The 56680-nt window shown below is 66.6% G+C and carries 53 protein-coding genes, 2 tRNA genes and 1 pseudogene (2 of these 56 cut by a window edge); 34 read left to right on the top strand and 22 right to left on the bottom strand.

Annotation, left to right across the window (positions count from 1 at the left end; translation table 11 throughout):
- The 3 genes from GCU42_RS03245 to GCU42_RS03235 all read left to right on the top strand — a co-directional run.
- Positions 1-3036, top strand: partial view of an Ig-like domain-containing protein gene (locus GCU42_RS03245; RefSeq protein WP_168713093.1) — the 3' portion only. The gene continues 345 nt to the left of window position 1, outside the view; the window shows 3036 of its 3381 coding nt (coding positions 346-3381); its start codon lies beyond the left edge, outside the window; its stop codon occupies positions 3034-3036.
- A 213-nt stretch (positions 3037-3249) separates the two neighbouring features.
- Entirely contained in the window at positions 3250-4983 is a 1734-nt protein-coding gene (locus tag GCU42_RS03240; protein WP_114227861.1) for a type I secretion system permease/ATPase, read from the top strand.
- Positions 4983-6398 carry an HlyD family type I secretion periplasmic adaptor subunit gene (locus tag GCU42_RS03235; protein ID WP_114227862.1) on the top strand — a complete coding sequence of 472 codons (1416 nt, stop codon included), beginning with the start codon at positions 4983-4985 and terminating at the stop codon, positions 6396-6398. Before GCU42_RS03240 ends, GCU42_RS03235 begins: the two co-directional genes overlap by 1 nt.
- Positions 6399-6412: 14 nt before the next feature.
- Here GCU42_RS03235 and GCU42_RS03230 read toward each other — a convergent pair whose 3' ends face one another.
- The 3 genes from GCU42_RS03230 to GCU42_RS03220 all read right to left on the bottom strand — a co-directional run bounded on the left by GCU42_RS03230 (position 6413) and on the right by GCU42_RS03220 (position 8464).
- Positions 6413-7030: a glycosyltransferase family 25 protein gene (locus GCU42_RS03230; protein WP_152569429.1), complete on the bottom strand. Its 618-nt coding sequence runs from the start codon at positions 7028-7030 to the stop codon at positions 6413-6415.
- Positions 7031-7222: 192 nt separating this feature from the next.
- Positions 7223-7867: a class I SAM-dependent methyltransferase gene (locus GCU42_RS14955; RefSeq protein ID WP_162789221.1), complete on the bottom strand. Its 645-nt coding sequence runs from the start codon at positions 7865-7867 to the stop codon at positions 7223-7225.
- A 507-nt stretch (positions 7868-8374) separates the two neighbouring features.
- A tRNA-Ser gene (locus GCU42_RS03220) sits at positions 8375-8464 on the bottom strand.
- A 141-nt stretch (positions 8465-8605) separates the two neighbouring features.
- Between GCU42_RS03220 and GCU42_RS03215 the strand changes: the two genes are divergently transcribed.
- The 10 genes from GCU42_RS03215 (at position 8606) to mazG (ending at position 17776) form a co-directional block, all read left to right on the top strand.
- Positions 8606-9721: a lytic murein transglycosylase gene (locus GCU42_RS03215; RefSeq protein WP_114227865.1), complete on the top strand. Its 1116-nt coding sequence runs from the start codon at positions 8606-8608 to the stop codon at positions 9719-9721.
- Between the two features lie 89 nt (positions 9722-9810).
- Complete coding sequence (locus GCU42_RS03210; protein ID WP_114227866.1) at positions 9811-10995, top strand: D-alanyl-D-alanine carboxypeptidase family protein; 1185 nt, start codon at positions 9811-9813, stop codon at positions 10993-10995.
- A complete protein-coding gene (tmk, locus tag GCU42_RS03205; RefSeq protein ID WP_114227867.1) occupies positions 10992-11612 on the top strand; it encodes a dTMP kinase in 621 nt (206 codons plus the stop codon). The genes GCU42_RS03210 and tmk overlap by 4 nt, the downstream gene beginning before the upstream one ends.
- A gap of 23 nt (positions 11613-11635) precedes the next feature.
- A complete protein-coding gene (locus GCU42_RS03200) occupies positions 11636-12586 on the top strand; it encodes a DNA polymerase III subunit delta' (protein ID WP_240309475.1) in 951 nt (316 codons plus the stop codon).
- Between the two features lie 11 nt (positions 12587-12597).
- Complete coding sequence (gene metG, locus GCU42_RS03195) at positions 12598-14097, top strand: methionine--tRNA ligase (RefSeq protein ID WP_114227869.1); 1500 nt, start codon at positions 12598-12600, stop codon at positions 14095-14097.
- The gene (locus GCU42_RS03190; protein WP_114227870.1) at positions 14094-14864 is read left to right on the top strand and encodes a TatD family hydrolase; all 771 of its coding nucleotides are present in this window, start codon (positions 14094-14096) and stop codon (positions 14862-14864) included. The genes metG and GCU42_RS03190 overlap by 4 nt, the downstream gene beginning before the upstream one ends.
- Positions 14861-15625 (top strand): MBL fold metallo-hydrolase, encoded by a 765-nt coding sequence (locus GCU42_RS03185; RefSeq protein WP_114227871.1) that lies wholly within the window; start codon positions 14861-14863, stop codon positions 15623-15625. The genes GCU42_RS03190 and GCU42_RS03185 overlap by 4 nt, the downstream gene beginning before the upstream one ends.
- The gene (locus tag GCU42_RS03180) at positions 15622-16215 is read left to right on the top strand and encodes a retropepsin-like aspartic protease family protein (protein WP_114227872.1); all 594 of its coding nucleotides are present in this window, start codon (positions 15622-15624) and stop codon (positions 16213-16215) included. Before GCU42_RS03185 ends, GCU42_RS03180 begins: the two co-directional genes overlap by 4 nt.
- A gap of 61 nt (positions 16216-16276) precedes the next feature.
- Positions 16277-16825 carry a retropepsin-like aspartic protease family protein gene (locus GCU42_RS03175; RefSeq protein ID WP_162789222.1) on the top strand — a complete coding sequence of 183 codons (549 nt, stop codon included), beginning with the start codon at positions 16277-16279 and terminating at the stop codon, positions 16823-16825.
- Positions 16826-16987: 162 nt separating this feature from the next.
- Positions 16988-17776: a nucleoside triphosphate pyrophosphohydrolase gene (gene mazG, locus GCU42_RS03170; protein ID WP_114227874.1), complete on the top strand. Its 789-nt coding sequence runs from the start codon at positions 16988-16990 to the stop codon at positions 17774-17776.
- Here the strand turns inward: mazG and hflX are convergent.
- The 5 genes from hflX to dusB all read right to left on the bottom strand — a co-directional run bounded on the left by hflX (position 17739) and on the right by dusB (position 24261).
- Positions 17739-19043, bottom strand: coding sequence for a GTPase HflX (gene hflX / locus GCU42_RS03165; protein ID WP_114227875.1), 1305 nt, complete (start codon positions 19041-19043; stop codon positions 17739-17741). The genes mazG and hflX overlap by 38 nt on opposite strands.
- Positions 19040-19531: an RNA chaperone Hfq gene (gene hfq / locus GCU42_RS03160; protein ID WP_114227876.1), complete on the bottom strand. Its 492-nt coding sequence runs from the start codon at positions 19529-19531 to the stop codon at positions 19040-19042. Before hfq ends, hflX begins: the two co-directional genes overlap by 4 nt.
- A 13-nt stretch (positions 19532-19544) precedes the next feature.
- Positions 19545-20930 (bottom strand): nitrogen assimilation response regulator NtrX, encoded by a 1386-nt coding sequence (gene ntrX / locus GCU42_RS03155; RefSeq protein ID WP_114227877.1) that lies wholly within the window; start codon positions 20928-20930, stop codon positions 19545-19547.
- 6 nt (positions 20931-20936) lie between these two features.
- Positions 20937-23198, bottom strand: a complete 2262-nt coding sequence (locus GCU42_RS03150; protein ID WP_114227878.1) for a sensor histidine kinase NtrY-like — start codon at positions 23196-23198, stop codon at positions 20937-20939.
- Positions 23199-23265: 67 nt separating this feature from the next.
- A complete protein-coding gene (dusB, locus tag GCU42_RS03145) occupies positions 23266-24261 on the bottom strand; it encodes a tRNA dihydrouridine synthase DusB (RefSeq protein ID WP_114227879.1) in 996 nt (331 codons plus the stop codon).
- A 52-nt stretch (positions 24262-24313) separates the two neighbouring features.
- On the opposite strand from dusB, the gene GCU42_RS03140 reads away from it, so the two are divergent.
- On the top strand, positions 24314-25459 hold the full coding sequence (locus GCU42_RS03140) for a bifunctional 2-C-methyl-D-erythritol 4-phosphate cytidylyltransferase/2-C-methyl-D-erythritol 2,4-cyclodiphosphate synthase (protein ID WP_240309476.1): 1146 nt from the start codon (positions 24314-24316) through the stop codon (positions 25457-25459).
- Positions 25460-25463: 4 nt separating this feature from the next.
- Entirely contained in the window at positions 25464-25967 is a 504-nt protein-coding gene (locus tag GCU42_RS03135; protein ID WP_114227880.1) for a CinA family protein, read from the top strand.
- On the opposite strand, the gene GCU42_RS03130 is transcribed toward GCU42_RS03135, so the two are convergent.
- The 3 genes from GCU42_RS03130 to GCU42_RS03120 all read right to left on the bottom strand — a co-directional run bounded on the left by GCU42_RS03130 (position 25928) and on the right by GCU42_RS03120 (position 27712).
- Positions 25928-26389, bottom strand: coding sequence for a type II toxin-antitoxin system RatA family toxin (locus GCU42_RS03130; RefSeq protein WP_114227881.1), 462 nt, complete (start codon positions 26387-26389; stop codon positions 25928-25930). The two genes, GCU42_RS03135 and GCU42_RS03130, sit on opposite strands and share 40 nt — an antisense overlap.
- A 7-nt stretch (positions 26390-26396) precedes the next feature.
- Positions 26397-27320 (bottom strand): lipoyl synthase, encoded by a 924-nt coding sequence (lipA, locus tag GCU42_RS03125; protein ID WP_114227882.1) that lies wholly within the window; start codon positions 27318-27320, stop codon positions 26397-26399.
- A gap of 62 nt (positions 27321-27382) precedes the next feature.
- On the bottom strand, positions 27383-27712 hold the full coding sequence (locus GCU42_RS03120) for a hypothetical protein (protein ID WP_114227883.1): 330 nt from the start codon (positions 27710-27712) through the stop codon (positions 27383-27385).
- A gap of 173 nt (positions 27713-27885) precedes the next feature.
- Between GCU42_RS03120 and GCU42_RS03115 the strand changes: the two genes are divergently transcribed.
- The 6 genes and pseudogenes from GCU42_RS03115 to GCU42_RS03090 all read left to right on the top strand — a co-directional run bounded on the left by GCU42_RS03115 (position 27886) and on the right by GCU42_RS03090 (position 31880).
- On the top strand, positions 27886-28521 hold the full coding sequence (locus GCU42_RS03115; RefSeq protein ID WP_114227884.1) for a carbonic anhydrase: 636 nt from the start codon (positions 27886-27888) through the stop codon (positions 28519-28521).
- A complete protein-coding gene (locus tag GCU42_RS03110) occupies positions 28518-29210 on the top strand; it encodes an NYN domain-containing protein (protein WP_114227885.1) in 693 nt (230 codons plus the stop codon). The genes GCU42_RS03115 and GCU42_RS03110 overlap by 4 nt, the downstream gene beginning before the upstream one ends.
- Before the next feature lie 61 nt (positions 29211-29271).
- Entirely contained in the window at positions 29272-29793 is a 522-nt protein-coding gene (locus GCU42_RS03105) for a pyridoxamine 5'-phosphate oxidase family protein (protein ID WP_162789223.1), read from the top strand.
- Positions 29794-29937: 144 nt separating this feature from the next.
- Positions 29938-30123 carry a hypothetical protein gene (locus GCU42_RS03100; protein WP_114227887.1) on the top strand — a complete coding sequence of 62 codons (186 nt, stop codon included), beginning with the start codon at positions 29938-29940 and terminating at the stop codon, positions 30121-30123.
- A 42-nt stretch (positions 30124-30165) separates the two neighbouring features.
- Positions 30166-30891 (top strand): annotated as a pseudogene (mtgA, locus tag GCU42_RS03095) (monofunctional biosynthetic peptidoglycan transglycosylase); the annotation flags it as partial.
- A 335-nt stretch (positions 30892-31226) separates the two neighbouring features.
- A complete protein-coding gene (locus tag GCU42_RS03090) occupies positions 31227-31880 on the top strand; it encodes a hemerythrin domain-containing protein (RefSeq protein ID WP_114227889.1) in 654 nt (217 codons plus the stop codon).
- Positions 31881-31939: 59 nt separating this feature from the next.
- Here the strand turns inward: GCU42_RS03090 and dnaE are convergent, their stop codons facing one another.
- The gene (gene dnaE / locus GCU42_RS03085) at positions 31940-35398 is read right to left on the bottom strand and encodes a DNA polymerase III subunit alpha (protein ID WP_114227890.1); all 3459 of its coding nucleotides are present in this window, start codon (positions 35396-35398) and stop codon (positions 31940-31942) included.
- A 138-nt stretch (positions 35399-35536) separates the two neighbouring features.
- On the opposite strand from dnaE, the gene GCU42_RS03080 reads away from it, so the two are divergent.
- The 5 genes from GCU42_RS03080 to GCU42_RS03060 all read left to right on the top strand — a co-directional run bounded on the left by GCU42_RS03080 (position 35537) and on the right by GCU42_RS03060 (position 39778).
- Entirely contained in the window at positions 35537-36859 is a 1323-nt protein-coding gene (locus tag GCU42_RS03080) for a UDP-glucose dehydrogenase family protein (protein WP_114227891.1), read from the top strand.
- An 82-nt stretch (positions 36860-36941) separates the two neighbouring features.
- The gene (locus GCU42_RS03075; protein WP_114227892.1) at positions 36942-37334 is read left to right on the top strand and encodes a sugar 3,4-ketoisomerase; all 393 of its coding nucleotides are present in this window, start codon (positions 36942-36944) and stop codon (positions 37332-37334) included.
- A complete protein-coding gene (locus GCU42_RS03070; protein ID WP_114227893.1) occupies positions 37331-38428 on the top strand; it encodes a DegT/DnrJ/EryC1/StrS family aminotransferase in 1098 nt (365 codons plus the stop codon). Before GCU42_RS03075 ends, GCU42_RS03070 begins: the two co-directional genes overlap by 4 nt.
- 4 nt (positions 38429-38432) lie before the next feature.
- Positions 38433-38894: an acyltransferase gene (locus GCU42_RS15485; protein ID WP_114227894.1), complete on the top strand. Its 462-nt coding sequence runs from the start codon at positions 38433-38435 to the stop codon at positions 38892-38894.
- Positions 38891-39778: a glycosyltransferase family 2 protein gene (locus tag GCU42_RS03060; RefSeq protein ID WP_162789224.1), complete on the top strand. Its 888-nt coding sequence runs from the start codon at positions 38891-38893 to the stop codon at positions 39776-39778. The genes GCU42_RS15485 and GCU42_RS03060 overlap by 4 nt, the downstream gene beginning before the upstream one ends.
- On the opposite strand, the gene GCU42_RS03055 is transcribed toward GCU42_RS03060, so the two are convergent.
- Positions 39775-41508: an ABC transporter ATP-binding protein gene (locus GCU42_RS03055; RefSeq protein ID WP_162789225.1), complete on the bottom strand. Its 1734-nt coding sequence runs from the start codon at positions 41506-41508 to the stop codon at positions 39775-39777. The genes GCU42_RS03060 and GCU42_RS03055 overlap by 4 nt on opposite strands.
- A 148-nt stretch (positions 41509-41656) precedes the next feature.
- Here GCU42_RS03055 and GCU42_RS03050 point away from each other — a divergent pair, with 148 nt between their 5' ends.
- On the top strand, positions 41657-42865 hold the full coding sequence (locus GCU42_RS03050) for a glycosyltransferase family 4 protein (RefSeq protein ID WP_152569428.1): 1209 nt from the start codon (positions 41657-41659) through the stop codon (positions 42863-42865).
- Here the strand turns inward: GCU42_RS03050 and GCU42_RS03045 are convergent.
- Positions 42808-43962 carry a glycosyltransferase gene (locus GCU42_RS03045; RefSeq protein ID WP_240309478.1) on the bottom strand — a complete coding sequence of 385 codons (1155 nt, stop codon included), beginning with the start codon at positions 43960-43962 and terminating at the stop codon, positions 42808-42810. The two genes, GCU42_RS03050 and GCU42_RS03045, sit on opposite strands and share 58 nt — an antisense overlap.
- Before the next feature lie 187 nt (positions 43963-44149).
- On the opposite strand from GCU42_RS03045, the gene GCU42_RS03040 reads away from it, so the two are divergent.
- Complete coding sequence (locus GCU42_RS03040; RefSeq protein WP_168713091.1) at positions 44150-45313, top strand: glycosyltransferase family 4 protein; 1164 nt, start codon at positions 44150-44152, stop codon at positions 45311-45313.
- Here the strand turns inward: GCU42_RS03040 and GCU42_RS03035 are convergent.
- Genes GCU42_RS03035 through GCU42_RS03005 form a run of 7 tightly spaced genes read right to left on the bottom strand, consistent with a single transcriptional unit; the run spans position 45253 to position 51303 of the window.
- Positions 45253-46314 (bottom strand): glycosyltransferase family 4 protein, encoded by a 1062-nt coding sequence (locus GCU42_RS03035; protein ID WP_114227900.1) that lies wholly within the window; start codon positions 46312-46314, stop codon positions 45253-45255. The genes GCU42_RS03040 and GCU42_RS03035 overlap by 61 nt on opposite strands.
- Positions 46311-47198, bottom strand: a complete 888-nt coding sequence (gene rfbD / locus GCU42_RS03030) for a dTDP-4-dehydrorhamnose reductase (RefSeq protein ID WP_114227901.1) — start codon at positions 47196-47198, stop codon at positions 46311-46313. The genes GCU42_RS03035 and rfbD overlap by 4 nt, the downstream gene beginning before the upstream one ends.
- Positions 47195-48250, bottom strand: a complete 1056-nt coding sequence (gene rfbB, locus GCU42_RS03025; protein WP_114227902.1) for a dTDP-glucose 4,6-dehydratase — start codon at positions 48248-48250, stop codon at positions 47195-47197. Before rfbB ends, rfbD begins: the two co-directional genes overlap by 4 nt.
- Positions 48247-48801 (bottom strand): dTDP-4-dehydrorhamnose 3,5-epimerase, encoded by a 555-nt coding sequence (gene rfbC, locus GCU42_RS03020; RefSeq protein ID WP_114227903.1) that lies wholly within the window; start codon positions 48799-48801, stop codon positions 48247-48249. The genes rfbB and rfbC overlap by 4 nt, the downstream gene beginning before the upstream one ends.
- Positions 48794-49672, bottom strand: a complete 879-nt coding sequence (gene rfbA, locus GCU42_RS03015) for a glucose-1-phosphate thymidylyltransferase RfbA (protein ID WP_114227904.1) — start codon at positions 49670-49672, stop codon at positions 48794-48796. The genes rfbC and rfbA overlap by 8 nt, the downstream gene beginning before the upstream one ends.
- A 35-nt stretch (positions 49673-49707) precedes the next feature.
- Complete coding sequence (locus GCU42_RS03010) at positions 49708-50826, bottom strand: EpsG family protein (RefSeq protein ID WP_114227905.1); 1119 nt, start codon at positions 50824-50826, stop codon at positions 49708-49710.
- 12 nt (positions 50827-50838) lie between these two features.
- On the bottom strand, positions 50839-51303 hold the full coding sequence (locus tag GCU42_RS03005; protein WP_114227906.1) for a lasso peptide biosynthesis B2 protein: 465 nt from the start codon (positions 51301-51303) through the stop codon (positions 50839-50841).
- A gap of 23 nt (positions 51304-51326) precedes the next feature.
- Between GCU42_RS03005 and GCU42_RS03000 the strand changes: the two genes are divergently transcribed.
- Positions 51327-51398, top strand: a tRNA-Ile gene (locus GCU42_RS03000).
- Positions 51399-51403: 5 nt separating this feature from the next.
- On the opposite strand, the gene argR is transcribed toward GCU42_RS03000, so the two are convergent.
- A complete protein-coding gene (gene argR / locus GCU42_RS02995) occupies positions 51404-51856 on the bottom strand; it encodes an arginine repressor (protein ID WP_162789228.1) in 453 nt (150 codons plus the stop codon).
- Positions 51857-51914: 58 nt separating this feature from the next.
- On the opposite strand from argR, the gene argC reads away from it, so the two are divergent.
- The 5 genes in view from argC to GCU42_RS02970 are tightly spaced (at most 3 nt apart) and all read left to right on the top strand, a layout consistent with a single transcriptional unit that may run on beyond the window.
- Positions 51915-52931 carry an N-acetyl-gamma-glutamyl-phosphate reductase gene (argC, locus tag GCU42_RS02990; protein WP_205214986.1) on the top strand — a complete coding sequence of 339 codons (1017 nt, stop codon included), beginning with the start codon at positions 51915-51917 and terminating at the stop codon, positions 52929-52931.
- Positions 52928-54091, top strand: coding sequence for a bifunctional glutamate N-acetyltransferase/amino-acid acetyltransferase ArgJ (gene argJ, locus GCU42_RS02985; protein ID WP_114227908.1), 1164 nt, complete (start codon positions 52928-52930; stop codon positions 54089-54091). The genes argC and argJ overlap by 4 nt, the downstream gene beginning before the upstream one ends.
- On the top strand, positions 54088-54966 hold the full coding sequence (gene argB, locus GCU42_RS02980; RefSeq protein WP_114227909.1) for an acetylglutamate kinase: 879 nt from the start codon (positions 54088-54090) through the stop codon (positions 54964-54966). The genes argJ and argB overlap by 4 nt, the downstream gene beginning before the upstream one ends.
- Positions 54963-55841, top strand: a complete 879-nt coding sequence (gene argF, locus GCU42_RS02975) for an ornithine carbamoyltransferase (RefSeq protein ID WP_205214987.1) — start codon at positions 54963-54965, stop codon at positions 55839-55841. The genes argB and argF overlap by 4 nt, the downstream gene beginning before the upstream one ends.
- 3 nt (positions 55842-55844) lie before the next feature.
- Positions 55845-56680: the 5' portion of an argininosuccinate synthase gene (locus GCU42_RS02970; RefSeq protein ID WP_114227911.1), read on the top strand. The gene runs 391 nt beyond the window's last position; only the first 836 of its 1227 coding nucleotides appear in the window; it begins with the start codon at positions 55845-55847; its stop codon lies beyond the right edge, outside the window.

Raw genomic sequence — 56680 nt, 5'->3', positions numbered from 1 at the left:
AACCGGATGAATGGCCAGAAGATGGCCATCGATCCGACCAATCCCAATATCGTCTATGCGGGTACCCAGCATGACGGCCTGTGGGTTACGCGCGACGGCGGTTCGACCTGGCAGAAGATTTCGGCGGTTCCACAGGGCACGAACACCGGCGATACCGGGCTGACCGGGATCACCATCCAAGGCTCGACTGTTTATGTCGGCACTGCTGGGAGCGGGGTTTACGCAAGCACCGACAACGGCACCACCTGGAAGGCGATCGGTGGCCCGACTGACATCGCCACGGCGGCGATCACCGCCAGCGGCGACTATTATGCGACCGGCAATTCCGATCAGTCGCTCTGGAAATTCTCCCATGGCACTTGGACCAAGCTGATCAGCGGCAGTGTCCACGCCGTGGCCATCGACCCGTTCGATCAGAATCACATTGTGGTCACCACGCCGGGCGGCAGCATCCAGGACAGCAGGGACGGGGGCGCGACCTGGAGCGGATGGATCTGGAATTCTTCGCTCGACGCCACCAACGACGTCAAATGGCTCGATCAGAGCGGCAACTACATGTCGTCCGGCGCAATCGTTTTCGACCCGAAAGTGCCGGGCCAGCTCTGGCAATCGGCTGGCGTCGGCGTCTGGTCCACCACACTGCCCGATCACTCCATGACGTGGAGCGACAGCGTAGCCTGGCATTCCCATAGCATGGGGATTGAGCAACTGGTCGCTAACGAGATCATCGCCGGTGCCGGTGGCGATCCGGTATTCGCCTCGTGGGATCGCGCGTTCTTCGATGTGACGAACCCTGACGCGTATCCGACGACCTATAGCGGCGGCGACTTTTCGGCCGGTTGGTCGATCGATTACGCCTCGAGCACACCCTCCTTCATGGTCGGCATCTCGGACTGGTTTGGGGTGGAGAATTCCGGCTTCTCGGCGGATGGCGGAAAAACTTGGCAGAAGTTCGAAGGTCTTCCGACTTGGGCAAAAGACACGGTGGGTGGCAGCATCGCTGCGGCCTCGACCACCAACTTCATCTGGGTAGCGGCGGGCAATCAGCCGCCGGCTTACACCCTTGATGGCGGCAAGACCTGGACCAACATCAGCGTTCCGGGGATTTCCGACTGGAGCAAGGTCTTTCCGTCTTACTACCTGAGCCGCACGGTGATCACGGCCGATCGCGTCTTGCCGAACACCTTCTATTTCTACGACACCAACAGCGGTGTCTATAAGTCGTCGGACGGTGGCGCGAGCTGGACCAAGGTGTTCAGCGGGCAGGTTGAGGACTGGTCCTACTGGAATGCCAAGATGGAAGCAGTCCCGGGATCGGCCGGTGAACTGTTCTTCACGTCAGGGCCGCAGGGAAGCGACGGCACTGTTCAGCCGGGCATGTTGCCCCTGATGCATTCGAAGGACGGTGGTGCGACTTGGCAGCAAGTCGCCAACGTCTCGGCGACGACGTTCGGCTATGGCGCGGCGGCGACGCCGGGAGGGCCAGCCACTGTCTTTGTTGTCGGCACCGTTAGCGGCAAATACGGCATCTGGTATTCGAGCGACGACGGCAACAGCTGGACTCAGATCGGCGACCACCCGATGGGCAGCCTTGACGGCGTCAAGCTAGTGTCGGGCGACATGGACCAGTTCGGTCGGGTCTACATCGGCTTCGGTGGGTCGGGTTACGCCTACCTCGATATCAACGGCTCGTCGGGCACCCAGCCAGCGGTGACCGCTCCGAGCAACACGACGCCCACCACGCAGGCGTCGATCGTCAATGCCACCGACGACGCGCACAACGTTACCTTGGCGACCGGGGCGCTGACCAACGACAAGACTCCGGTGCTCCACGGCATTTTGTCGGCGGCCCTGTCCAGCGACCAGTCGCTGGCGGTTTATCGTGACGGGGTGAAGATTGGCGTGGCCGCCATCAGCGGATCCGGCTGGTCGATCACCGATCCGGGGGCGAGCGACGGAAGCCATAATTACACCGTGCGGGTGGAATCGACGAGCGGTCTCAACGGAGTGTTCTCACCGGCGTTCAACCTGCGCGTCGACGCCACCGCGCCGACCCAGAATGTCTCGGTCTCGTCGGCCGTAGACGATTTTGGCTCAGTCACCGGCACCCTCGCCAGCGGCGCCACGACTGACGACCATTCGCCGCTGATCCGGGGAACCGTTTCTGCGGCGCTGGGCTCGGACGAGCAGCTGATCGTTTACCGCGACGGCGTCCGCCTCGGCGCTGCAACGGTATCGGGCAGCGGCTGGTCCTACGCCGACAGCAACGTCGCCGACGGCCAGCACAGCTATGTTGCGCGGGTCGAGGATGCCGCCGGCAACCAGGGTGCGGCGGCCACCGCCTTCGCGCTGCAGGTCAAGAGCGTGGCGCCGACCGAGGTGTCTCTGATCAAGTTGGCAGTCGACGACTTCGGCTCGATGAAGGGCAATCTGCTGACCGGCGCAACAACCGACGATACCTCGCCGTTGCTCAAGGGCACGCTTTCCTCGTCGCTCAGCACCGGTGAGCAGCTGGTCATCTATCGTGACGGGGTGCGCATCGGCGCGGCCAGCGTGACGGGGACCGACTGGAGCTTCGCCGATAAGGGGGTCGGCAAGGGCGCCCATGTCTACACCAGCCAGGTCGAGGATTCGGCAGGACAGCACAGCGTGACTTCCGCCGGCTTCTATCTGACGATCTCGACCCAGAAGGGGGTCAAGGCCGCGGTGATGAGCAGCTATACGGTGACCACGGCGGCCGACAGCACGATCGCCGGCGGGGACACCGGCCATGTCAGCAAGCTGGCCCTGGCTGCCAGCCAGCTGTTCGACACCAGCTCGCTGATTGGGACCACGCTGGTCTCGGCCGACCATCTCGTTTCGACGACCACGATCAGCGAGCCGGTGGTGTCGCTCAAGTACAGTGATCCGCTGACGGTTACCGCGGTGACCGATGTCGATGCGGGCTCGATGCTCCACCAGAGTGTCACGACCGCGGGAATCGACCTTATCGGCAGTGGGCACAGTCCGATCGGCCATCACTGGTTGGCTTATTGATCTGTCTTTTCGGAGGAGTGTCCGGTGACCGCTGCGACACTCCTCCGAATAGCTGCCCGCGAAGCCATTCATCGGTTGCGAGCGACGGCTCGCCGACAGCCGGCATCAAACTGAAAACTTTTCTTTTTTTGCCGGGCGAAAGTCTCTAGCAGGGCGCGGATTCGGCCCGTTGAGCGGTGGCCGATGCCGTGAGTGGGCGGGGAGTGGAACTCGATGAAGATCGAGATGAATGAGGCGATCGGCCGCGCGCTCAAGGCGTGCAAGCGTCACTTCGGCTATGCGCTGTTCTTCAGCGCGCTCGCCAACCTGCTCTACCTCGTGCCCATGATCTACATGCTGCAGGTCTACGAGCGGGTGGTGCCGACCCGCGGCGGGGCCACCCTGCTGCTGCTGACCCTGATGCTGCTGTTTGCTTTGCTGACGCTGTCGTCGCTGGACGTGATCCGCTCGCGGCTGCTGGTGCGCGCGGGGGTGCGGCTCGACCGGCTGCTGTCGGGGGCGATCTTCGACGCGACGCTGGCACGCTCCGATCCAGGCGGGCAGCGTCTATCGCGCCAAGCGGTGCGGGAATTCGACACGTTGCGCCAGGCGCTGACCGGCCCGGCGATCATCGCCGTGCTCGATGCCCCATGGATGCCGGTCTATGTGTTCGTGGCCTTCCTGCTCAGCCCGTGGCTGGGCGTGCTGGCGCTGGTCGGAGCAGCGATCGTGATCGCGCTCGCCTGGCTCAACGAGCAGGTAACCCGCGACCGCCTGCAGCGCGCCAATGAGGCCGCCGGCCGGGCCTATGCCGATTTCGAGACGATTGTCGGCTCGGCCGACGTCGTCCGCGCGCTCGGGATGCGCGAGGCGATGGTGGCCAGCCACCTGTCGCAGCGCTCGACCATGATGCGGCTGCAGACCGACGCCAGCATGGCCGCGAGCGGGGTGACCACTGCTTCCAAGACCTTCCGCCAGTTGCTCCAGTCGCTCGCGCTCGGGATCGGCGCACTGCTCGCGATCGACGGCAAGATCAGCCCGGGCGCGATCTTCGCCGGCTCGCTGATTGTCGGCCGTGCGCTATCGCCGATCGACCAGCTGGTCGGCAACTGGCGCACCATCCTGTCGGCGCGCGGCGCCTGGCGAACGCTCAACCGCCTGCTCGACGAGACCCCGCCCGAGTTCGCGCACACCCAGCTGCCGCGTCCGGCCGGCCGGCTCGAGGTCGAGCAGCTCCACGTCTTCTCACCGACCCGCGAACCCATTCTCAACAACATCAGCTTCGAGATACCCGCTGGCGAAGTCGTCGCGATCGTCGGACCGAGTGGGGCGGGCAAGTCGACGCTGGTGCGGGCGCTCGCCGGCGCGGTCTCGACCGAGCATGGCGTGATCCGCTTCGACGGCGCCGATCAGCGCAATTGGGATCCCGAGCGCCTGGCCGAGCATGTCGGCTTCATGCCGCAGGAAGCCGCGCTATTCAGCGGGACGATCAAGGAGAATATCGCCCGCTTCCGCAATCGGCTCGGCGAGGATCGCGGGCTGATCGACACCGACGTCATCGCCGCCGCCACCGCGGCCGGCGCGCATGACCTCATCCAGCGACTGCCCGGCGGCTATGACACGATGCTCGGGCTGGGCGGGCAGGGGCTGTCGGCCGGGCAAAGTCAGCGGGTCGCCTTGGCGCGCGCGCTGTTCCGCGGGCCGGCGGTGCTGATCCTCGACGAACCAAATTCCAACCTCGACGCCGAAGGTGACCATGAACTCGCCCGCTGCCTTGAGCTGGCCAAGAACAACGGCACCACGGTGATCCTGGTGGCGCACCGGATGAGTATGTTGCCGATCGTCGACCGGCTGATGGTGATCCAGGCGGGCCGGCTTGCGGCCTACGGTCCGCGCGACGAGGTGCTGGCCAAGATCGCGCCCCCGCGGCAGCCGATCGCGGCCCAACAGAAGGGAGCGGCTTCCTGATGCTGACGACCGAAGCCAACGCCGACGACGGCGACCGCAACCTGCCCGCGGCCCCCGGGCCGTTCGCTTCGATCTTGGCGCGGGTCAACCAGCCCGCCGAGCTGACCGAGGACGAGCCGTCGCACGACATCCGCCTCGGCGCGATCGTCGCGATCATCTTCTTCGTCCTGTTTCTTGGCTGGGCCGCGCTGGCGCCGCTCGATGCCGCTGTCATGGCCGGCGGCAAGCTGGTCGTCTCTGGCCAGCGCCAGACGGTTCAGCATCGCGACGGCGGCGTGGTCGGCCAGCTACTGGTCCACGAAGGCCAGCGAGTGAGCAAAGGTCAGGTGCTGATCAAGCTCGCCGCCGCCGACGTTGAGGCGCAGGAACGCGCCTTGAGCGGCCAGGCAATCACTCTGCTGGCGCAGCGGGCGCGGCTGCGTGCCGAGCAGCTCGGCAGCGGCTCGATCGAAACGCCGGTCGAATTCGCCTCGTTGCCGACGCCTGAAGAGCGCGCTGCCGCGGCGCAGGCGCTACGCATTCAGCAAGTCCAGCTCAATTCGCGCATGCAGGTGCTGCGGGCGCAGCGCGGGGCGCTGAGTACGCGCACCTCGGGCTCAACCAGTATGGGCCAAGGCTATTCGAGCCAGGTCGCAGCGCTCGACCAACAGATCAAGTCGGTAACCGACGAGCTCAATTCGCTCGCCGACGTCGCCGCCAAGGGCTTCGTCTCGCAGAGCCGGATCCGCCAGCTCGAGCGGAGTCGCGCCGAACTGCAGGGCCAGCGGGCGCAATATTTGGCGACCGCGGCACAGACCCGCGACCAGGCGAGCGAAAGCCGTTTGCAATCGATGGAGGCCTCGAGCACCTACAATGAGCGCAGTGCGAGCGAATTGCGCGACGTCGAGGCGAGCCTGAGCGAAGTGCTGCCCAAGCTGACCGCCGCGCGCGACCAGCTTGCCCGCACCGAGATTCGCAGCCCGGTCGACGGCAGCGTCGTCGGGCTCCAGGTGTTCACCCCCGGCGGCGTGATCGCGGCCGGACAGCGCGTGATGGACGTGGTGCCTGATCGACAGCCGATGACGATCGAGGCGCGGATCGCGCCAAGCGACGGCGAGGACCTCCAGCCGGGCCAGACCGCTTACGTCCGGTTCGATTTCCTTCACGAGCGGGCGCTGCAGCCGCTCGAGGGCAAGGTCACGCGGGTTTCGGCCGACAGCTTCACCGACGAGAAGACCGGCGAGACCTACTTCACCGCGACGGTGATCGTGCCCCAGTCGCAGCTCGACATCCTCAAGGAAGTCCGCGGCCGCGACTTCCAGCTCCGCGCGGGCATGCCGGTAACGGTCGAGATTCCCGTCCGCAAGCGCACCGCGCTGGCCTATCTGCTTGACCCCCTGACCGCCTCGTTCCGCCGGTTCGGGCGGGAGCATTAGGGGTAGGTTCCGGCTCAGGCGTCGCGCAGCCGTTCGACAAGGGCTTCGAAGGCGGCCTGTCCCTGGCCCTGGATGTTGAGTCGGCGTTTGAGGAAACGCTTGCCAGCCCGGGCCACGCGGATCGCCGGAAGCAACGCGGGATTCCCACCGCTGGCGAAAGCGCCGGCGATGTCGGAATCGGAAGGGCGCTGCACAGCCAGCATCGGCGAGCAGGCGTGGACCGATAAGTCGGGATTGTCGCGCAGGAACAGGATGTAGGCACCATCGACAGGCGGTGGCGAAGGGTGGTCGAGCCAGTCCGTGAGATAGGGCACTAACCGTTGCGCGGCGCGGGCCGAAAAACCGACGCAATGTGCGCCTTCGATGTGCTTTTCGCGGAGGGTGTAACCGCCCCACAACACGTCGACGTCCGGCTGCTGGCTCGTCGCGGCGCGAGTGAAATCGCAATCGTCCTCGAGCAACAGCACGCTCTCTTCGGCTTCCGCAGCTTCGCTAAGCACCCGGAGGTGACTGAGGTAGCAGCCATGCTCCCCAATGCTTCGCCACGGCGCAGCCCCGGCAGTACGGGTGGCGTCGCTAAAACTGACGTTCGGTCGACCCCACAGACCGATGCGGCTCAACTCGCCGATCATCTCGTTTCGCCGATCGCTGCGGTCGGCGAGGTTGATGATGCGAACGCGGTCGTAACCTGACAGAAGCAAGACGAGCTCCAGACTGCGCTGGTTGTGACGCCCATCTCGATAGGCAAGCCTAAGCGCGCTTCACCAACTCTCTAGTTGTGGCCGCGGCCAGGCTCAACCGTCGCCGTCGCCAAAGAGGAACTATTAGCGCGGTGGACGTCGGCAGGTAATCGTGAGGAATTCGGGAGATAGGTCCGCTTCGCTTTGCTGCGTTGGCGCGGATGTGCGGCTGCTGCCGTCGCGGCGTTGCATGGCCTCGCTCGCCGCTATCAAGAACTCAGTCGCTCCAGGCGCGCGATGGCGCTTTACTCGCTCGAAGCCGGCAGCCTCGATCAGCCCCAGCAATGCCTGTTCGGAAAGGATGATGAAGTGACGGGGTGCCTCGAGACCGCGCCACAGCCGCCCGAACCGCGCGTGGGTTGGGGCGTCGATATTGGGCGTGTCGATATAGAGCGTGCCACCGGGCTGCAACAAATCGAACGCGGCGCGGACTAATTGGCCAGGGTCTGGGACATGTTCAATCACGTGGCTCATGGTAACGGCGTCGAACACTTCGTCCGCGTCAGCCCATGCTTCGATCGAACCAAGCCGCACGTCCAGACCGGCCGCTCGGGCGCGGACTACAGCGAACTGATCGAAATCGACACCACTGACATGCCAGCCTGACGAACGCGCTTGTTCCAACCACTGACCATTGCCGCAACCCACATCAAGCAAGCGCGCCTTGGGACCGGGTCGGGGCAAATAGCGGAAGGTGTAGTCGATATGTTCGCGCAGTCGCGGAAACAAACTGCCAATCAGGCTCCCTAAAGGGGTGGCCGGCTGACGTCTTCCACCGAAACGCCAGTTTCGATAGCCATTGGCAAGCGCTCGCTTGACCGCTGCGCCTAGCCCTACTGGTGTGGGCGCCTCCGACGATTGCGAGTGCGTATAATAGCCCGCGTAAGCCCGCCCTAGCGAGGTCGATGAAGGCCGCGGGTCGAGGTATGCCGAACGGCAACCCCTGCATTGCCATAGTGACCATTGCCCGGGAGCTGCCAAGTAGCTTGCATCCCACAAATCTTCATAGAGCGGCGCGCGAGACCGGCTGGCGCAGGCCGGGCAGGCGTCTACCGCTTCGAGCTCGTCAAATGGCCAAGGTGTCCCTCGGAGTGTCTCACCATCCGCTAGCATCTGTTCTGCTGAGAGCACGCGGGCAGCCATGTGACGGTTGAACTCAGGCCTAAGCCATTGACAGCTTAGCTGCGAGCTGACGCGGTGCAACCGATACCTGATGAAAACCAAGTCTACTGCCACTGGCGGATGGGGTGGGATTCGAACCCACGGTGAGCTTGCACCCACGGCGGTTTTCAAGACCGCTGCCTTAAACCACTCGGCCACCCATCCCCGCGCCAGGCTCGGTTCAGCGTGGGCGGCCTAGTCTCCTTTTGTGTCATCGTGCAAGGCGGTGGTGAACAGGGCAGGGGGCATTGGCGTTGGTCCCCTATGAACTGGGAGGGTGCATCGCGCGTGGGGCCTAAGGTGACGATGGGGGCGATATGTCTGGGCGTGCTGGCGCTGGCGCCGGCCAACGCGCAGCGCGATCCGCTGTCGCCGCTGCCCGACGTCCCGCGCTCGGCGCCAGTCACCGCGCCGACGCCCGTCACGATCCATTACGGCGCTTCGACGCCTGCCGCGCCCACCTCCCAGCCGCTGACCGGCTTCGCAGCCTATCGCGAGCGGCTCGCCGCCAAGGCACGCGCCGCTGGCATCCGCGAGGCCACGATCCAGAATGTGGTGCCCTATTTGACGCTCAACGCGCGGGTGTTCGAGCTCGACCGCGCCCAGCCGGGGCAGGTCAACAATCCCAATGCGGTGCCGCCCTTCGCGCCCTATCGCGCCAAGCATATCACCGCCGACCTCATCGCCCGCGGTCAGGCGCGCTATTCGGCCAATTATTTATATCTGCGCGCGATCGAGCAGCGCTTCGGGGTGGAGCCGCAGATTGCGCTAGCGATCTATGGGCATGAGACGAGCTATGGCCGGGTGACCGGCGGGTTCGATTTGCCGCAGGTACTCGCCTCGCTCGCCTACGAAGGACGGCGGCGCAGCTTCTTCGAGGACGAGTTCGTCGCCGCGCTGCGCTTGCTTGACCAGGGAGTGCCGCGCAGCCGCCTCAAGGGCAGCTGGGCGGGAGCGACGGGCTATCCGCAATTCATGCCGTCGGTCGTGCTCCGCTTGCGCACCGATGGCGATGGCAACGGCACCGCCGACATCTGGAACAGCGAACTCGACGCGCTGGCGTCGATCGCCGCTTACCTGCGCGATGCGGGCTGGAAGCCGAACGTGCATTGGGGCGTACCGGTGCGGGTCCCAGCCGGGTTCAACCGGGCCGCAGTCCGCTCAACCCTGGTCGCGCCGCGCTGTCCTCAGGTCTACGCGCGGCACAGTCGCTGGCTCAGCATGCGTGAGTGGCGCGCGCTCGGCGTCGTGCCGACCGGTCGCAGTCTACCGGAGAGCGAGCAGGCGACGCTGATCGAGCCCGACGGGCCCGGCGCGACCGCCTATCTCGCGACGGTCAACTATCGCGCGATCCTCGATTACAACTGCTCGAATTTCTACGCGCTGTCGGTCGGACTGCTCGGCGACGCGATCGCGCGGTAGATTTTTCACGCCCGGCGCCCTGGCGGCACTCGCCCGATACGCTCGCTCGCGCTAATCCCGTCTCTCCTTTGGAGCTTGTGTTGATTCCGATGATGCGATCCCTGCTGCTTGCCGCTTCCGCCCTCGGCCTTTCGCTGAGTTCGACCGCCAGCGTCGCGGCGGCGCCGCCGTTCGATACGCCGGCGCGGGTCGCCTATCTAATCGACCTGTCGTCGGGCGCGGAACTCCTCAACAAGAACGCCGATCAGCGGATGCCGCCGGCATCGATGGCGAAGATGATGACCACCGAGGTCGCCTTCGAGCTGATCGACCAGGGCAAGCTGCCGCTCAGCAAGATCTGCACCGTGCGGCCGGAGACCTGGGCGAAATGGCATGGCCCTCAGGCCGGCTCGACCATGTTCCTCAGCCCGAACGAGCAGGTCAGCGTCGAGAATCTTCTCCACGGCATCGTCACCCTGTCTGGCAACGATGCGTCGGTAGTATTGTCCGAGTGCATCGCCGGCACCGAGCAGGCCTTCACGATGCAGATGAATACGCTGGCGGCGAAGCTGGGCCTCAGGAACAGCCACTTCGGCACCGCCAACGGCTGGCCCGACAATGGGGTAACTTATGTCACCGCGCGCGACCTGGCGACGCTCGCCCGGGCCTCGATCGAGCGACACCCCAAGCTCTACAAGCAATTCTATGGGCAGCCGAGCTTCACTTGGGGCAAGACGCTCGGCTCGGGCGCGGACATTAAGCAGGACAATCGCAACCCGATCCTCGGCGCGGTGCCCGGCGCAGACGGGCTCAAGACCGGGCATACCGAGGAAGCCGGCTACGGCTTCACCGGCTCGGCCGAGCAGAACGGCCGCCGCCTGATCGAAGTGCTCGCCGGGCTCGAGACCTATAATTCGCGGATCGTCGAATCGCGGCGGCTGATGGAGTGGGGCTTCGGCGCGTGGCAGACCAAGCCGCTGTTCGCCAACGCGGCCAAGGTCGGCGACGCGCAGGTCCAGCTCGGCAGCGCGGGCACGGTGTCGTTGGTCGCGCCCAAGCCGATCGCGATCACTTATCCGGCCGGACTGACGGTCGGCGACCCCAAGCTCAAAATCCGTTACGACGGCCCGCTCCAGGCGCCGATCGCCAAGGGCCAGCAGATTGCGCAGCTGGTCGTCACCATGCCCGACGGCACGGTCCAGCAGACCCCGCTGGTCGCCGGCGAGGACGTCGGGGAAGCCGGTTTCTTCGGCCGCTTCTGGGCCGGTCTCAAGCAACTGCTGGGGATGGCTTGAGCCAAGCGCGTTTCATTTCCCTCGAAGGTGGCGAAGGCGTCGGCAAGTCGACCCAATTGAAGGCGCTGGCTGACGCCTTGGCCGCCGCTGGCAAGGACGTGCTCACCACCCGCGAGCCGGGTGGCAGCGCCGGAGCCGAGGCGATCCGCTTGCTGCTCCTCGGCGGGAGCGCCGATCGCTGGACGATGCGGGCCGAGGCGCTGCTGTTTGCCGCCGCACGCGCCGACCATATCGCGCAGACCATCCGTCCCGCGCTGGCCGCGGGCCGCTGGGTCTTGTCCGACCGCTTCCTCGATTCGAGCCTAGCTTATCAGGGAGGGGCAGGGGGCCTCGGGATCGAGCAGGTCCGCGAGCTTCATCGCTTCGGCAGCGAGGACTTCCTGCCCGACCGGACACTCGTCCTGGTGCTGCCTGAGGGGCAGGAGCGAGCGCGGGCGCGCGACGGTGAGGCCAGCGATCGCATCGGCGGACGCGACGCGGCCTATCATCAGGCGGTCGCCGACGCCTTCGAGCAGATCGCGTCGGCCGAACCCGAGCGGGTGCGCCTGGTCGATGCCAGCGGTTCGCCCGAAGCGGTGACGGCGCGGCTGCTCGCCGAGCTCGCCGACCTCCTGTGACGCTCTACGGCCAGGACCGCGCGGTGACCGCTTTCCGGGCCGCGCTCGACAGCGGCGCGATGCACCACGCTTGGCTGCTTGCCGGGCCGCGCGGGGTTGGCAAGAACCGCTTTGCGACGCTGGCGGCCGAGCGCGTGCTGGCCGACGCCGCCGGGCCGCGGGTGACCCTCCCGGGGATCTGCACCTCAGCTGACCACCCGATCGCCCACCTGCTCGAAGCGGAGAGTCACCCCGACTTTCGTCGGCTCGAGCGGACCCTCAACGACAAGGGCGACCTTCGCCGCAGCATCACCATCGACCAGGTACGCAAGCTGGGAGACTTGTTCGCGCTGCAGCCGGCGCTGTCCGACTGGCGGGCCGTGGTGATCGACAGCGTCGACGAGCTCGAAGGCGGCGGCGCCAACGCGTTGCTCAAGATGCTCGAGGAGCCGCCCGGGCGAAGCATCTTCTTCCTCGTCAGCCACGCGCCCGGACGGTTGCTGCCGACGATCCGCTCGCGCTGCCGGCTGCTGACCTTCGCACCATTGGACGATGACGCCATGACGGCAGCGCTGGCCGAGGCGCTTCCCGACCTCAGTCCCGCCGAACAGGCGAAGCTGATCCCGCTCGCCGGCGGTAGTGTCGGGCGAGCGGTCAGCATCGCCGAGCTCGACCTCGCCAGCCTGCGCCAGGAGACCGAGGCGATCCTGCGCGAAGGCGATCCCGCCAACGAACGCCGGTCCAAGCTCGCCCGCTCGCTCAGCGGCAAAGCCGCCGCGCCGCGCTACGCGGCCTATCTGGAGTTGCTGCCCGGTCTGGTCGCCGACCACGCCCGCGCCGCGGAAGGCGCGCGCCGTCAGCGGACGCTCGATGCCTATGCGCAGGTGCGCGATCTCGCCAGCTTCGCGCCTCGCCACTCGCTCGACCCGCAAGCGACCGTGTTCCAGCTCGGGACCATCCTCGCCTCCGTTGCCGCCGGGGGACAGGGCGGGTAGGGCGGCAGGCAATGTCCGAGCCTTATTACATCACCACCGCGATCAATTATCCCAACGGTCGGCCCCACATCGGCCACGCCTACGAAGCGATCGCGGCCGACGTCATCGCCCGCTTCCAGCGCGCCCAGGGGCGCGACGTGTTCTTCCAGACCGGGACCGATGAGCACGGCCTCAAGATGGCGCAGGCGGCCCGCGCCGAAGGCATCGAACCGATCGAAATGGCCGACCGAATGGTCTCCGTTTTCAAGGAGATGGACGATCTTCTTGATATTTCTTACGATCGCTACATTCGCACCACCGAGCCGGCGCACTATGCCGCGAGCCAGGCGATTTGGCGGGCGATGGCGGCCAAAGGCGATCTCTACCTCGGCCGCTACGAAGGCTGGTACTCGGTCCGCGACGAAGCCTTTTATGAAGAGGCCGAGCTGCAGGCCGGAGAGGGGGGCGAGAAGCTGTCCCCCCAGGGCACGCCGGTCGAGTGGACCGTCGAGGAGAGCTGGTTCTTCCGCCTCTCGGCCTATCAGGAGCGCCTGCTCAAACTGTTCGCCGAGCAGCCAGACTTCATCCTGCCCGAGAGCCGCCGCAACGAAGTGTTGCGCTTCGTAGAAGGTGGGCTGCAGGATCTCTCGGTCAGCCGGACCAGCTTCGACTGGGGCGTACCCGTGCCCGACAGCCCGGGACACGTCATGTACGTCTGGCTCGACGCGCTGACCAACTACATCACCGGGGTCGGCTATCCTGACGGCGGTGCCAGGTGGGACAGTCACTGGCCCGCCGACCTCCACCTGATCGGCAAGGACGTGGTCCGCTTCCACGCGGTCTATTGGCCGGCCTTCCTGATGAGCGCCGAACTGCCGCTGCCCAGGCACGTGTTCGGTCACGGCCACGTCCTCCTGCGCGGCGAGAAGATGTCCAAGAGCGCGGGCAATGTCGTCGACCCGCTCGCGCTCGCGCGGCGCTTCGGGACCGATGCACTGCGCTATTTCCTGATGCGTGAGATCAGCTTCGGGCAGGATGGCAGCTATTCCGAGGAAGCGATCGTCACCCGATGCAATGCCGAGCTCGCCAACAGCTTCGGCAACCTGGCGCAGCGGACCTTCTCGATGATCGTCAAGAATCTGGACGGGCTCGTGCCGCCGGCTGGCGACGCTCAAAATGACGTCACTTTGCTCGATCAGGTTCGGGTTGCCGGAGAGACGCTCACCGCCGACTTCGGGCGACTGAGCTTTTCGACCGGGCTCGACGCGTGGATGGGCGCGGTCTTCGCCTGCAACGCTTATGTCGATGCGCAGGCGCCGTGGGCACTCAGGAAGACCGACCCCGAGCGGATGGCCGCGGTGCTTGGCACCCTGGCGGCGGCGGTCGAGCAGCTGACTAGGGCGGTGGCGCCGGTGATCCCGTCATCCGCGGCGCGATTGCAGGCCTATATCGAGGAGGGGCGGGCCGCGGGACGGATCGCCGCGCCGCAGCCGCTGTTCCCCCGCTTGGAGCTCGACGAGGCCGCGGCGTGAGCCTGATCGACAGCCACTGCCACCTCAACTACCCCGGCCTGGTCGAAGAGGAAGCGGCGGTGCTCGACCGCGCTCGGGCGCGCGGCGTGCGCGGTTTCCTAAACATCTCGACCCGCCAGCGTGAATGGACTGACGTCATCGCCGCGACCGGGCGCCACGCCGATGTCTGGGCCTCGATCGGGGTCCACCCGCACGAGGCCGACCAGCATCCCGACCTCGGCGCCGACGCGCTCGTCGCGGCCGCCGACCATCCGAAGGTGATCGCGATCGGCGAGTGCGGGCTCGACTATCACTACGACAAGTCCGACCGCGGCGCGCAGAAGGAGCGGTTCGCCGCCCACCTCGAAGCCTCGCGCCGCACCGGTCTGCCGGTCATCGTCCACACCCGCGACGCCGAGGAGGATACGGTCGACCTGCTCAAGAGCGCGCCTGACGTCACCGGCGTGCTCCACTGCTTCACGGGATCGCGGTGGCTGGCCGAGCAGGGGCTTGCGCTCGGCTGGTCGATCAGCCTGTCGGGCATCGTCACCTTCAAGAACGCGCGCGACCTGCAGGAGACCGCCAAAGTCGTTCCAGACGACATGCTGCTGGTCGAGACAGACTCGCCCTTTCTGGCGCCGGTGCCGCATCGCGGGAAGACCTGCGAGCCGGCCTATGTCGCCGACACCGCGGCGTTCGTCGCCGGCCTGCGTGACGTCAGTCCGAAGGTTCTGGCCGAGCAGACCAGCGCCAATTTCTTCCGCCTCTTCGCGAAGGCGGCGCGATGAAGTTGCGGATCCTCGGCTGCGGGACGTCGTCGGGCGTGCCGCGGCTCGGGAATGACTGGGGCAGTTGCGATCCGCTCGACGCGCGCAACCGCCGGATGCGCGCGGCCGCGCTTGTCGAGGCCGGCGGCGAGCGCATCCTCATCGACTGCGGCCCCGACCTGCGCGAGCAGCTCAACGCCGCGGGGGTGGGGGAGGTCGACCGCGTCATCGTGACCCACGATCATGCCGACCACCTCCACGGCATCGACGATATCCGCCAGATCGCCCACAATCGCGGCGACCAGGTCGCGGTCTATGGCCGGCCCGAGTTAATCGCCCGGATCGACGAAAGGTTCGGTTACCTGTTCCATGGCAGCGCGCTTTACCCGGCGGTGGCGCGGCTTGAACCGATCACCGCGGCATGGCAGCTCGGCGAAGTACGGGTCCTATTCTGCGACCAGCCTCACGGCAACATCACTTCGCTTGGGATGCGCTTCGACGAAGGCGGACGCAGCATCGTCTATGCGATCGACTTCCACGCCATGACCGAGGAAATGACGTCGCTCTACGCCGGAGTCGACATCTGGGTGGCCGACGTCCTGCGCCGCCGCCCGCACCCTACCCACGCCCATCTCGACGCGGTGCTCGGCTGGGCGCGTGAGCTCGGGGTCGGACAGTTGGTGCTGAGCCACATGGACAACAGCATGGATGTGCAGCAGCTTGCCTGTGAGCTGCCCGACTGGGCGGTGCCCGCGGTCGACGGAATGGAATTGGGCTGGTGAACGACGACAAGATTCCGCAGGCACTTTATCTGGTCTTGTTCCTGGTCGTGGTGGGCAGTTCGCTTGCGGCGCGACGCTTGCCGCTCAAGGACACCGCCAAGATGGCGCTTGCCTGGGTCGGTATCTTCGCGCTCGGCATCGCCATCGTCGCCTTCAAGGACGAGTGGAAGGTTCTTGGCACCCGCATGACGGCGGCAATCACCGGCGGCGCCAGCCAGGGGGAGGTCGCGGGCGGCGAGCTACGCATCCCCGTGCGCGACGACGGCCATTTCTGGATCCGGGGCATGGTCAACGGCGTGCCCGTCGATTTCCTGATCGACAGCGGCGCGACGACCACCACTGTCGAACAGTCGATTGCGGACGAAGCCAAGCTCGAGACCGGCCTCCGGGTCGAGCAGGTCGATACCGCCAACGGCTCGGTGGTGATGAAGCACAGCGAAGCCAATTCCCTGCAGGTCGGACCGATCGTCCGCAGCGACTTTCCGGTGTTGATCGCTCCGCAGGAAGGGCTCAACGTCCTCGGGATGAATTTCCTGGGATCGCTTCGCGGCTGGCGTTCGGACGGGCGCACGCTCGTCTTGATCCCCTGACCCAGCGCCCCACTTCAGACGCCTTATGAACGACCTTCATCTCGGCAGCCTCTATATCCTCATGGCCATCATGCTGCTCGCGGGCAGTCTGATCAGCCGCCGGAGCCGGGTCGGCAGCACACTCACCATGATGGTGGCATGGGCGACGATCTTCACCGCCGGGTTTGTGGTATTCAGCTTTCGCGACGATCTCGGCTATGTTGCGCAAAGGCTGCGGTCCGAAGCAACCGGCGAGCCGGTTCAGATCGGCCAGACTCTGCGCATTCCGATGGCGCTCGACGGACATTTCTGGGTCGAGGCCGAGGTCAATGGCGTGCCGGTCAAATTCCTCATCGACAGCGGCGCGACAATGACCACTGTTGGCGCGGCTACCGCCGCCGAGACGAGACTGCGGGCGCTCGAGGGGCGCGGGCAACTGGTCCGCACCGGCAACGGCGTGATCCGCGTCGGCCGCGCGCGCGCTGACACGATCGCCCTCGAAGGCGTCGAACGGCGCGACATGACTGTGTTCGTCGCCGGTAACGACGACATCAACGTGCTTGGGATGAACTGGCTGTCGTCGTTGCAGCGGTGGGGGGTCGAGGGGCGCTGGTTGATTCTGGAGGCGTGAAAACGTCAGTTCAGCCATCTTTAACTTACATAATGCATATTATCATACTTATGCTGAAGCGTCGCGAAGGCAGATGCGGCCCACTCGCCCCGGTGCTTCTCGACTGCAGACGCCGGACCCAAGGCTTGCGCCAGCCACGCCCGTCAACTTAGTCCCCAAGACATGACGAACGAACCTGTACAACCTGACGCGTCGGCCGCGCTGCAGCGACTTGTCGATATCATGGCGCGGCTGCGCGATCCGGTGCACGGGTGCGAATGGGACAGCGTCCAGACCTTCGCCACCATTGCGCCCTACACGATCGAGGAAGCCTATGAGGTCGCTGATGCGATCGAGCGCGGCGACATCGACGACCTCAAGGGCGAACTCGGCGACCTTGCGCTGCAGGTGATCTTTCACGCGCAGATGGCAGTCGAGGCCGGGCATTTCACCTTGGCGGAAGTACTGGACGGGATCTCCGACAAGCTCGAGCGGCGCCATCCGCACATCTTCGGCGACGCCACGCACGGCGGTCATCACCTGTGGGAGCAGATCAAGGCCGAAGAACGCGCCGGTTCGACCGACCAGAGCGCCCTGGGCGGCGTGGCATTGGCGCTGCCGGCGCTCGAACGCGCGGCTAAATTGCAGAAGCGTGCCGCGCGGACCGGGTTCGACTGGCCCGATAGCGAAGGCCCGCGCGTCAAGGTGATCGAGGAACTCGACGAACTCGCCGAGGCGGCCGAAGATCAGCGCGAAGAAGAGCTTGGTGATCTCCTCTTTGCGGTCGTTAACCTGGCACGAAAACTCAATATCGAACCCGAACTGGCTCTTCGCAAAGCGAATTCCAAGTTTGAAAGACGCTTTCGTGCGATCGAGACGGCGCCGGACTTCGCCAACCTTGATCTCGACGCCAAGGAAAGCTTGTGGCGCGCGGTCAAAGCGACTGAAAGCGAGTCCAGTTTTCCGGACTGAGCCGCACCGCTAGACGGATCGTCTCGCCGTCCAGCCGCTGGTCGAGCACCTCGCCATGGCTGTGCAGCCAGGCCAGCCGCCCGCCCTCGCCCGCGGGCAATTTGAGCTGGTGGAGGACGTTACCTTTCCCAAGCAGCTTCCCGACTTGCTCGCGAAGAGTTTCGACACCGTCGCCGGTGACCGCCGAGATCGGCACGACATCATCGCGCCGTGCCGCCTCCGCTTTCACCGCCTCGCGGTCAGCCGGTTCTAGCAAGTCGACCTTATTCCACACCTCGAGCCGCGGTGGCCCCTGCCCTTCCTCAAGTCCGAGCGAGACGAGCACGGCCTCGACGTCCGCCTTTTGCGCGTCGCTGTCGGGGTGGACGATGTCGCGCACGTGGAGGATGACGTCGGCCGAGTTCACTTCCTCGAGCGTCGCGCGAAAGGCGGCAATGAGCTCGGTCGGCAGGTTCGAGACGAAGCCGACCGTATCCGACAGGATCGCCTTATCGAAACCTGGCAGCCGGATCTCGCGCATGGTCGGGTCAAGGGTCGCGAACAGCAAATCCTCGGCAAACACCTCGGCGCGAGTCAGGCGGTTGAACAGCGTCGATTTGCCGGCATTGGTGTAGCCGACCAGCGCGACCACCGGCCAAGGTGCGCGCTGGCGGCGGTCGCGATGAAGACCGCGCGTGCGGCGGACCTGCTCGAGCTCCCGGCGGATCTTGGCCATCCGGTCGCGGATCAGCCGGCGGTCGGCCTCGATCTGGGTTTCGCCCGGGCCGCCGAGGAAGCCGAAGCCGCCGCGCTGGCGCTCGAGGTGGGTCCAGCTGCGGACCAGCCGGCCCGCCTGATAATCGAGGTGGGCGAGCTCGACCTGCAGCCGACCCTCGGCGGTCGCGGCACGCTCGCCGAAGATTTCGAGAATGAGGCCGGTGCGGTCGATGACCTTGGCCTTGGTCTGGTCTTCGAGTTGCTTCTGCTGGACCGGTGACAGCGCGGCGTCGACCACCAGCAGCTTCGCAGCATGCTCCTCGACCAGCGCGCCGATTTTCTCGACCTGACCCTTGCCGAACAAGGTGGCGGGGCGCGGCTGGCGGATGCGGAACGCGCGTCGCCCGACCACGTCGATGCCGATGGCTGCGGCAAGGCCCTGCGCCTCGTCGAGCTTGGCGTCGACCGACCTAGCGCTGGCCGACACACCCTCGTGGCGGTCGGGCAGAACCACCAGCGCGCGTTCGCCGCGACCGATGCCTTCTTCGCGCGCGAGACTGAACTCGCTCACTTGGCGGCTCCATCCTCGTCGGCATCGCCGAGCGACAGCGACTTATGCGGCTGGATGGTCGAGACCGCATGCTTGTAGACGAGTTGCACCTGCCCGCCGCGACCGAGCAGCATCGAGAAGCGGTTGAAGGCCAGGACCTCGCCCTGCAGCATCACGCCGTTGATCAAAAACACCGTCATCGTCTCGCCGGCACGGATGGCGGCGGCGAGGAAGCGATCCTGCAGCGTTGCCTTGCCGGCGTTCTGCGCGCCCTGGAACAGGTCGAGGTCGATGTCGTCCGGGGTCTCCGCCGGCAGGATGGTCGACATCGCATGCTTGTAGATGAGCTGGCTCACCCCGTCGCGGCGAAGCAGCAGCGAAAACGCATCGAACCAGGTGATAACGCCCTGCAGCTTCACCCCTTTGACCAAAAAAATGGTCACCGGGGTCTTGGAGCGGCGCAGGCTGTTGAGGAAATGGTCCTGTAAACTGAGCGGCTTATCGGCCAAACTTGTGATCTTTCTATTCCTCGCTAGGCTGGTTCTTGTCGCCCAGCCCAAGAGCCTTGAGCTTCCGGTGAAGCGCCGAACGCTCCATTCCGATGAACGAAGCGGTCCGCGAGATGTTGCCCGAGAAGCGGCGGATCTGAACCCGGAGATATTCGCGCTCGAAGCTCTCTCGGGCCTCGCGGAGCGGTGAGCCCATGATCGACAGGGTGGTGTTGTTGAGCCCGCCAGCGCCGCCGGTGTCGAGCACTTCGGCTGGCAGCATGTCGACGTCGATTCGCCCTAGCCGCTCGGTCGGCGCAAGGATCACGGTCCGCTCGATGATATTGCGCAACTGGCGGACGTTACCTGGCCAGTCATGCGCCTGCAGCGCTGCCAGCGCCTCTTCGGACAGGCTCGGCACCGCGACCCGCCGCTCGCTGGCGAAACGAGCGAGGAAGTGGTTGGCAATCTCGGCGATATCCTCGCGCCGCTCGCGCAGCGGCGGAATGCGTACCGGCACGACGTTGAGGCGGTAGAAGAGATCCTCGCGGAAGCGGCTATTGGCAATCTCTTCCTGAAGATTGCGCGCAGTTGACGAGAGCACCCGGACGTCGACCTTGACCGGGCGCGAGCCGCCGATGCGGGTGAAGCTCTGGTCGGTTAGCACCCGGAGGACCTTGCCCTGGGTGGTGATCGGCATGTCGGCGATTTCGTCGAGGAACAAAGTGCCGCCGTGCGCCTGCTCGAGCAGGCCCGGGCGGGCGATCCCGTCATGCTCGCTGCCGAACAATTCCTCTTCCATCCGCTCGGGCTCCATCATCGCTGCCGAAACGACGATGAAGGGAGCTCCGGCGCGGGTGCTCCAGATGTGGATGGTCCGCGCGGCGATTTCTTTACCGACCCCGGCGGGGCCGGTGATCATCACCCGGCTTCCGGTCGGGGCAACGCGCTTCAGGGTCGCGCGGACGGTGTTAATCGCGACCGACGCGCCGTTGAGTTGCTCATCATGGCCGGCACGCTCGCGCAGGGTGGCCACTTCCTTCCGCAACCGGTCGGTCTCGGTCGCGCGGCCGACGAGGTGGAGCAGGCGATTGGCCTCGAACGGCTTCTCGATGAAGTCGATCGCGCCCTCGCGGATCGCGGCCACCGCCGTGTCGAGATTACCGTGGCCCGAGATCATCAGCACCGGCAGGCTGGGATCGCGGCGCTTGATCTCTTCGAGCAACTGCAGCCCGTCGAGCCGCGAACCCTGCAGCCAGACGTCGAGCAGCGCCAAGCTGGGCCGCCGCTCCTCGATGAGGTCGAGCGCTTCGGTGCTGTTGGCGGCCGAACGCACGGCATAGCCTTCGTCCTCCAGCACGCCGGCCACCAGTTCGCGGATGTCTGCCTCGTCGTCGACGACCAATACTTCGAGCGCCATAAGCGATCAGCTCTCCTCGTTGGCGATGGTGCCGGGTTCGGCGGCCTCGGCGGCTTCCGCGGCTTCGGCGAGCAGCTTCAGCTTTTGCTTATCGAAGGCGATGCGGACGTGGGTACCGCCGCCGGCACGGTCGAGGAAGGCGATCTCGCCGCCATGCTCCTCGACGATTTTCTTGACGATGGCGAGCCCGAGGCCGGTGCCGCGGACGCGCGTCGTCATATAGGGTTCGGTCAAACGCTCGCGGTCCTCGGGCAGGCCGATGCCGGTGTCGGTCACGTCAATGACGAGCTGAGCCTCGCTGTCGCAGATCGTCAGCTTGACGCGGTCGCCGGCAAGGCTGTGTTCACCGCGGATGCGGCGCGCCTCGATCGCTTCGACCGCATTCTTGACCACGTTGGTCAGCGCCTGGCTGAGCTGCCGGCGGTCGCAAATCATGCGGATGTCGCCCGCCGGCGGCTCGAGCGCGAAGCTGACGCCAGGGTGGGCGACTTCGTGCAGGAACAGCGCGGTGCGCGCGACGTCGTGGACGTTCTCTTCGCGGAATACCGGCTTGGGCATCCGCGCGAAGTTGCTGAATTCGTCGACCATCCGGCGAAGGTCGCCGACCTGGCGAATGATCGTCTCGGTCAGCCGCCCGAAAGTCTCGGGCTCGGTCTGAACTTCCTTGCCGTAGCGCCGCTGGAGCCGCTCGGCGGCAAGCTGAATTGGCGTCAGCGGATTCTTGATCTCATGCGCAATGCGACGGGCGATGTCCGACCAGGCTGCGCGGCGTTGGTCGGCCAGCTGGTCGGTGATATCGTCGAAGGTCAGGACGGTGCCGTCCGAGTAACGTACCCGCTTTACCGCCAGCGTCCGCTGGCCGTGGTCGGAGCGGACCAGAACGTCGGCTTCGCGCTGCTCGCCATTGAGGAACTCGTCGAGCTCGCTCGACAGGTGTGACAATCCCTTCCCCTCGGCGGCCTCTCCGCCATGCTCGAGCAAGGTGCCGGCGGAGCGGTTGAGCAGCAGCACGTTGCGCTGCTGGTCGAGCGCGATCACACCGGCGGTGACGCTGCCCAGCACCGCCTCGATGAAGGCACGGCGGGTGTCGAGCTGGGTGTTGGCTGTCTTGAGCGTCTCGGTTTGCTCCTCGAGCCGCCCGGTCATCCGGTTGAAGGCCGCGGCAAGCACGCCGATCTCATCATCACTCTTTTGGATCGGCACCCGGGTCGAAAAATCGCCCTCTTCCACTCGCCCGGCGGCATCGACCAGCGCGCCCACCGGCCGAACCAATCGGTCGGCCAGCTTGAGCGCGCCGAGGATCGACAGGCCGACAATCACCAGCGATCCCAGCAGAAGCGCGGCATTGAATCGCAACTGCAGGCTGCGCGCCCGTTCAAGCGTCGCCTTGTAGCCGCTCGCCGCCGAGCGCGCTTCGCCCAAGGCTTGGACCGCCGCTGCGTTGATCTCGCGCGCGCCGTAAAGATAGACTGGAAGATCGGGATCGAGCCGGATCATCCCCTCGACCCGGTCGGGCGTCGCGATCTTGATCGCGACCTGCCCGGCCTTGAGGTTCTTCACCTCGGCCGGCGAGAAACGCTGCTGGATGGGGCGGTCGTCGTAATTGATGACCGCCTGGGTGTTCCACTGGTTGCCGACGGCGGTAAGGATCGCCGATTCCCGCAACTGGCGGGCCGCGATCTGATAGATGAAGACCGTCTTGTAGTTCTCGCTGCTGGCGCCGAACTGGTTGATCGCGCGGACCATGTCGAGGCCCATCGCCGCCAGGTCGTCGCGGAGACGATTGCGGTGCTCGTTGTCATAGATCGACGCGGTGCGCTCGGCCTGCTGGAGCACTGTCCGCGCTCGGTCGGAGAACCAGAATTCCATCCCCGACTGGAACAGCACTGAGGCGAAGATCGCGACCAGCACGGTCGGGGTCGCGGCGATGACCGAGAAAAGTGCCACCAGGCGCGTGTGGAGCAGCCCCGTCCCCAGTCCGCCCGCTTCCGCCCGCCGCAGCGCCACGCGGCGGCTGAACAGGACCATCAGGACGATCGCCGGAATGAGGTTGGCGACGAGCAGCAGCGCCGCGACTTCAGGCGAGAGGGTATTTTCCTGATTACCCCCGCGCAGCAGGGTGAAGCTGAGCGCCAGCATGCTCACCAGCACCAGCGCTGCCACCAGCTCGGCGACGCGATAGAAGCGGCCGTTGGCGCGCTCCTTGGCCAGCCACCGGCGCAGGCTCGGCGGCTGATTCCTGTTATTCGCGCTGGTCCGAGCGTCCATTGCCGGCGGGCCTAGCACGGCCCCGTTGCATAAAGAACACAGTTGTTGCGGGTGGCGTTAACTTTTTTCAGGCCGCCGCGCGGCTGAGCCAGGGTGCGTAAAATTCGCGCAGCATGGCGACGACTACCGCCGGATCGTCCTGTGTGTTGACGCGATTGCGGAACTCGGCCGAGCCGGTCAGCCCCTTGGTGTACCAGCCGATGTGCTTGCGGGCGAGATTGACCCCCGTCTGCCCGCCATAGAGCGACTGCATGGCGTCATATTGCTCGAGAATGAGCGCGAGTTGCTCGTCCATCGAGGGATCGGGCCGGGTGCCGCCGGCGAGATCCGCCATCACCTGGCCGAGCAGCCAGGGGCGGCCGTAGGCGCCGCGCCCGACCATCACCCCGTCGGCGCCCGACTGAGCGAGCGCCTCGCGCGCATCGGCAACCGAGCAAATGTCGCCATTGACGATCACCGGCAGGCTGACCGCTTGCTTGACCGAGCGGACGAAGCGCCAGTCGGCCGAGCCCTTGTACATCTGGTTGCGGGTGCGGCCGTGGACCGTGATCAGCTTGGCGCCGAGATCCTCGGCGATGCGCGCCAGCTCGGGCGCGTTTAAGCTGTCGTGGCACCAGCCCATGCGCATCTTGACCGTCACCGGTACCGACACCGCCTTCACAGTCGCTTCGATGATGCTGGCGGCAAGCGGCAAGTCGCGCATCAGCGCCGAGCCGGCATCGCCGTTGACGACTTTCTTGACCGGGCAACCCATGTTGATGTCGATGATCGCTGCGCCGCGCTGCTCGTTGAGCTTTGCGGCCTCGGCCATCTCCCGCGGGCTGCAGCCGGCCAGTTGGAGGCTGACCGGTTCTTCCGACGGATCCCACAGCGCCTTCTGTAGACTCTGCCGGGTCTCGCGGATCGCCGCCTGGCTGGCGATCATCTCGCTGACCGTCAGCCCCGCGCCGTAGCGCTTGACCGCCTTGCGGAACGGCAGGTCAGTGACCCCGGTCATCGGCGCGAGGATGACGGGCGCGTCGATCCGGACCGGGCCGATCGAGATAGGCTTGAAGCTGTCCATGGGAGGGGGCGCCTTTACAGGAAGGGTCCGGAACGGGCAAGGCGCGGCTCCTGTGAGCAAGGTCACCGCCCTCATCGTCGCCGCCGGCAGGGGCAGCCGCTTGGGCGGCGACACCCCGAAGCAGTTTCGCGCGCTCGGCGGCAAGCCAACGGTACGCCGCGCGGTCGAGCCCTTCCTCGCCCATCCCAGGGTCGGTGCGGTGCGGGTGGTGGTCGGCCCCGACCAGCAGGTCCAAGCCGCCGCCGCGCTCACCGGTCTCGGCGTGGGAGACCTCATCCTTGGCGGCAGCGAACGCGCCGACAGCGTCCGCGCCGGCCTCGCCGCGATTGGAAGCGGGGTCGTTCTCATCCACGACGCCGCCCGCCCCTTCTGCCCTCCCGAAGTGATCGACCGACTGCTCGCGGCGCTGGCGGGTGCCGATGGCGCGGTGCCGGTGCTGCCCGTCGCCGACACGCTAGCCAAGGGCGACCGCGAGTTGCGCGGCACGGTCAACCGGACGAACCTGCTTCGCGTCCAGACGCCGCAGGCCTTCCACGTCGAGGATTTGATTTACGCGATGGACGAGGCCGGCAGAAGCGCGGCGACCGACGAAAGCACCGTTCTGCAGAATGCCGGTCTACGCGTCGCGACCGTTGCCGGCGATGAGATGCTGCATAAGCTGACGGATACAAGGGATTGGGAACGTGCGGAAATGATGCTGGCCTCGCAACTTTCAGTCCGCACCGGCATGGGCTTTGATGTCCATGCGTTCGAGGGGCCAGGTCCGCTGGTCATGGGCGGGGTCGAGATCGCCCATGCGCACGGGCTGGCCGGGCATAGCGATGCCGACGTCGTGCTCCATGCCCTGACCGACGCGCTGCTCGGCGCAGCCGCGCTGGGCGACATCGGCCAGCATTTCCCCCCGTCCGACCCGCAGTGGAAAGGCGCGTCGTCGGACCGCTTCCTCCGACATGCCGTCGACCTGATCGAGGGGCGCGGCGGACGGATCGACCATCTCGACTGCACGATCATTTGCGAAGCCCCCAAGGTTGGCCCGCATCGCTCAGCCATCCAGGCCCGGGTGGCCGAAATCGCTGGCGTTCGCCCCGAGCGGGTGAGCATAAAGGCGACCACCACCGAGCGGCTGGGTTTTACCGGACGCGGTGAAGGCATCGCCGCGCAGGCGGTCGCCACTATCCGCCTGCCCGAGGAGGCCTGAAGCCATGGACAGCCTGCTTCCCGAACGCCTCGTCGCCAAGGCTCGCGACGTGGTCGAACGCAACCGCGCCGCCGGGCGCACGATCGCCTTGGCGGAAAGCTGCACTGGCGGACTGGTGAGCGCGGCGCTGACCGAGATCGCCGGCTCGTCAGACGTCTTCCTGGCGAGCTACGTGGTCTATTCGAACGAGGCCAAGATGGCCGCGCTCAAGGTTAGCGAAGACGTGGTCGGGACGTTTGGCGCCGTCAGCGTCGCGACCGCTTGGGCGATGGCGCGCGGCGCCCTACTCTCGTCCGGAGCGGATGTGGCGGTGGCGATCACTGGCATCGCCGGGCCCGGGGGCGGAACGCCGACCAAGCCGGTCGGAACCGTCGTCTTCGCCCGCGCCGAACGCGACGAGGATCCTTCAAAGATCGTCGCCGACAGCCGGCTGTTCGACGCCGCCGAGGGCCGCGCCGGGATTAGGCTTCAGGCGGCGCTTTGCGCGCTCGAGCTGCTAGAGCCATAGAGGCTAGCGGCGCGCTGCTCGAAGGCGCCGGTCATTTTCCTCAGCGCGCGGTCGAACACCTGTCCGGCGACCGCCTCGAAAATTCGCGAGCGAAAGGCGAAATCGACCGAGAAATGCACGTCGGTGCCGCCATCGGCCGCGGGCACGAAGCGCCACTCATTATGAAGATATTTGAGCGGGCCCTCGACATAGTCGACCACGATCCGGTCGGGTCGATGCTTGGCGACCTTGCTGGTAAAGCGTTCCTTGAAGGCCCCGAAGCCGACGATGAGGTCGGCGACCAACTCGGTCTCGCTCGACGAGCGCACTCGGACCGCAGTTACCCACGGGAGGAACTCGGCGTAGCGCTTTACGTCCGCGACCAGCTCGAACAGCTGCTCGGGCGTGTAGGGCAGATGCTTGACCTCGCTGTGACGCGGCATGGCGACGTCAGCGCAGCTTGGCGCTCTGCTCGGCGCGGGCGGCCTGCATCTTCTTGAAATCGTCCCCGGCGTGATAGCTCGAGCGGGTCAGCGGCGATGCCGCGACCAACAGGAAGCCCTTGGCGCGCGCGATCGAGGCATAGGCCTTGAACGCGTCTGGAGTGACGAACTCCTCGACCGTCGCATGGCGCGGGGTCGGCTGGAGATACTGGCCCATGGTCAGGAAATCGATCCCCGCCGAGCGCATGTCATCCATCACCTGGTGCACTTCGAGGCGCTGCTCACCCAGGCCGACCATCACCCCCGACTTGGTAAAGATGGTCGGGCTCAGGCGCTTGACCTGCTCGAGCAGCCGCAGCGACGCATAATAGCGCGCGCCTGGCCGGATGGTCGGATAGAGCCGCGGCACTGTCTCGAGGTTGTGGTTGTAGACATCGGGACCGGCATCGACGATTCGCGACACCGCCTCTTCCGACTTGTTGCGAAAATCGGGGGTAAGGATCTCGATCGTGGTGTTGGGCGTCTCGCGGCGCAGTGCCTCGATCACCTTGACGAACTGCGAGGCGCCGCCGTCGGGCAGGTCGTCGCGGTCGACACTGGTGATGACGATGTGCTCGAGCCCGAGCTGTGCAGCCGCAATTGCGGTGTTCTGCGGCTCGAGCAGGTCGACCGCGCGGGGCATGCCGGTCCTGACGTTGCAGAAGGCGCAGGCCCGGGTGCAGGTATCGCCAAGGATCATCACCGTGGCGTGCTTCTTGGTCCAGCACTCACCGATGTTGGGGCAGGCGGCCTCTTCGCAAACGGTCGCGAGGTTCAGATCGCGCATCAGCTTGCGCGTCTGGGCATAGCCTTCGCTGACGGGCGCCTTGACGCGTATCCAGTCGGGCTTGCGCTGCTTCGGAGGCGTGGGGAGGCCAGCGGGTGCGTTCATGGCGGCCAGATAGCGAGTGGGGGCGGCAATCGCCACCCCCACCCCATCGCAAGTTTATGCGATTAGCACTGATTGTCGGGCAGGTAGACGACCTGGCCGTACTGGTCGGTGTAGAAGCAGCGACCCGTGGTCGTGCGATAGGTCTGGCGACCGTTGACGACCGCGCCGATCACCGCACCGGCGATCCCGCCCGCGACCGCGCCTGCACCGACGCTGACGCCCGGAACCACCGCGCCGACAACAGCGCCGGTCGCCGCGCCAACGGCCGCGCCGGTCAGCGCGCCGTTGGCGCTCGACGGACGGTTGTAGCCGTAGCCGTAGGGATCATTGGTCGCGCAGCCCGCCAGGCCGATGCTCGCCGCCAGCGTGGCGGTCATGATAAGCTTGTTCATTTCCCTGAACTCCTTCGTTTTGCTCCGGCTCTCGGGCGCAACAAGAGTTGAAATGGCTCCCAAGTTCCCTAGCGCCCGTTTGCCAAGCGCGGCGGGCGAGCTTAGCGGGCGGCAAGCGAAACCGTTGGCGCTCGTTCGCGTTGGGCGGACGGCAAAGGGGAGTTACTCAGCAGGTGTCCGAATATCAGGCGCTGATGCGCGGCTATCATCGCTTCCGGCACGATCGTTACGATGCCGAACGGCGCCGCTGGGCCAGTCTCGCGGAGGGACAGTCGCCGCCGGTGATGATCATCGGCTGCTGCGACAGCCGGGTCGATCCCGCCACCATCTTCGATATCGAGCCCGGCCAGGCCTTCATCCTGCGTAACATCGCCAACCTTGTGCCGCCGTTCGAGCTGGGTGGCGGCCTTCACGGCGTCAGCGCCGCGCTCGAGTTTGGCGTCACCCACCTCAAGGTGCGGCACATTATGGTGATGGGTCACGGCCAGTGCGGCGGCGTGAGCGCGGCGCTCGGCGGCCATGGCGACCCCAACCGCATTTTCATCGATCGCTGGATCGAACTGCTCGAACCCGCCGCGGAGCGGGTCAAGGCCCGGCATGTCGACGACCCGCAGCGGGCGCTCGAATATGAAGGCGTGCGGACTAGCCTCGACAATTTGCGCTCCTTCCCCTTCGTCGCCGAGCGTGAGGCGAGCGGCGAGCTTCAGCTCCACGGCTGCCATTTCGCAATCGCCGAGGGCAAGCTGCGCGAGCTGGACGAGGCCACGGGTCGTTTCGAGGAGGTCGCCGAGACCGCGGCAGCCGAATGAGCCAGGAAGCCAACATCGCGTTGCTGATCGATGCCGACAATGCGTCGCCCGATCATCTCGACGAGGTGCTGCTGGTGTTGGGGGAGCTCGGCACGATCAATATCCGCCGCGCCTACGGCAATTGGCAGAAACCCTCGCTCAAAGGCTGGGGTCAGCTCAGCACCGCCCATTCGATCATCCCGGTGCAACAATTCGATGTGGTCAAGGGCAAGTCGGCGACCGACATGCGGATGACCATCGACGCGATGGACCTGCTCTTCCGCGGTCATGTCGACGGCTTCGGCATCGTCAGCAGCGACAGCGATTTCCTCCCGCTGGCCCAGCGGATCCGCGAGGACGGCCTCCCCGTCTACGGCTTTGGCACCGCCAAGACGCCGATCAGCTTCCAGAACAGCTGCACCCGCTTCTTCGACGTCGCCGCGCTTGCCGACGCCGCCGGCGACAGTGAAGAATCGACCGGGGTCGACGACGAACTGCTCAAGGTGCTTGGCGCCGCCTGGAAGGCCAGCAAGCGCGACGAGGAAGGCTATGCGCCGCTGGCCGAGGTCGGGCAGCGGGCCAAGGCCGTTTCCTCCTTCGCAGCGCGCAATTACGGCTTCTCGCGACTGGGCGATCTCATCCGCTCGCTGCCCAACTTCGATGTGCGGACCTCGCCCGACGGGGTGCAACTGGTCCGCCGGCTGCGCTAGGAACCTCCCCGCTCCTTCTCCGTTCGGAATCCCAACCGGACAATCGAGAAGGAACATCATCATGGCCGACGCCGACCGCTCGCAGGAGCTCAAAGAACAGTTCTGGAAAGAGCTGGCGGGCTCACCGTTCGTGATGATCGGGCTCGAGGGCGTCGAGGACAGCCGCACCCGCCCGTGGACGGCGCAGATCGACGCACCCGACGGTGCCGACAAGAAGGACGGCGGGACGATCTACTTCTTCGGCGCCAAGTCCGAGGCGATCGTTCAGGGCCTCGGCCGCAACAACCGCGTGGTCTGCACCTACGTCGCCAAGGGCCACGACCTGTTCGCCCACATCCATGGAACCCTGGTCGCGCTCGAGGACCGGGCCATTGTCGAGAAGTTGTGGAATCCGTTCGTCGCCAGCTGGTACAAGGATGGCAAGGACGATCCCGATCTGCAGCTGCTCCGCTTCGACACCGAAAAGGCCGAAATCTGGAAGGCCGAGGCGGGCGCGACGCTGGTCGCCGCGGCATTGCGCGCGCTGGGCCGCGATCCAGGCAAGGACCATCACCACGAAAATCAGGCTGAAGTCGCGCTCTGACCCTGTTGCCTGCGGGCAACGACTTCTGCGCAAAGCTGATTTCGCGTTGATGTCGGGAACCCGACAGCCATTGGCCTGTTAACGGGCGGAGGTCGGCTTCGATCGAGGCCGACCGCTTCCTCATTGCCGAGAGTTTCAGAGACCTTGCCCAAGGATAGTCTCGTCTCCACTGAGCCCGCGTCGCCGCCGGTCGCGGCTAGCGAGAGCCTCACCGACAAGGCGGAGCGTTGCCGTCGCCTTGCCGCCAACATTTCGGACCGGCAGGCTGCCGATGTACTGCGGAACATGGCGCTGCAATATGAGGCGGACGTAGCGCACGCCGATCGCTGAAGCCCGCTCGACACTCGCCGACGGGTTCGTTAGCCCGGCGTGATGGCGCGCTCCCCTGCCATTCCCCGTTACAAGCGCAAGCGGCCTGCGCGGTCGTGGCCCCACCGCGTTCTGCTCGGCCTCGTCAAGCTGATCCTGTTCGTCCTGCTCCTCTCCGTCCTTTGGGTCGGACTGTATCGCTTCATCAATCCGCCAATCACCGTCACCATGCTTGGCGACGTGCTCGCCGGGCGCGGGGCTAAGCGCGAATGGTTGGGCATCGACCGCATCGACCGCGACATGGTGCGCGCCGCGATCGCCGCCGAAGACAGCAAGTTCTGCCGCCATCACGGCTTCGACTATGACGCGATCGAGGCGGCGCTCCAGCGTAATGCTTCGGGAGGCCGCATCCGCGGCGGCTCGACGATCAGCCAGCAGACCGCCAAGAACGCCTTCCTCTGGCAGGGCGGCGGCTATGCTCGCAAAGGCGTCGAGGCGTGGTTCACTTTCCTCATCGAGCATCTGTGGGGCAAGCGGCGGATCATGGAGGTCTACCTCAACCTCGCCGAGACGGGCATCGGCACCTATGGCGTGAACGCCGGATCCGAGCGCTATTACGGCCATGACGCCAGTGCGATGAGTGCTGTCGAGGCGGCCCGGATCGCCGCCATCCTTCCCTTGCCCAAGGAGCGTGGCGCGATCTCGCCCAAGGGCTTCACCCGCCGCTACGGCAACAGCATCGCGGCGCGGATCGGCGTGGTCGCCCGCGACGGGCTCGATGGGTGCGTCTATGCCGGCAGCCCGCCGCCGGTGAATCGCGCCCCGCCGCCGAGCCGCAAACCGCCGGTCGATCCGGGGGCGCAATATGAAAGCGCGAAGCCGTTGCCGCCGATCGAGGCGCCGATCAGCGAGCTTCCCTCAGCTCCCGCCCCCGCGCCTGTCACTGACCAACCAGCGCCGACTGGCGCCACTCGTCCCGAGGAAGCTACTCCGTCGCAGCCATCGGGAGAGGCAGACCTGCCGCCGCCGCAAGCGAACAGCAACTGATTGAAAACGCCTCGCAAGAGGAACGACGCCACTCTCCGAGCGGTTGAGCCAGCGAGTTCCCCATCAGGAGAGTAGACATGGCGACGCGTAGCGAGACCCGTGACCGCAAGACTTTTAACCAGGGCCGCAATGCTCGCGGCAACCCCAAGGACCGCAGCGCCTTCAGCTTCGGCGATTTAGACGCGTCGGACGTGGCACCGATCCTCGGTGCACTGGCCGCCGGCGCGGCGATCGGCATCGGTGCCAACTGGGCGCGCAAGTTCCTGATGCAGACCAGCGAGTCGATGGCCGCGGGCAATCAGTGGGACGAGATCCTCAAGCTCGAGCACAAGGCGACGCTGGCCAAGTTCGACCTGTTGCTGGCAACCGACGACAGCGAAACGGGCAAGCGCACGGCACTCGTCAAGGCGCTTCACTACGGACTCAACAAGCATGCCCACCAGGAAGAGCAGGTCGTCTATCCGGCGCTAAGGCAGGCCAATGACGCGGTCGACGCGGACCATCTCGAGCATGAGCATGGCTATGTGAAGACCTTCCTCTACGAGCTTGAGAATATGGCGAAAGATGCGCCCGACTTTCTCGATCGGGTGCAGAAGTTCCGCGACCTCGTCGCCGCGCACGCGAAGATGGAGGAGGAGCAGGTCTTCCCCCAATTCAAGGCCGAGCTTGATGATGAGCAGAATGCGAAGATCACCAGCCTGATGAACAAGGAAGGGATCAAGATGCTCTGAGGCTGCGCGCCTCGAAGCGGACAAGGGCGGAAGCGGCGTGGCCGTTTCCGCCCTCTGTCTTATCCGACCAGCCGCAAGGCTTCCTGAACGCCCAGCGTGACCGCCTCGTTACCGGCGATCCGCTCGAGCCGCGCCGCCAGCTCGGCGTCGAGGACGTAATTGCGGCCGAGCAGCAAGGTCGCCTCGTTGCCGTCGGCGAGCGTCGTGATCAGGCGCACCAGCCCTGTCCCGCCTTCGACCTTGGCGAGCTCGGCGCCGAGTTCGGCCATTCGCGCGGCATCGCTGCAGCGGATGGTGAGCTCGAGCCGACTGCGACGAGCAAGGTCTTCGAGTGGCTGGAAACGCTTGATCGTCACCCGCGGCTGTTCCTCCCCCGGACGCCGGTCGAGCTCGACCGTCAGCAGGCCGCATTGCCCGCCCTTGGCCGCCGCCTCGACCGCGGCCGACGCATCGTCATCGAACACGGTGGCATCGAACTGGCCGCCGCTGTCGCTCATCCGCGCCATCAGGAAGCGGCGACCCTTTTGCGAGGTTCGCCAACGCGCTTCCTCGACCAGGCCGGCCATGGTCGCCCCGGCCCGGCCGCCGTCGGCGGGAAGCGGCACCGCTCCAAGCTCACTGCTCAGCCGCACGCGGTGCGCCTTGAGCAGATGCCGGTGATGGTCGACTGGATGCGCCGAGAAGTAGAAACCGAATGCCTCGCGCTCGGCCGCCATCCGCTCGGCCAGCGACCAGCGGCTCTCGCGCGGCAGGCGGATCGGCGCGACCTGGCTGTCGCCGGGGCCGCCGAACAGGCCGCCCTGCCCGCTCGTCCGCTGCTCGTGCGCGCTGGCAGCATGGGCGAGAATGAGCTCGGCGCCGGCAAACACCGCCGCCCGATCGGGGTTCAATCGGTCGAACGCCCCGGCGGCGGCCAGACTCTCGAGCTGGCGGCGATTAAGCAGCCGCGGGTCGACCCGCTCGGCGAACATGTCGAGGCTGGCGAAGGCGCTCGCCTGCTTCCGCTCGCGAACCAAATCGGCCATCGCCGCCTCGCCGACACCCTTGAGCGCACCGAGCGCATAGCGGACCTTGCCGTCCTCGACCGAGAAATCGGCTTCGCTCGCGTTGACGTCAGGCGGAAGCAATTCGTGCCCAAGCCGCCGAAGATCGTCGGCGAACAGGCACATTTTGTCCGTCTGGTGCATGTCGAAGCTCATCGACGCGGCGAAGAACTCGGCCGGGTGATGCGCTTTCAGCCAGGCGGTGTGATAGGCGACCAAGGCATAGGCGGCCGCGTGGCTCTTGTTGAAGCCGTAGCCGGCGAACTTGTCGATCAAATCGAACAGCTCGTTGGCCTTGGCGGGCGAGATGTCCTTGTCGGCGCAGCCCTCGACGAAGCGGGCCCGCTGGGCGTCCATCTCGGCCTTGATCTTCTTGCCCATCGCGCGGCGCAACAGATCGGCTTCGCCGAGGCTGTAGCCGGCCAGCACCTGCGCGGCCTGCATCACCTGCTCCTGGTAGACGAAGATGCCGTAGGTCTCCTTCAGCACCTCCTCGAGCAGCGGATGGGGATATTCGATTCTGGCGCGGCCGTTCTTTCGGTCGCCGAACAGCGGGATGTTGTCCATCGGCCCCGGCCGATAGAGCGAGACCAGCGCGATGATGTCGCCGAAATTGGTCGGCCGGACCGCCGCCAGCGTCCGCCGCATGCCCTCGGATTCGAGCTGGAAGACACCGACGGTGTCACCGCGCTGGAGCAACTCGTAGACCGCCGGATCGTCCCAGCCGAGTGCGGCGAAATCGACCTCGACCCCGCTTTGCCTGAGCAGGCGCTGTCCTTCCTTGAGCACTGACAGCGTCTTCAGTCCGAGGAAGTCGAACTTCACCAGGCCCGCCGCCTCGACATATTTCATGTCGAACTGGGTGACCGGCATGTCCGAGCGCGGATCGCGGTGGAGGGGAACCAGCTCCTCGAGCGGACGGTCGCCGATCACGACGCCGGCAGCATGGGTCGAGGCATGGCGGGGCAGCCCCTCGAGCTTCATCGCCAGGTCGAGCAGCCGCTTCACCTGGGCGTCGGTTTCGAGCTCGTGGATGAGTTCGGGAACGCGGTCGTTGGGCTTCTTCGGGTCGCGGCCGAGCGCGCGGCTCAAGGTCCACGGGTCGGTCGGGTGGCTAGGCACCAGCTTGGCCAGGCGGTCGACATGGCCATAGCTCATCTGCAGCACGCGGCCGGTGTCCTTGAGCACCGCGCGGGCTTTCAGGCGACCGAAGGTGATGATTTGGGCGACACGGTCCCGCCCATATTTCTGCTGGACGTAGCTGATCACCTTGTCGCGGTGGGTTTCGCAGAAGTCGATGTCGAAGTCGGGCATCGACACGCGCTCGGGATTGAGGAACCGCTCGAACAGCAGGTTGAGTTCGAGCGGGTCCAGGTCGGTGATGGTCAGCGCCCAGGCGACCACCGAGCCGGCGCCCGACCCACGCCCCGGCCCCACCGGAATGTCGTTCGCCTTGGCCCATTTGATAAAGTCGGCGACGATCAGAAAGTAGCCCGAAAAGCCCATCCGGGCGATGACGTCGATCTCGAAGTCGAGCCGTTCGCGATAGCGGGCGAGGTCCTCGTCGCTCCGTCCCGCCAGTCGCGCATCGAGCCCGGCGTGGGCGTCGCGGCGGAGCTGCTCGTCCTCGTCGTCGCTCAGGCGCGGCAGGATCGGCTTGCGCTTGGGCGCCGCGACCGCGCAGCGATGGGCGACCACCGCGGTGTTGGCGAGCGCCTCGGGCACATCGGAGAAGAGTTCCTCCATCGCCGCGGCTGGCTTGAGCCAGGCGTCCTCGCTGCTGCTCTCGCGATTGGCGCTGTCGACTTGGGACGAGCTGGCGATGCACAGCAGCGCATCGTGGGCAGCATGGAAATGCGGTTCGGCGTAGAGCGCGGGGTTGGTCGCGACCAGCGGCAGGTCGAGCTCATAGGCTAGGTCGATCAGCGCCGCTTCGGCCTGCTCCTCCGCCGGATCGCCGCGACGCGAAATCTCGACGTAGAGGCGATCGCCGAAGGTCCCGCGCAGCCGTTCGAGCCAGCGGCGTGCCGCCCCGCCCTGCCCTTCGGCGAGCAGGCGCACGGCGGTGCCCTCCCCGCCCGCGGTCAGCGCGATCAGCCCGTCGCTCAGCGCTGCCAGCGTCGCGAAATCGACATGCGGATCGGACGTATCGGGCCGCGCCATGTGCGCGGTCGAGACCAGCTTGCAAAGGTTGGCATAGCCCTCCTCGTCTTTGGCGAGCAGCACGAGCCAGTCGAGACCGCCGCCGGGCAGGTCGCCCGGTCGAGCGAGCCCGATGGTCGCGCCGATCACCGGCTGCACCCCCTCCCCCTTGCAGTAATCGGAGAAGGCCATCGCGGCGTAAAGGCCGTTGCGATCGGTCAGCGCGGCGGCGGGAAAGCCGAGCTTGCGCGCCTGCTTGGCAATGTCGGACGGCTCCATTGCTCCTTCGAGCATGGTAAAGGAAGAGAAGACCCGCAGCGGAACGAAGACCATCAAGCAGATATAACCCGCACCGCCGGCAGGGAAAGCGCGCCCGTCCAACTTATCCACCGCTTTCGCCCGCCCTAGCCAGCACCGCGCGGGCTGGGTAAAGCGCACCCCACTTCTCCCAGCAGGACGCGTTCTTCCCTCATGCATATCGTGATGATCGGTACCGGTTATGTCGGCCTCGTCTCCGGCGCCTGTTTCGCCGACTTCGGGCATCAGGTCACTTGCGTCGACAAGGACAAGAGCAAGATTGACGGGCTGCATGAGGGTCGCATGCCGATCTGGGAGCCGGGGCTCGAGGCGATCGTTAGCCATAACGTTCAAAAGGGCCGGCTGCATTTCACCACCGAACTGAAACCGGCGATCGATACGGCCGACGCGGTGTTCATCGCGGTCGGCACTCCGACGCGGCCGAGCGACGGCCATGCCGACCTCAAATATGTCTACGCCGCTGCCAAGGAGATTGCCGGCGCGCTGGTCAAGCCGGCGGTGATCGTCACCAAGTCGACCGTCCCGGTCGGCACCGGTGACGAGATCGCCAAGATCCTTTCCGACAACAATGCCCCCGAGGGCACGAGCGTCGCCTCCAACCCCGAATTCCTCCGCGAGGGCGCGGCGATCCGCGACTTCAAGATCCCCGACCGGATCGTGGTCGGCGCCGAGGACGATCACGCCCGCGAGGTGCTCCGCGAAATCTATCGACCGCTTTTTCTCAACAAGGCGCCGATCCTGTTCACCGGCCGCCGAACGGCCGAACTGATCAAATATGCGGCCAACGCTTTTCTCGCGACCAAGATCAGCTTCATCAACGAGATCGCCGACCTGTGTGAAGTCGTCGGCGGCGACGTCCAGGAGGTCGCGCGCGGGATCGGGCTCGACAACCGGATCGGCCCCAAGTTCCTCCATGCCGGCCCTGGCTATGGCGGCAGCTGCTTCCCCAAGGACACGCTGGCGCTGCTCCAGACCGGCGACAGCCACGGGGTCCCGATGCGGATCGTCGGCAGCGTTGTCGCGGTTAACGAGGAGCGCAAGAATAAGATGGCCGACCGGGTCCGCGATGCGCTCGGCGGCAGCCTCGAGGGCAAGAAAATCGGCGTGCTCGGCCTCACGTTCAAGCCGAACACCGACGACATGCGTGACGCGCCCAGCTTGTCGCTGATCGCCAAGCTTCAGGAGGGCGGCGCGACCGTCGCCGCGTTCGATCCGGTCGGCATCGAGGCCGCCCGGCCGTTGCTCAACAACGTCGAATTCGCCGCCGATGCATACGCCGCGGCGAACGAGGCGGACGCGCTCGTGCTCGTGACCGAGTGGGATGAGTTCCGCGCGCTCGACTTGCGCAAGCTGGCCAGCGTAATGCGCGGCAAGGCGCTGATCGACCTGCGCAACGTCTACGAAGCCGCCGAGGCGACGCGCGTTGGCCTGAGCTATCGCGGCATCGGCGTTCCCGCGGCGACCGTCGCCGCCTGAGCCGACCATGGCAACACCCGACGTGATCGTTCCGGCAACCTCCCCAACGGAGGAGCCTGACGCGTTGCCGGGTGGCTGCCGGATGCTCACTCTCGCGACCCGCGGTGACGAGCGTGGTTCGCTGGTCCCCGTCGAGGGCGGACGTGACGTCCCGTTCGCCATCGCGCGGGTCTATACCGTATTCGGAACTTTGCCCGGCGTCCGGCGGGGGTTTCACGCCCATCGCCGGCTCCACCAGGCAGCGGTAGCGGTGGCCGGCGCCTGCACCATGTTGCTCGACGACGGGCGGGTTCAGCAACGCGTCCGGCTCGACCGGCCCGACCGGCTGCTGACCCTACCGCCGATGGTCTGGCACGAGATGGAGGATTTCTCGCCCGATTGCGTCCTGATGGTGGTCGCAGACGCGCCCTATGACGAGGCCGACTATATCCGCGACCACGTCGACTTCCGGCGCCTGGTGAGCGACGTCAGATGACCGTGCCGTTCCTCGATCTGCGCGCGGGTTACGAGGAGCTTCGTCCCGACATCGACGCCGCGGTGGCAAGGGTGATGGCGTCCGGCTGGTACATAGGCGGCCCCGAGCTCGGCAACTTCGAGGTGGCCTTCGCGCAATCGGTGGGCGCAACGCATGCGGTCGGGGTCGCTAACGGCCTCGACGCGCTTCACCTTGCGTTGCGCGCGATGGAGGTTGGCGCGGGCGACGAAGTCATCGTCGCCAGCAACAGCTATATCGCGACCGTCTTGGCAGTCACGATGACGGGAGCGACACCGGTGTTGGTCGAGCCCGACCCCGCCACCCGCAACCTCGATCCCGCGCTGGTCAAAGCTGCGATCACGACGCGCACGCGGGTGATCCTTCCCACCCACCTTTATGGCCAACCGGCCGACCTCGACCCACTGCTGGCGATCGCCGATCGCCACGGGCTCCGCCTGCTCGAGGACGCCGCGCAGGCGCATGGAGCATCATATCGCGGGCAGCCGGTGGGGGGGCACGGGTATGCGGTGGCGTGGAGCTTCTACCCCAGCAAGAACCTTGGCGCGCTCGGCGACGCCGGGGCGGTTACTACCAGCGACCCCGCTCTCGCTGACCGCATCCGCACGCTCGGCAATTACGGCTCGCACGTCCGCTACGTGAACGAAGGCCAGGGCGTGAACTCGCGCCTCGATCCGCTCCAGGCCGCGGTGCTCGGCGTGAAGTTGAAACACATTGCCGAGTGGAATGCCCGGCGCGCACGCATCGCTACGCGCTATTTGCACGAGTTGAAGGACTGCGCGCTCGAGCTTCCCTCCGTACCCGACTGGGCGGCTCCCGCCTGGCACCTGTTCGTTATCCAGAGCGACCACCGCGATGCGCTTCAGGCGCGGCTGGCCGACGCCGGGGTTCAGACGCTCATCCACTATCCGATCCCGCCGCACCTCCAGCGCGCCTATGCGGAGTGGCAGCTCGGCCCAGGCAGCTTCCCGATCGCCGAGCGCCTTGCCAACCGCGTGCTCAGCCTGCCGATCGGTCCTCAGATGAGCGACGCCGAGGTCGATCAGGTCATCCACGCCGTCCGGGCCGCGGCCTGAGCCGATGCCCCCCTGCATCCACCTCAGCGCGCACGTCGATCCCTCAGCCGAGATCGGCGAGGGCACGACCATCTGGCAGAACGTGGTCGTACTGGCCGGCGCGAAAATCGGCCGCGACTGCAACCTCAATGCCCACACGCTGGTCGAAGGCGGTGCCGAGATCGGCGACCGGGTTACGCTCAAATGTGGCGTCTACGTGTGGGAAGGGATCATCCTTGAGGATGACGTCTTCGTCGGCCCCAACGCTACCTTCACCAACGACCCCCAGCCCCGCTCCCGCCAGCGGCCGACGGCCTTTGCCGTGACCCGCATCGGCCGAGGCGCGTCGATCGGCGCGGGAGCAGTGATCCTGCCCGGTCGCACGATCGGCGAAGGCGCGATGATCGGCGCGGGCGCAGTGGTCACCCGCGACGTCCCGGCGGGCGAGACCTGGGCCGGCAATCCCGCTCGCCCGTTAAGACGGTGAGCCCAGCAGCGCCGACGGTTTCGGTCCTCCTGCTCTGCTGGAATCACACGCCCTATCTTGAGCAGTGCATCGCCGCGCTGGCAGCGCAAGACCGCGACGGTCTCGAAATCCTCTTCCTCGATAACGGATCGACCGACGGCTCAGCCGATCTCGCGCGGCAACTGTTCGAGCGTCACGGCCTGACCGCGACCATTCTCGCCCCCGCCCCGCCGCAAGGCATCTCCGCCAACTTCAATCGCCTGCTCGCCGCCGCGAGCGGAGACCTCGTCGCGGTCCTCTCGACCGACGACTGGTATGAGCCCGGCTACATCGCGGCCATGCGCCGCGCCGCGCTCGCCGACGCGGCGGCCGGCTGGTTCACCTGCGGCGGCTATTATTTCTTTGACGACAGCGGCGAGCGAGCAAAAGTGCCCGACGACGGCTTTCGCAGCGGCGACGTGCTGCCGCTATTGCTCGCTGGCAGCGATCCCTTCTTCTTCGTCGGCTGCTGCTATCGGCGCTCCGCCCTGCTCGCGGTCGGCGGATGGGACGAGAGCCTGCCGATCGAGGACCGCGACCTGTTCCTGCGGCTGGCCCAGCGCTACCCGGTCCGCACCCTCTCCGAGCGACTGGTCAATTACCGCCGCGCGAGCAGCACCGCGTCGGCCAAGCCCGACTTCATGCGGCGCGGCTTCGACGCCTTTTTCGGCAAGCATCGAGCGGCGTTCGGCCGCCACTGGCGCCGCCGCTATGCCACCGCGCTGCGCGGCCCGGCGGTGATCGCGATCGACCAGGGCAAGCTCGACCTCGCTGGCAAAATCCTGACTAGGGCCCTGCGGCTGTCGCCACTCGATCCGCTATTGTGGCGCACCGCCGCTTACTGGCTGCGCCAGCGCACGCGCTAAGCGAGCTCGGCGACCGAGCCGACGATCCGCGCGATCCGCCCATGCTCAAGCACGACGATCCGGTCGCAGCCCGCCAGCGTGCCGAGCCGATGGGCGATCATGATGATGGTGATGTCGCCGGGCAGCTCGTCGATCGCCTGCATGACCGCCGCCTCGGTCTCGCTATCGAGGGCGCTGGTCGCCTCGTCGAACACCAGCACCGAGGCGCGCTTGTAGAGAGCGCGGGCAATGCCAAGCCGTTGGCGCTGCCCACCCGACAGCCGCGCGCCGCGCTCCCCGACCATCGTCTCGACGCCCTGCGGCAGGTCGGCGACAAAGGCCGCCAGCCCCGCCGCGGCGAGAGCCCGCCCGACCAGCGAGTCGTCGATCACCGTCTCGTCGACCCCGAACGCGACATTCTGGCGGATGCTGCCGTCGACCAGGAAAATCGATTGCGGAACGTGCGCCACCTGCGCTTGCCACCACAAGCGCCGCTTGCCGCGCGCGGGCTCGCCATCGATCACCAACTCGCCGCGATCAGGCTCGAGCAGCCCCAGCAGCAAGTCCATCAGCGTGCTCTTGCCCGAGCCGGTCGGCCCGACGATGCCGACCCGCTCGCCCTTGCGAATGACAAGGTCGATGCTGCTCAGCGTCGGCTGTTCGTCGTAGGCGAAGTCGACCCCGACCAGCGCCAGTTCGCGCGCGAAGCGGCGGCCGTCCTCGACCGTTTCGACCGGCGGCAGCGGCAAGCGAAGGAGGTCGGTCACTTCCTCAAGCGTCTTCTGGTTCCCGCGGAAGGCCGACCAGCCCTGAAACGCCGTCTGCACCTGCGGCAGTAGGCGAAGGGCGCCGAGCGCCATTACCCCAAGCGCCGGCAGCGACCCGGTGATCCCGCCCGGTTGATTGCTCAGGTAGAAGCCGAATGCAGCGACAAACAGCATGAGCACCGTCTCGACCACGACGCGGGGCGCGTACCCGATATAGCTGTTGAGGCTCATCGCCCGGCGGGTCTGGTCGGCGGCGTCCTCCATCCGCTCCTCGAACGCATGCTGGCTCTGGTCGAGAAGGATGTCGCGGATGCCGCCGAGCGCCTCCTGGATCACCTGGATACGCTTGCCCCAGACCGTCGCCAGCGCTGCTGCGTTGCGGCGCAGCGGGCGGCGAACGATGAAGCTGACGATGAGGTAGGCAAGGATCAGCGTGCCACCGCCAACCAGCGCCATGCGCGTATTCACCGCCAGCAACAGCGCCAGCAGGGCGATGCACAACACCACCGCCGCAATGCCCTGAAGGCCGCTGAGGACGACATTGTAGGCCAGGTTGTGCGTTTTCTCGAACCGGCTGATCAGATCGCTGGTGTGGCTGCGGCTGTAGAAGGGGTAAGGCTGGCGAACGATCCGCGCGAAGGCCGCGACGTTGATGTCCTTGATCGTGCCGAAGGCGGTCGCCTGGATCGCATAGGTCAGCCACAGCCGGATCGCGCCGCCGAGCAGGAACGCCAGCCCGAACAGCGCGATCACCGCACCGCGACCATGGGTGGCCATGACGCTCAGCAGTTCGGGGCCGACCACGGGGATATGGTTGAGCTGCTTGGGGTCGGTGAGAAAAGCGAGCAGCGGCAGCAACGCGCCGACCGTGCCCGCCTCAGCGACTGCGCCCAGCAGCACCAGCAATGCGGTGCCCTCAAGCTGCAGGCGGCGCGACCGGGGCAGATGCTCCCAGATCAGCCCGACGTCGTCGCGAGCGCTCATGCGTATTCCAAGGGCGGGTATGCTGCCATGGCGGCCGTCGGGACGGGGATCTCGAGCAAGCGATTGAGCATGGCGCCCGCGCGGGTTAGCACCCCTCCCCATCCGCGCCAGCCTTTTCTGGCGACGTTCCGAACAGCCACGGAGACCAGTGCTGCGCATTCTGATGCTGACCGAGGCGATGGTCGTGGGCGGGGCCGAGCTGTTCGCGCTGCGCTTGACCGACCACCTGCAGCGGGCCGGGATCGCCTGCGATCTCGTCTGCCTCCATGCCGACCACTTTCATCCGGCGGTCCTCCGCACCCGTCCGCGCGTCGTCGTCCGCCCGGCAAGGCTGCCGCTGCTGCGCTGGCTCAAGCGAGCCGACAAACTGCTCGAGCCGTTGGCGCACGCCCCGCTCCGCACCCGACTGACGACCCGCTGGATCGACCGTCATCTGCCCGCCTACGACATCGTCCACAGCCACTTGTTCGGCGCCGACTGGATCGCCGCCGCGCTCAAGACGCGACATCCGCACCTGCGGCTCGTCTCGACCCTCCACGGCGACTACCGAACTTTCGACGAAAATAGCGGCAGCGCGAACGAGACGAGCCGCCGCGCGCATTGGGCCGAGCGGCGTGACCGGGTGCTTGGAACGGTCGACCGGTTCGTCACCATCTCTGCGGAACAGCAAGCCCAGTTCACCGATCAATATCGGATCGCGCCCGAGCGGCTCGTCGACATCTACAATGGCGTCGAGCGGCCGTCCGGCTTCGGCGCCGGGCCGAGCGACCCGCCCGGTCCGTTCACGATCACCATGGCAGCACGCGGGACAATCCCGGAAAAGGGGTGGCAACCCCTGCTCGAGGCGTTCGAACTGCTGCGAGGCGACGTCCGGCTCAACCTGGTCGGCGAAGGCGCGTATCTCGACGAGCTCAAACGACGTCATGGCAGTGATCGCCGAATCCTGTTCGCCGGCTTCGACGCAGAGCCCGCCCGAACCATGGCGCGCTCGCACGTCTTCGCCTTGCCGACCACCTACCCGGCCGAATCGCTTCCCACCGTCATCAGCGAGGCGCTGTCAGTCGGCTGTCCGGTCGTCGCCACCGGCGTCGGCGAGATTCCGCAGATGCTCGCGACGGACGAGGGGCCGGCGGGGACGCTGCTCGAGGCCGGCTCGGGGCCACCGTTCGTGTCGCAGCTTCGCGCTGCCCTCCAGGCCTACATCGACGACCCGACCTTGCGTCGCCGACATGCCCGCAACGCGACCCGTGCCTTCCGCCGATTCGACATGGACGCCTGCACCAACCGCTATCGTGCCCTTTACGAAGCGCTGCTCGGTGAAGACCCCAGCACCTCATCGACGAGCGCAAACCACTGAGCGCCGATTCGTTCGCGGCTGAAGTCCGCCATCCGCGCCTCGCCAGCCTGCCCTAGACGGCGGCGTTCGTCCGCTTCATCGAACAGTCGGCTGATCGCTCCAAGCCATCGCCTTCGCGACGATGCGCCCGCTGGCCCGTCATCGAGCATCGGCAGCAGCAGACCGAACTGAGCGTCTTCGGCATGGTCGAGCGGCGAGGCTGGCTCGTCGCTCGCCGGCGCAAGGATTTCGCGCGGGCCGGTCGGGCAGTCGGCGCTCATCACCGGAAGTCCGCAGATCATCGCCTCGCACAGGGCAAGCGGGAATCCCTCCCAGCGTGAGGGAAAAACGAAGAGGGTGGCCCGGGTGAGCCACTGAAATGGATTTTGGCGAGCTCCGAGCAGATAGACGTCGCACCCCGGGCGAAGCTGTTCGTCACGCCAGGCGGCCCAGGTCACCAGGCCAAGCGCTTCGGCCCGGGCGAGCAGGTCGTCGCGCAGCTCTCCGTCGCCAAGGATCAGCAGGCGCGCCGGTCGCGCGCGGCGTAGTTCGGCGAACATCTCCAGAAGCGCAGGGTGGTTCTTTTGCGGATGCAGCCGTCCGCTGGTCGCGAGCACGGGCGCCGCGTCGAACAGGGTCTGTTCGTCGGCCGTCAGCGGAACCCTTGCAGCCGCGCGGATCGCGTCCCCATCGAAGAAATTATTGATGGCCGATAAGCGGTTATCCGGCGTTCCTAACTTACCGAGTTCGGTCGCGATGGCGCGGCTGACGGTGACGACACGGTCGGCCCGGCGGTAAAGCAGCGGTTGCAGGATTCTGTTCTGGAGCCAGCCCGACAGTCCACTCAGCCCGCGATCGCCCTGCTTGGAGCCATGCACCACTGCGATCGTCCGCTCGTCGCCGCGGCTGAGCAGATTGACGTAATCGGCACCCGGCATGTGGCTGATACACAGCCGCGCCCCGCTTTCGCGCTTGATCCGGCGCAGCGCCGCAACCCGCCGCGCGAAATTCCTCAGCTTGGCGAGCGGACCGCCGCCGCCCTCGACGTCGAGCGACAGCAACGGATTGCCGCTCGCAAACTGTTCGCCGCCATCGAGATTGAAGGCGACGTCGACCACCCGATAGCGCTCGGCGAGCAGCCGCGAATGATCGCGGAAGACCCGCTGCGCACCGCCCATCCCGAGGTTGGGAATGAGCATCAGGATATCGGCGGGCGGTACCGCGCTGCGGCTGGTCACGGCGGGCTTTCGGTGCGGACGGCGCGCGAGGGTTGCCATGCAGGGTGCGACCGCGCAAGCCACGCGGGTGACCGCCCCGGCCCTCCCCCTCGTCGCGATCCTCGACGGGAGCGTCGCGATCACCGGCGCAGTGACCGCAGCCTGCCGCGCCGCCGGCTTTTTCGCGGACGAGGCGCGGTTCCTCTTGATCCTGCCAAAAGGTTCGAGCGTGCCGGCCGAGCGCCTGCGCGCCAACGTGCAATTGGTGACGATCCCGCTGCCGAGGCTTCGCCGCTCGCTCGGCGGAATCGCCGCTTACCCTTGGGCAACCTGGCGCGCCGCCGTTCGGCTCAAGCGGCTGCTCGAAGAGCGCGAGGTGCAAACCCTCCAGGTCAACGACTTCTACCTCCTGCCCGGTCCGCTCGTCCGACCACTCGGCTGGCGCGGACGGATCGTGACAGTGGTGCGAATCGACGTGCGACGCTTCGGCGCGCCGGGTCGCTTTTGGCTCGCCGCGGCCCGGCGATGGAGCGACCGCCTGCTTGCCGTGTCGAGTTTCATCCAGCGAACGGCTGCCCTCGCCCCCGATGGCCTGATTTACGATCCGGCCATGACAGTACCGAGCGTCACCCCAGGCACCCGCCGCCCGATCCTGCTGTTCGTCGCCAACTACATCGAGGGCAAAGGCCAGGACACCGCGATCCGCGCCTTCCACAGGATCGCCGCCGACTTTCCGCAAGCCGAGCTGCATTTCCACGGCGGAGACATGGGACTGGCCAAGAACCGCGCCTATCGCGCCGAGCTTGAGGAAGCCGCCGCCGCCGGACCTGGTGCGGCGCGGATCCGCTTCTTCGGCTTCGTCGACGATCCGTCCCCATTGCTCGCCGAAGCCCGCGCCGCGCTGGTGCTGTCGCATAGCGAGAGCTTTTCCCTCACCTGTCAGGAAGCGAGCGCGCACGGCGTGCCCGTCATCGCCACCCGCTGCGGCGGTCCGGAGGAGATCGTCGAGGAGGGTTCCACCGGCTATCTGGTCGAAGTCGACGACGATGCGGGCGTCGCCGAACGAATGGCGCGTTTGCTCGGCGACCCGGCCCTGGCCGAAGCGCTCGGTCGCCGCGGCGCGGCGCTGATGGCGGAGCGGTTCGGAGTTGACGGGTGGCGCGTGAAAATGCGCGAAGCGCTCGGATTGCCTCAGCCGGCGACCGATCGGAACAGCTCGATCAACCGCGGCGCTTCATTGGCGAGCGAGTAAGCGGCAACCGCGCGCTGCCGCCCGGCGGCGCCAAGCCGGGCTCGCAAGGCCGGATCGGCCAGCAGGGCGCGCAACCGCTCCCTCCATTGGTTGGCATTCTCGACCAGAAAACCGGTCTCGCCCTCGATCACGATCTGCCGGTTGACCCCGACCGGCGAGGCCACCGTCGGCAGTCCGCAGGCCATATATTGGATCAGCTTGTAACCGCTCTTGCCGCGCTGAAACGGAGCGTCGATCAGCGGCATGATCCCGATCGTGAAGCGCTGGACTTCGGCGATCTCACTCGCCTCGCTCCACTCGACGAGGTCGAGGCCCTCGAATCGATCCGCCTCGGCCCCCCGGCCTGCCCCTATCGCGCGGATGCGGGCGCCGGTCTCGCGGTGCAGCTGCGCCAGCATCGGGAGCAAGGGCCGGACATTGGCCCAGGTCGAAGGCGAGCCGATCCAGCCGATGACCGGCGGCGCGTCCGGCGCCGCCACAGGCACATAGCGCTCGGTGTCGACAACCGTCGGCACCACCAGGCTGCGCTCGCACCAGCGGGCCGCATAGTCGCGCAGGTAAGCATTGCCGCAGGTGCAGGCCGCTGCTCCCTCGATCAGTGGCCGCAGTTTGTCGCGTAGCAGGAGCCGCGCCGCTCCGCGCGGATGCTCGTCGTAGGGTACGAAAAAGGCGTCATCGAAGTCGTAGATCACCGGGATGCCCCAGCGATGCACCACGCGCTCGAAGCGCGCCGGGAGCCAGGGAAAGAGCTCGGCATAGACCCAGATGAGGTCGGCATCGGGTCGCCGCCGTAGCGTGGCCAAGCGCGAGAGATAGGAGCGCGCGATCCTCGCCCGCGATGGTTTGCCGTGGCCGGTCAGGCTGCGGATGTAGGCGTCGTCGAGTAGCGGCTGGTAATCGACCGTAATTCCGGCTGTCGAGAAGGCAGGTAGATATTGTAGCAGCCGTTGGCGGGTGCTCGCCGCCTCACGGTCGTATTTGGTGAAGGCGAGGACCTTCATGCGGATCGGGCGAGCCGCCTCACGATCGTCGCCACCGATGTGCGCCAGTCGGGCATGACGAAACCGGTCGCTGCGGCGCAGATCCGGCTGTCGAGCACCGAATAGGCCGGGCGCCGGGCGCGAGTAGGCCAGTCGGTCGACGGGATCGGCCTGATGGCCGCGTGCGGCAGGCCGTGCGCCGCAGCCTCGTCCATGATCGCCTGCGCCAGCTCGCACCAACTCGCGTCGCCGCTGCCGGCAAGGTGGAAAGTCCGCCCGAGCAGTCCCTCGCGTCCTTCAGCAATCAGCATCGCCAGGCGGAAGATCGCGTCAGCCAAATCGAGCGCGCTGGTCGGGCTCCCGCGTTGGTCGGCCACCACCGTCAGCTCGGACCGGGTCGAGGCCGCGCCCAACATCGCGGTGACAAAATTGCGGCCGAACGGACTTATGACCCACGCCGTCCGCAGAATGACATGGCGGGGATTGCCCGCCCGCACCGCCTCTTCGCCGGCCAGTTTGGTCGCGCCATAGCGATTGATGGGGTCGGTCGGCCGGTCCTCGGCAATCGCCTGCGTGGCTGCCCCGTCGAACACATAATCGGTCGAGATCTGAACGGTCGGCGCGCCGACCTCGGCCGCGGCCGCCGCCGCCTCGCCGGCCGCCTCGGCATTGACACGGTGAGCGAGCGCTGGCTCGTCCTCGGCCTGGTCGACCAGCGTGTAGGCCGCGGCGTTGATCACCAGGTCGGGCCGGTTGGCGAGGATCGCCGCGCGGATCGCCCCCGGCACGGCGAGATCGACCTCCGGCCGCCCGGCAGTGATCATCTTGACGTGCGAAGACGCAGCGGCCCGCTCGACCAGGCTGCGCACCAGTTGGCCCTCGCGCCCAGTCACCAGCAGCTTCATGCCGTGCGACCCAAACGCTCCCCCGCATAGCGCTCGCGCAAGGGGCGCCACCACCAGTCGTTGGCCAGATACCAGTCGACCGTCCGGGCGAGCCCGCTGGCGAAACTCTTCTGCGCTCGCCAGCCGAGCTCGCGCTCGATCTTGCTCGCATCGATCGCATAGCGGCGATCGTGCCCAGGCCGATCGGTGACGAACTCGATCAGCGCGCGGCGCGGCCGTCCGTCCGGCAGCGGACGGCGCTCGTCAAGCAGGTCGCAGATCGCTTCGACCACCTGCAGGTTGGTGCGCTCGGCGCGGCCGCCCACATTGTAACTCTCGCCGACCGCGCCGCGGGTGAGCACCGCTTCCAGCGCGGCGGCGTGGTCCTCGACGAACAGCCAGTCGCGGACGTTCTCGCCGCGCCCATAGACCGGCAGCGGCTGTCCATCGAGCGCGTTAAGGATGACCAACGGGATCAGCTTCTCGGGAAAGTGGTAGGGCCCGTAGTTGTTCGAGCAATTGGAGAGCACCACCGGCAGACCGTAGGTTTCATGCCACGCGCGGACGAAATGGTCGCTGGCCGCCTTGGATGCCGAGTAAGGCGACGACGGCCGATAGGGCGTTTCCTCGGTAAAATAGCCCGCGTCGAACGGAAGGTCGCCGAACACCTCATCGGTTGAAACGTGGTGGAAGCGGAAGTTCGCCTGCCCTTCGCTCGAGAGCGAACGCCAATAGTCGAGCACCGCGCTCAGCAGGCGGAAGGTGCCCACGACATTCGTCTCGACAAACACGCCGGGCCCATCGATCGAGCGGTCGACATGGCTTTCGGCTGCCAGGTGCATGACACCCTCGACGCCTTCCTCGCGTAGCAACCGTCCGACCAGCTCGGTGTCGCCGATATCGCCGTGGACGAAGCGATGGTTGGCGGCGCCCTCGATCTCACGCAGCGAGGTGAGCGAGCCCGAATAGGTCAGCTTGTCGAGCGAGACGACCCGCCGCCCCTGCCCGACCAGCCGCCGCGCGACCGCACTGCCGATGAAGCCCGCACTGCCGGTGACGAGGATCGTCTTCATGAGCGCATCGCCTCGGCATCCTTGAGGAGCGGCGCGGCGCGGTCCTTGTCGGAGAGCAGTATTTCCGAACGTTCCATCGGCCATTGGACCCCGATCGCCGGATCGAACGGGTCGATACCGCGATCGTGTGCCGCGCTGTAGAGAGCGTCGACCTTATACTGGACCTCGCAGCCGTCCTCGAGCGCGAGGAAACCGTGCGCGAACCCCGGCGGGATGAACAGCTGGTTCCACTCCTCGGCCGAAAGGATCGCCCCGGCCCACCGGCCGAAGGTGGCGCTGCCGGCCCGGATGTCGACCGCGACGTCGAGCACCCGGCCCCGGCTCACCCGCACCAATTTGGCCTGGGCGAATGGTTCGAGCTGATAGTGGAGGCCGCGCAATACCCCGCGCGCCGAGCAACTGTGATTGTCCTGGACGAATGGGCGGTCGATCCCGGCCGCCGCCCAGTCGCGCGCGTTCCAGACCTCGGAAAAGAAACCGCGTTCGTCGCCGCGTCGGATCGGCCGCAATTCGAGCACGCCGGGAAGCGCGGTCTGCCGGACCTCAACCATGGACAGGCTCGGTCACTCGCCGGCGCAAATAAGCGGCGTAAGGCGTCTTGCCGAGGCGATCGGCGCGGGCGAGCACGCTGGCACTATCGAGCCACCCCTGCTCGAAGCCGATCTCTTCGAGGCAGCAGATCTTGAGCCCCTGGCGATGCTCGACCGCGCGGACGAAGCTGCCGGCGTCCTGCAGGCTCTCATGCGTGCCGGTGTCTAGCCAGGCGAACCCGCGGCCGAGCGTCCGCACCTCGAGCGTCCCATTCGCGAGATAGGCCCGGTTGACGTCGGTGATCTCGAGCTCGCCCCGCGGCGACGGCGACAGCCCGGCGGCGATCTCGACCACGTCATTGTCGTAGAGGTAGAGCCCGGTGACTGCCCAGCGCGAAGCGGGTTTGGCGGGCTTTTCCTCGATCGACACCGCCCGCCCCTCGGCATCGAAGGAGACCACGCCGTAGCGCTCGGGATCCTCGACCGCATAAGCGAAGACGCGCGCGCCCTTGCTCAGCGTCGCGGCCTCGCAGATCAGGTCGGGCAGGCCGGCGCCGTAGAAGATGTTGTCTCCGAGGATCAGCGCGACCGGATCGTCGCCGATGAACTCACGGCCGATGATGAAGGCTTCGGCCAATCCGTTGGGCGCCGCTTGCTCGGCATAGCTCAAGGTGATGCCATAATCGCTGCCGTCGCCGAGCAGATCACGGAACGCCGGCAGGTCGCGCGGTGTCGAAATGATCAGAATATCGCGGATCCCGCCCAGCATCAGCACGCCGAGCGGGTAGTAGATCATCGGCTTGTCGTAGACCGGCAGCAACTGCTTGGAGACGCTGAGCGTCGCCGGATAGAGCCGGCTGCCGCTGCCGCCGGCGAGAATGATGCCCTTCAACCGTCCCTCGCCTTTTCGCCTGCCGTCCGGTCTGTCTAAAGGAGATAGGTCCGATAGGGTAGCCACTTGTAGGCAAAGTCCGCGAAATCGAGCCAGACCAGCTCGATGGCGAGCGCATAGCAGACGATGACGAAGCGGTTGGCGATATTGGGAAAAGCCAGCGGCAGCCGGCTCATCACCGCCAGCTGGAGCGGAAACATGTAGAGCGCCATTCGGTCGACCGCGGTACTCGAGGGCGTGGTCACCAGCGCGACCAGCAGCGCAATTGTTACCCAGCTGCTCAACCGGAAGAAACCGCGCTGGAGGTCGTCGAACGCAAACCTGCCCGGGGACGCAAGGAACAGCAAGGCGGGGATGAGGCTGAGGCCGACCCGGATCGCCGCGCCCGAACTCTGATATTCGGCCTGGATATAGTTGGTGACGAGCTTGTCGACATTGTCGGCGAGCAAGGCCGCATAGAGCGCGTAGAACAGCAACAGCCCGCCGAGCAGGGTCAACAGGCGATTGCGCTTGCGTGAGAAGATGATCAGCGGCAGCGCGAGCACCGCCGTCTTGTGGAAGAGCGCGGCGAGAACGACGTAAACGGCAAAGCGGAGCAGGCTTCCGCCGCGAAAGAGCGATGCCATTCCGCCGAGCAGCAGGCCGATCGCCACCGCCTGCCGGGTGTAGCCCATCGCGACGACCACCACGAGGTAGGGGATGGCGACCACCACCACCAGCCACGGCAGCGGTTGGGTCCGCGCAAAGCGGATCAGGCCCAGGCTGAACAGCAATCCGCAGACGAGATTGACCGACCAGATGTCGAGCCCGAGCTGCTGTCCGCCCCAGTTGAGGAATTGGTAGGCCGGATCGCCGAAATCGAGCATCTCGGCGAGGCTCGCCGTCGCGGCATAGTCCCAATAGGACGTGTAGGTGTCCCAGTCGCCGCCGACGCGGAAGCGCAGTCCGATCATCACCGCCATCAGCAATCCGCCGACGATCAGCATCAGCGGGATGTGGTGCGGTGCTGGCGGGGACGGTTCGGCCGCGGGACGTCCGTCGGCTGCCGCCACGACCGGTTCGCTGAACAGCGCGCCTAGCGCGAAGAAGGCGAAGAGGAGAAGATAAGGCGTCAAGGCGAGGCGGCTATACGAAGCGGCGCGAGGCTCGTCCATGCGCCGGCGCCCTCACAGCGTGGTCGGGGGCACCTCTGGCGGGAAGATCGCGACCCGGACGTGGGGCTGCCCGCGCTCCTCCTCGCCGATCACGACCGCGCCGTCAGCTTCGACCCAGACGTGCGCGCTCAGCCGGTCGCCCTCCGGGCGGATGCCATAGTGAAGTCGACTGTCGATCCCGCGCCGGCGCAGCAGCCAGTGCGCGGCGAGCCCTTCCTGAAAGCAGACCGTCCGCCAGGGCAGCCGTGCCGAAGCGCGCTGGACCGCCCGGCGAACCGCTTCGAGTTCCGTCGCTTTCTGTGTCCCGGCCAGCGGCGGTCCCTTCCCCATCGTGCGGACGAGGCGCTCGAAGGGCAACCAGCGGATCGCCATGCTGGCGAGGGTCAGCGACGCCGCCGCTTCGATGAAACGGAGATAGTCGGAGGGCGGATGGCGCGGCACGAACGAGCGGTAGCGCCGCCGATTGCCCGCTGCCAAGCTCCTCGCTATCGCCCCGTCCGGGGCCTGTAGCTCAATGGTAGAGCCAGCCGCTCATAACGGCCAGGTTGGGGGTTCGAATCCCTCCGGGCCCACTTTCCTACCCGCGCAGCCGGTCGGCTAGAGCCATAGCAGCTTCGGCATTGCGGACGGCGATGAAGATCGTGTCGTCGCCGCAGATTGTTCCCGCCACCTCGGCAAGCTGCGCCTGGTCGAGCGCGACCCCGACCAGATGCGCCGAGCCCGGCGGAGTCCTCAAGACAACCAGCTGGCCGACCGGCTCGATTGACCGCACCCACTCAGCAAAAATCGCGCGCAACCGCCGCTCGGGAGCGTTGGCGACGCTCGCCTCGTCGGGCAGCGCATAGCTAGTGATCCCGGCGCGGCGAAGCTTGACCGCGCCAAGCTGCTCGAGATCGCGCGAGATCGTCGCCTGGGTGGTTGCGAACCCCTCCTCGCGGAGGACGGCCAGCAGGGCATCCTGGCTCGCGACCGCGCGGCTTCGAAGCAGGTCGGCGATCAGGCGCTGGCGACGAAGGCGGGCATCGGTCATCGCAATAATATGCATTGCCTTGCATAAACATGCAATTGCCGCGATAGGGCACCGCCTGATGATTCGAGCCGCCCTACTTGGCGCTTCCGGTTACGTCGGGGGCGAATTGCTGCGTTGCCTCGCCGCGCACCCCGACATCACCGCCACCCGGCTGTTCGGCGACAGCAAGGCGGGGCAGCCGCTGGCCGCCGTCCATCCGCACGTCGCGCCAGCCTATGCTACGGCCACCGTCGAACGGTTCGCGCTCGAAGCGCTCGACGACGTCGACCTCGTGTTCGCCGCCCTGCCTCACGGCGAGAGCCAGAAGATCGCCGGCGCCATCCTCGCCCGCGGGCTCAAGCTGGTCGACCTCGGCGCCGACTTCCGGCTCGCAGATCCGGCCGTCTATGCTCGCTGGTACGGCCATGAGCACGCCGCGCCCGAGTCTCTCGACCGCTTTGTCTATGGAATCCCTGAATTCCATCGCGACGAGATTAGCGCCGTCGACGCGGTGGCGGCGGCGGGCTGCTATCCGACCGCGACCATCCTGGCGACCAAGCCCTTGCTCGACGCCGGGCTGATCGTGCCGGGATCGCTCATCGTCGACGCCGCCTCGGGTGTCAGCGGCGCCGGCCGTGCACTCAAGGAGGGCACCAGCTTCAATACCGTTGCCGGCAGCCTCAGCGCCTACGGCCTGCTCGACCACCGCCACACCGCCGAGATGGAGCAGGCGCTCGGCAGCGAAGTGCTGTTCACCCCGCACCTCGCGCCAATGACCCGCGGCATCCTCGCCACCTGCTACGGTACCGCCGCCCGGCCGATGACCGCCGACGAGCCGCTCGACGTTTTCCGCGCAGCCTATGCCGACGAACCGTTCGTCCATGTCACCGCCGAGCCGCCCGCGACCAAGTGGGTGGCGGGCTCGAACGCGGTTCAGCTGACGGCGCGCTACGATCAGCGCACCGGTCGCGTGCTGGCGATTGCGGCGATCGACAATCTCGGCAAGGGCGCCGCCGGACAGATGATCCAGTGCGCCAATTTGATGTTCGGCCTGCCCGAGACCGCCGGTCTCAGCGTCTGCGGAGTCTATCCATGAGCGTTACCGCCCCCGAGGGCTTCGTTGCCTCCGGACTCCATGCCGGGATCAAGCGGCGGCGCTACGACATGGCGCTGCTCGCCACCGAGGATCGCCAGCCGGTCACCTGCGCGGCGGTCTTCACCCAGAACAAATTCGCCGCGCCCCCGGTGACGCTCGACCGCAGCCTGCTCGCCGCCAATGGCGGACGCGCGACGGCGGTGATCGTCAATTCGGGCAATGCCAACGCCGGCACCGGTGCGGCCGGGCTGGCCGCTGCCGAGGCCATGGGCGCCGCCGCCGCCGACGCGCTCGGTGCGGCGACCGGCGATGTGCTTGTCTGCTCGACCGGAATCATCGGCACTCCGCTACCGATGGAGCCGATCCTCGCCGCCACGCCAAAGTTGGTGAAAAAGCTCGGCCGTGGCGGGGGCGAGGACGCCGCGCGCGGCATCCTCACCACCGACCATGTGTCGAAGGAGGTCGTCATCTGCGGCGACGGCTGGACGCTGGGCGGCATGGCCAAGGGCTGCGGGATGATCGCGCCCAACATGGCGACCATGCTCGCCTTCCTGACGACCGACGCCGACGTCCCTCGCGAAACCCTCCAGGCGATGCTGGCGAGCGCTTCGGCGAACACTTTCAACACGCTCAATGTCGACGGGGCGACCAGCACTAACGACACCGCGATGCTGTTCGCCAGCGGCCGCCGGGGGACCCCGTCCGATCTCGACGGCTTCGGCCGCGCGGTCGAGCAGGCCTGCCGCGAGCTGACCATGAAGATGGCCCGCGACGCCGAGGGGATGACCCGCATCGCCCACCTTCACGTCACCGGCGCCGCCAGCGATGCCGAGGCGCGGATCGCGGCCAAGTCGATCGCCGAGAATAACCTGGTCAAGTGCAGCTGGTACGGCAGCGATCCCTATTGGGGCCGCCTGCTTGCCGCCGCCGGCTCGTGCGGCGTGGCGATGGAGGTCGAGCGCACCTTCGTCGCTTATGGGGGGATCCGCGTCGCCGAAGCAGGCATCAATATCGCCCACGACGCTCAGGCGCTGACCGAGCACATGATGGGCGACGAGTTCTCGATCGAGGTCCATCTCGGAGCCGGCCAGGGCTCGGCGCGAATGATCGGGATCGACCTCGGGCCGGGTTACATCAAGGAAAATTCGAAGACGTCATGACGCCAGTCTTGTCCCCCGGAGGCACCGCCCAAATCCTGGTCGAGGCCCTCCCCTACATCCGCCAGTTCGCCGGCAAGTCGATCGTGGTGAAGCTCGGCGGCGCGGCGATCGACGAGGCGAGCGACCTCGCACTCGCACAGGACGTGCTGCTGCTGCGCTCGGTTGGGGTGCGCTGCGTGTTGGTCCACGGCGGCGGGCCGCAGGTCGACGCGATGCTTCGCCGCGTCGGCAAGGAACCTGAGTTCCGTGACGGCCTTCGCGTCACCGACGCCGAGACGCTCGAGATCGTCCGCATGGTGCTGGTCGGCAAAATCAACCGCGACCTCGTCGCCACCATCAACGGCCAGGCCGGCGCCGAACCCGCCGCGGTCGGCGTCTCGGGCGAGGATGCCGGGCTGCTGACCGTCTCTCCGCGCGACGCCTCGCTCGGCTTCGTCGGCGACGTTACCCAGGTACGCGCCGAATTACTGCACCGTCTGCTCGACGACGGCCTGCTGCCGGTGGTCTCGACCGTCGGCGCCGATCCGGCGGGCCAGCCTTACAACGTCAACGCCGACGAAGCCGCGCGCGCCATCGCGGTCGCGATGCGGGCGGAGAAGATCGTTTATATGACCGCCGCGCCCGGCCTTCTCGAAGACCCGAAGGATGAAAATACCCTCGTCCCGCGGCTCACTGCCGCCGAACTCCGCGCGCGGATCAGCGACGCCAGCGTCGGCGGAGGCATGATCCCCAAGCTGACGGCCTGTGCCGACGCGGTCGAGCAGGGCGTCAACTTCGCTCACATCATCGATGGCCGGGTACCCCATGCGCTGCTGATCGAACTGCTTACCGCGCACGGCATCGGGACTATGATCAAGCAGGAAGCAAGCTGGTGAGGCACCTCCTCCGCATCGCCGACCTCTCGGCCGACGATCTCCGCACTATCCTCGGCTTGTCCAGCGGCCGCGCCCGCCGCCTCGATGGCGGCCAGGGCGTCGCTCTCTATTTCGAGAAGCCGAGCGCGCGCACCCGCAACTCGATGGAGTTGGCGGCCGCCCAGCTCGGGCTGCACCCGGTCTATCTTCAGCCACAGGAAATCGGCCTCGGCAGCCGCGAAAGCGTCCCCGACATCATCCGCACCCTTGCCTGCTACCACCGGGTCATCGCCGCGCGGGTGTTCGACCACGGCCTGCTCGAGCAGATGGCGGCGGTGAACGCGGCGCCGGTGCTCAACATGCTGTCGGCCACCGACCATCCGCTTCAGGCGCTCGCGGACCTCAAGACCATCGACGAGCTGTGCGGCCGGATCGAGGGCGTGAAGATCGCCTACGTGGGCGATGGCGACAACAATGTCGCGCGGTCGCTGGCGGAAGGCTGCGCCCTGCTCGGCGCCGAGCTGATTATCGCCGCCCCCGCCGCCTACCAGCTCACCGACGCCCCTGCCGGCACCCGCCAGACCGAGGACGCCGCCGCGGCCGTCAGCGGCGCCGACATCGTCTACAGCGACGTCTTCGTCTCGATGGGCCAGGACGACGAGCGTGAGCGCCGGTTGGCCGAGCTCAAGGACTATCAAGTCAATGCCAAGCTCATGGCCAATGCGCCCGACGCCCATTTCCTCCATTGCCTGCCCGCCCATCGCGGCGAGGAAGTCACCGCTGAGGTGATCGACGGGCCCCGCTCCGCGGTCTGGCAGCAGGCCATCAATCGCATGCACACGGCACGCGGCGCGCTGCTCTGGCTGCTCGACGTCCCTTCTTCAGAAGAGTTCTGAACCATGGCCAAGAAACTCAAGGTCGTCCTCGCTTATTCGGGCGGGCTCGACACCTCGATCATTTTGAAGTGGCTGCAGACCGAATATGACGCCGAGGTGGTTACCTTCACCGCCGACCTCGGCCAGGGCGAGGAAGTCGAGCCGGCACGGCGCAAGGCCGAGATGCTCGGGGTCAAGCCAGAGAACATCTTCATCGAGGATCTGCGCGAGGAATTCGTCCGCGACTTCGTCTTCCCGATGTTCCGCGCCAATACGGTCTATGAAGGCCAATATCTGCTCGGCACCTCGATCGCCCGGCCGCTGATCGCCAAGCGCCAGATCGAGATTGCGCGTCAGGTCGGCGCCGACGCGGTCTGTCACGGCGCCACCGGCAAGGGCAACGACCAGGTCCGCTTCGAGCTCGGCTATTATGCGCTCGAGCCCGACATCCGGGTGATCGCCCCGTGGCGGGAATGGCAGTTCGCCAGCCGCGAGCAACTGCTCGACTTCGCCGAAAAAAACCAGATTCCGATCGCCAAGGACAAGCGCGGCGACGCGCCCTTCTCGATCGACGCCAACCTCCTTCACTCCTCGTCGGAGGGGAAAGTGCTCGAGGATCCGAGCCAGGCTGCCCCGGAGTACGTCCATCAGCGGACGATCAGCCCCGAGGAGGCGCCCGACCAGGCGACCGAGATCAGCATCGAGTTCGAGCGAGGCGACGCGGTCGGGATCGACGGCGAGCGGCTGAGCCCGGCGACCCTCCTCACCCGCCTCAACCAGCTTGGCCATGACAATGGCATCGGCCGCCTCGACCTGGTCGAGAATCGCTTCGTCGGCATGAAGTCGCGCGGCGTCTATGA

This window comes from Sphingomonas ginsengisoli An et al. 2013 (genome assembly GCF_009363895.1).
Classification (GTDB): Bacteria; Pseudomonadota; Alphaproteobacteria; order Sphingomonadales; family Sphingomonadaceae; genus Sphingomicrobium; species Sphingomicrobium ginsengisoli.
Note: the sequence above shows the minus strand (reverse complement) of the source record. Positions and strands in the feature narration are given on the sequence as shown.

What these genes read in the sequence shown, in the direction of transcription:
- GCU42_RS03240 (WP_114227861.1), top strand. Translation starts at nt 3,250, where the DNA reads ATGAAGATCGAGATGAATGAGGCGATCGGCCGCGCGCTCAAGGCGTGC.
- GCU42_RS03235 (WP_114227862.1), top strand. Translation starts at nt 4,983, where the DNA reads ATGCTGACGACCGAAGCCAACGCCGACGACGGCGACCGCAACCTGCCC.
- GCU42_RS03230 (WP_152569429.1), bottom strand. Translation starts at nt 7,030, where the DNA reads ATGATCGGCGAGTTGAGCCGCATCGGTCTGTGGGGTCGACCGAACGTC.
- GCU42_RS03215 (WP_114227865.1), top strand. Translation starts at nt 8,606, where the DNA reads ATGGGGGCGATATGTCTGGGCGTGCTGGCGCTGGCGCCGGCCAACGCG.
- GCU42_RS03210 (WP_114227866.1), top strand. Translation starts at nt 9,811, where the DNA reads ATGATGCGATCCCTGCTGCTTGCCGCTTCCGCCCTCGGCCTTTCGCTG.
- metG (WP_114227869.1), top strand. Translation starts at nt 12,598, where the DNA reads ATGTCCGAGCCTTATTACATCACCACCGCGATCAATTATCCCAACGGT.
- GCU42_RS03185 (WP_114227871.1), top strand. Translation starts at nt 14,861, where the DNA reads ATGAAGTTGCGGATCCTCGGCTGCGGGACGTCGTCGGGCGTGCCGCGG.
- GCU42_RS03175 (WP_162789222.1), top strand. Translation starts at nt 16,277, where the DNA reads ATGGCCATCATGCTGCTCGCGGGCAGTCTGATCAGCCGCCGGAGCCGG.
- mazG (WP_114227874.1), top strand. Translation starts at nt 16,988, where the DNA reads ATGACGAACGAACCTGTACAACCTGACGCGTCGGCCGCGCTGCAGCGA.
- ntrX (WP_114227877.1), bottom strand. Translation starts at nt 20,930, where the DNA reads ATGGCGCTCGAAGTATTGGTCGTCGACGACGAGGCAGACATCCGCGAA.
- GCU42_RS03150 (WP_114227878.1), bottom strand. Translation starts at nt 23,198, where the DNA reads ATGGACGCTCGGACCAGCGCGAATAACAGGAATCAGCCGCCGAGCCTG.
- dusB (WP_114227879.1), bottom strand. Translation starts at nt 24,261, where the DNA reads ATGGACAGCTTCAAGCCTATCTCGATCGGCCCGGTCCGGATCGACGCG.
- GCU42_RS03135 (WP_114227880.1), top strand. Translation starts at nt 25,464, where the DNA reads ATGGACAGCCTGCTTCCCGAACGCCTCGTCGCCAAGGCTCGCGACGTG.
- GCU42_RS03130 (WP_114227881.1), bottom strand. Translation starts at nt 26,389, where the DNA reads ATGCCGCGTCACAGCGAGGTCAAGCATCTGCCCTACACGCCCGAGCAG.
- lipA (WP_114227882.1), bottom strand. Translation starts at nt 27,320, where the DNA reads ATGAACGCACCCGCTGGCCTCCCCACGCCTCCGAAGCAGCGCAAGCCC.
- GCU42_RS03120 (WP_114227883.1), bottom strand. Translation starts at nt 27,712, where the DNA reads ATGAACAAGCTTATCATGACCGCCACGCTGGCGGCGAGCATCGGCCTG.
- GCU42_RS03110 (WP_114227885.1), top strand. Translation starts at nt 28,518, where the DNA reads ATGAGCCAGGAAGCCAACATCGCGTTGCTGATCGATGCCGACAATGCG.
- GCU42_RS03105 (WP_162789223.1), top strand. Translation starts at nt 29,272, where the DNA reads ATGGCCGACGCCGACCGCTCGCAGGAGCTCAAAGAACAGTTCTGGAAA.
- GCU42_RS03090 (WP_114227889.1), top strand. Translation starts at nt 31,227, where the DNA reads ATGGCGACGCGTAGCGAGACCCGTGACCGCAAGACTTTTAACCAGGGC.
- dnaE (WP_114227890.1), bottom strand. Translation starts at nt 35,398, where the DNA reads ATGGTCTTCGTTCCGCTGCGGGTCTTCTCTTCCTTTACCATGCTCGAA.
- GCU42_RS03080 (WP_114227891.1), top strand. Translation starts at nt 35,537, where the DNA reads ATGCATATCGTGATGATCGGTACCGGTTATGTCGGCCTCGTCTCCGGC.
- GCU42_RS03075 (WP_114227892.1), top strand. Translation starts at nt 36,942, where the DNA reads ATGCTCACTCTCGCGACCCGCGGTGACGAGCGTGGTTCGCTGGTCCCC.
- GCU42_RS03070 (WP_114227893.1), top strand. Translation starts at nt 37,331, where the DNA reads ATGACCGTGCCGTTCCTCGATCTGCGCGCGGGTTACGAGGAGCTTCGT.
- GCU42_RS15485 (WP_114227894.1), top strand. Translation starts at nt 38,433, where the DNA reads ATGCCCCCCTGCATCCACCTCAGCGCGCACGTCGATCCCTCAGCCGAG.
- GCU42_RS03055 (WP_162789225.1), bottom strand. Translation starts at nt 41,508, where the DNA reads ATGAGCGCTCGCGACGACGTCGGGCTGATCTGGGAGCATCTGCCCCGG.
- GCU42_RS03035 (WP_114227900.1), bottom strand. Translation starts at nt 46,314, where the DNA reads ATGAAGGTCCTCGCCTTCACCAAATACGACCGTGAGGCGGCGAGCACC.
- rfbD (WP_114227901.1), bottom strand. Translation starts at nt 47,198, where the DNA reads ATGAAGCTGCTGGTGACTGGGCGCGAGGGCCAACTGGTGCGCAGCCTG.
- rfbB (WP_114227902.1), bottom strand. Translation starts at nt 48,250, where the DNA reads ATGAAGACGATCCTCGTCACCGGCAGTGCGGGCTTCATCGGCAGTGCG.
- rfbC (WP_114227903.1), bottom strand. Translation starts at nt 48,801, where the DNA reads ATGGTTGAGGTCCGGCAGACCGCGCTTCCCGGCGTGCTCGAATTGCGG.
- GCU42_RS03010 (WP_114227905.1), bottom strand. Translation starts at nt 50,826, where the DNA reads ATGGACGAGCCTCGCGCCGCTTCGTATAGCCGCCTCGCCTTGACGCCT.
- argR (WP_162789228.1), bottom strand. Translation starts at nt 51,856, where the DNA reads ATGACCGATGCCCGCCTTCGTCGCCAGCGCCTGATCGCCGACCTGCTT.
- argC (WP_205214986.1), top strand. Translation starts at nt 51,915, where the DNA reads ATGATTCGAGCCGCCCTACTTGGCGCTTCCGGTTACGTCGGGGGCGAA.
- argJ (WP_114227908.1), top strand. Translation starts at nt 52,928, where the DNA reads ATGAGCGTTACCGCCCCCGAGGGCTTCGTTGCCTCCGGACTCCATGCC.
- argB (WP_114227909.1), top strand. Translation starts at nt 54,088, where the DNA reads ATGACGCCAGTCTTGTCCCCCGGAGGCACCGCCCAAATCCTGGTCGAG.